Genomic DNA, 57671 nt, shown 5'->3' on the forward strand with positions numbered 1-57671 from the left:
GTCGGATGGCCAAATGGTAGCAGGAAAAGCAGATCATGACTGACGATCAGATCAATCTCGCCGTTCAGCACCTTTGCGAGCAGTTGCACTTGGCGCTCCGATTGAAGGGCAGCGAGGCACATCCACCAAACGCCAAGGACATTGGATTCGATCCTGCCTCTGTGAAAACTGTATTGCTGACCGGCTTGCGTTCGGCGGGTGTCACGATCCACCACGAGTCAGCCGGGGCGAGCGAAGAGCCGCCATGGTCCTAAGCGCGGGACAAAAGCCCCGCGCCAACGTCTCAGTTGGGTCAAAACCGGTAATACTCTGACCGAGCGGAATATTTCCGCTTAGCTCTCAAGATCGGACATCTGCGAGTCGATGAGTACACGCCCTAGCAGATTTCCCATTTCGATCAGCATTTGGATATTGCGATCAAGGGCCAGGCAGGTCGCGATCGGAAGCAATGCTTGATGGGGAAGGGGTGAGTCAATTTGACTCACAGAAGCGCCTTGTGGAATTGCGAGATCAAGGAGTCTGATACTCTGGCTATTCCAGCAAGGAGATCTCGCGTGACCGATCTCACTTACAATCTGAACGGCGGCTTCAAGCCGACAGCGAAGAGGTTCGCTGACCTCGGTGGACCGGACTTTTTCCCGACGCCAGCTTGGGCAACCTTCGCATTGATCGATAATGAAAAGTTCAACGGCGAAATTTGGGAGTGCGCATGCGGTGATGGCAGCATGTCCCGCGTGCTGGGGCAGACTTGCCAACCTGTTCGCAGTTCGGACTTGTATGATCGTGGATATGGAGAAGCCGGTGTTGACTTTCTCCGTGCAGAGCGGACGACCGACAACGTCATCACCAATCCGCCCTATAACTGCGCCGAGGGTTTTGTCGCGAGCGGCGTCAAGCTGGCGAAGCGAAAGCTCGCTCTTCTCCTACGGTTGGCCTTCTTAGAAGGTGCGAACCGAGCGAATACGATCTTTTCCAAGATGCCACCCGCTCGCGTCTGGGTTTTCAGTGAGCGCATTACCTTTTACCCAAGCGGTGTCGAGCCGAAAGGCAGCGGTGCGACTGCCTATGCCTGGTTTGTTTGGGACAAAGAGGCTGAGGGGCCAACTGAACTGAGGTGGTTCAAACCCGGCTACAAAGCAAGGTATGCTCAACTGCGCCACGTTCTGGTCGAACAAGATCGGGCACGAGGCAAAACCACAAGGTGAGCCCAACTTCTGGAGAGCGCGCTGGGCGACATCAGCCGCAGGATGGATGGCCTGCCGCCATGCGCATCCGTCGAACGGCTCTGGCGGTGGCTAGCTATCGCTGAGGGGTAGGGGGCCCCCGGGCGCTCACCCGGGATTGAGTGCGGTCAGGTACCGGTACTGGTTACTCACACTTGTTTTCGCTCGTAGCGAATGTCTGATCTACCAGTCCGGCTGGACGCCGAAGCGCAGGCGCTGACACAAAATGCCGTGAACGTCCGCTTCGGGCGGCATAGCGGACGACACCCGGACTTGCTGCTGGCTGAACCAGTTGCGAATGACCCTTAGGCGACCTCCACCGGTCAGAAATCTTCCGCTCTTGCGTCAATAGCGTCCATGCTCGCCGCTCAGGATGGACCGCCTTGTTCACGGGCTCGGCTTCCTCTTGTGGTTTCAGTGAGGAGCGCATCAATGAGAGCCGATCGAACGATCGAAAGAAATTATCTTCGCCAATGGCGCATGCTCATTGCGCAATATGAGGCCGTCAAGACGGGAAGGTCCAGAGCGTTCAGCAGTGTGCGCGACTTCTACGCGTACCACGGAACCTGCTCACAGACCTTCCGGAAATACTATAACCGCTATCGGGCGAGCGGGCTGACAACTGATCTGTTCCCGCGACGACGTGGCCCGAAACACCGGGTGAAGTCAGAAGCGGAAGCGACCCAAGCAAGAGAGGCTGTGTTCAAAGTACTGCATTCTCCACCGTCCGGCTTTGGCTTCAATAGAGCAACATGGAAGAGCGATAATCTTCAGGAAGCCCTGAACGCGACGGGTGTCAGGCTGAGCAAGCGGGACATTCAATCCATCATTAAAGCGGCAGGGTATCGATGGATGAAAGCCAAGCAGGTCCTAACAAGCAAAGACCCCGAGTATCGAACCAAGCTGGATAGCGTGAAATCCATACTTCAAGGCTTAAGGGAGGATGAGGGTTTTTCTCGATTGATGAATTTGGGCCGGTCGCGGTCTTAAAGCGCGGTGGACGTAAGCTCGTAGCTCCTGGCGAGGAGGCAACCGTGCCTCAGTGGCAAAAATCGAAGGGAGTTGTGATCATCACCGCCGCCCTCGAGCTCTCCACTAATCAAGTTACCCATTTTTACTCAGACAAGAAGAACACGGCAGAAATAATCAAGCTACTGGACTTGCTGCTCGCTCAAAATCGCCATTTGTCGCGACTGTATCTATCCTGGGATGCTGCTTCCTGGCACATGTCCAAGCAACTCACGTGTCGGATCGTATCTAACAATGTGATGGCGGAGGTGACGGGCTCTACCCGCGTCGCGACCGCGCCACTGCCGGCGGGTGCGCAATTCCTGAACGTCGTTGAAGCCGTCTTCAGCGGAATGGCCCGGGCCATTCTTCACAATAGCGACTACTCATCTGTGGGAGAAGCGAAGGCAGCGATCGACAGGTACTTCACAGAGCGGAATAAGTACTTTCGCGAGCATCCGAAGCGGGCTGGAAACAAGATTTGGGGTAACGAGCGGGGAACAGCAGCCTTTTCAGAGAGCAGCAATCACAAAGACCCGAGATACAGATAACGATTCCCAAAGCGCGAAGCCATGGCCCCCTTACGCCGAAAGCTGACGTTGATAGCAGGTCTCCTTCTGGCCCCAAGCCGAACAGCGCTTAAGCCGTTGTGATGTCGGCTGTCGGCGGTAAACCGGACGCCGGAGTGTGCTTGCCTCGACCGCCGCTTGTGACCCATCTCGGAAATTGGAGCCTGATCAGTTTCCGGCGTCGTTTCGCGCCATTTGCCGCTCGAACCTGCTATAGTTTCGGGATTGCGCAAGGCCCGCTCTCGGAGGGGGCATATGCGACGACGCGAGTTCATCACATTTCTCGGCGGCGCGACCGTGGCAAGCTATGTCGGCGCCCGGGCGCAGCAGGTGAGAATGCCGGTGATCGGATATCTCGTCTTTGGCTCTGCCGGGGTGGGCCCAGATCGCCTCCGTTCGTTCCGCCAAGGCCTTGCAGAAACCGGAATTGTCGAGGGCCGCGAGCAACAATCGAAATTCGCAGGGCCGAATTCCACACCGAGCGATTGCCCAAGCTGGCCGACGAGCTGGTCAGCCTTGGGATCAACGTCTTGGCAGCCCCCGGCAACACCCCAGCCGCCCTTGCCGCGAAGGCCTCAACCACGACGATCCCAATCGTGTTCTTCGTCGGCGGCGACCCGGTGCAACTTGGCCTTGTCGCCAGCCTTAGCCGGCCCGGCGGCAATATCACGGGGGTCACCAACCTGACGGTTGAGGTTGGGCCGAAGCGGCTCCAGCTCCTCCACGAACTGATGCCCAGCGCAACCGTCTTCGCACTGATTGTCAATCCCTCCACTCCGCTTGCGCAGATCGAATCGAGAGATCTGTTGGAGGCGGCGCGCGTCCTCGGGCTTGAGCTGCACGTTCTAAAGGCAACCAGCGAAGATGAACTTGATAAGGTCTTTTCATCGCTAATCCAATTGCACGCCACCGCACTGCTGATCGCCACCGATGGATTGTTCACTGCCCGGAGCGAACGATTGGCTATGCTTGCGCTGCGCCATGCGATCCCTGCCATCTCCAGCAATCTTGAATTTGCCGCGGCCGGCGGCCTGATTAGCTATGGAAGCAGCATCGACGAGCCGTTCCGGCTGGCTGGTGTGTACACCGGCAGAATTCTCAAGGGCGAGAAGCCGTCCGATATGCCGGTCCAGCAGTCAACGAAGATCGAACTCAAGATCAATCTCAAGACCGCAAAGGCGCTGGGCCTGACAGTACCGCCCGCGTTGCTCGCCCGTGCCGACGAGGTGATCGAATAAATGGCCATGTCCGAGTCTGGCCCGTCGCGACATATTGCATCGCGATACCAAGTAGGTCGCTAACGGGGCATAGCGGAAGTTGGTAGGCAGCCGTCTTTTGCAGAACACGACGCTCGTGACCCAACTCGGACATCGGAACAAAGCAAACGGTCATCCCGAGCAAAGGCACTTAGAAGACCACCAATCTGCCGAAGTTGCATAGCGCACGAATACGGTTCGGCTATCCGTGATTGCAGCACCCTTGGGCGGCTGGCGTTCGTACCTGCAGCGGCAACGCCGATCGGTGAAATGGCGCGAATAGACGGATGGAGCGGCCAGATGGACGGGCACCTTGTCTTCAGCGACGTGAGTTCGGCTCATCGAAAAGGCGGATTGAATAGGAGGGGCCTGCTCTCGGGCCTCGCTATGCTTCCAATGGTGTCCTCGCTCGTGGCGGTCAAGGACGCGGCAGCGCAACAGACAAATCCCGGCTTCTCTTTTGTCGTCTGCGGCGACTCGCGACCCATGATGTACCTGCCCGTCAAGGAAGGGCGTACCGACCTCGTCGAGCTCTTCGTGGAGATGTTCGGCTTGGTCATGCCGGAAAAGGTCGCGGAAGCAGTCGTGAAGCGCGACGTGAAAATGATCTTCGACCCCGTCACCAAGGAGCTTAGGCAAGTGGTCATGCCCTTCATGTCGCGGAGCGAGGTCATGACGTTGTCGGTGGATCAGGGTTGGGTGACCCGTGCAACTGTCGAAGACGTCAAACTGCTTCCCGGAGTGCACCGGGACATTTTCCAACTCGAAGGCGGCGATTGGGTCTCTCGCGAAATCGTGCAGCACATGCAGGCCGGGCGCGCCAAATTTGTGGTCAACAGCGGCGACGTCGTCTGGTGGGGCAACCAGGGCCGCTCAGTCAGCGACAGTCCGTACTGGAAGCGCGTAAACGATACCATGCTCAAGCTACTGCCGGGGCCAGATTCCGAGATGCGTGCCGCAGGGCTCGAAGGACGGTGGTTCATGTCGGTCGGCAATCACGAAGTGTGGGGCGATCCAAAAATTGAAGGGACGCTTGATGCGGTGCCTTATCTGAAAAAGCTCGGTGTGACGCCGGAGCGGTTGATCTACAAATTCGATTTCCGAGACATAAGATTCATCTTCTTGTGGAGCGGAAAATATGACTACCGCTCACCGTCGCTCTGGGATGCGGACCGACCAAAATACGCCGAGCAAATGGTGCAATTGCAACAGTGGCTGGACGACGCAAAAGCCAAGGGAATCAAAAAGGCATTCATTACCTTCCACTATCCGGTCTTCTGCCGCGCAGGTCTCGGTCCCATTCCGGAGCCTGATAATCCCCACAAGACCATCGCGGCCTATGCCAAGGATTTGGAGTTGGTCGTCTTCAACGGACACGTGCATACTACTGAGCTGTATGACGTCGATGGCGTGAAATACCTGGTTCTTGGTGGGGGCGGCGCGGAGCAAGACCCTATCCTTCCCGGCCGCACGAGCATCAAGGTGCCGAGCAACTATCCACCGGACCTCTATTGGAAGGGCAAACCCCCGCAACTGGAATACAACTACGCCTTGGTCGATGTCGCACCAGACGAGAAGACAAAATTCAACCTGACACGTTACCGGCCCGGCTCGGCTGAGCCGTTCGCATCCGAGGCACTGTTCTCGTAGAGCAACGGTCGTAACCTGTGGGGACAATAATTCGCATCCTGCACGGCTTGGTCACGGTGGCCTTGCTTGGTGCGATCACGCATCAGACATTGGCAACATGCGCGCCGGCCAGGGCGAAGCCGTATTCGTTCTTCGGCCGGTTTCGCGCGGTGCGAGGTGCAGGCTTCACCAATGCAATCGTCGTTCTGTATGTGATCTCGTGGCTGCTCGGCGCTGTCGTCTACCTGTATTTCAAGGTCGATGTTCAGCCAAGTTTGGAACGCGATCACCATTGGCATGCGCTGGGTTTCTTTGATCTCAAGGAGGATTTCACCGCCATCGGCTTGGGGGTGCTGCCCGCATACTGGTCGTGCTGGCATCAGCCGGTTGATGGTCGCAGCTATCAGCTACGCACTGCCCTGACCTTACTCCTTGCATTCATCGTCTGGTGGGCCTTTCTCGTTGGTCACGTTATGAACAACATCGGAGGCTTCGGATCGTAATGTCCAACTCGATGTTTCCGCGGTTCGCTTTTGCTTATGGGGCAGCTTTCGCGCTCTTTTACGCTATTGCACATGCCCGCGGGCTTGCGCTGTTTACCGTTTATCCCGCGCAAGGCATCGTCCTTCTCGGTCTGCATCGTTCCCGGGATGTTGCCGATCCCGTCTTGGATTTCCTCGCGCCCGAGATGTACTGGTACGGGTGGACTGCTTCCGCCGCTGTCGGCGCGCTCGTTGTTGGCATAGTTGCCGCGCTTCTGCCGGCTCGCCTGTCCCCGTTCTGGGCATGGTGTGCGTGGGTCGTTCCCCCAATGGCGATGATCGCTTGCGCTTATCTCACAATCCCCTGGTTTCGGCTTTAGAAGCCAGATTTCCGCTGTTGGCCCTTCGCGTCATTTCGCGGCGATGCCGAATTTGGTCGCTATTGGGGGCATAGCGGACGCTGAGTAAGACGCACCGCCTTCCCTGTAACTGCAACCACGGATCGAACCAAATATCCTGAATAAACGTGGTCGCGCGTACCCCGCTTTTCGGCAGAAATCAGAGGACCCGGACGACCATTGCGTAGGGTCCGCCATTCCCGGCGTCACCCACCGCAACGCCAGAACGCACCCGCGACCTTCCTAGCGCGATTGTGCCCTCAACCTTCCGGTGTTGAAAAGCGGTGCGATGGTCTGATGGTCTAGACGTTCGCGAGTAAAGGCCCATCAGCAGCTAACCGCGCTAGTGAAGGCAACGGACCACTCGTACCCTGACGATTTCAAGGGAGGCGCGCGTTATCAGGTGCGCGCCTCCCGGCGCTTCGCACTCAATGCATGACGCTGCGGTTAGACAGCCGGTCGGCATGTCGTTCAGAGTGGTCGGTATCGTCCCGCCACGTCCGCTCTCCGCACGAGCATCTGAACATGTGGATGATGTTGCCCGTGCCAGCGTCCACAATGGTTCGGACCAACTCCAGCTTCTCGCTGCACGTTGAACACGGCTCTGTCGACGCGCTTTTAGCTTCTATGACCTTCTCGGCCCAGAACAACTGCATGGTTGGCTCCGTTCCTTGAGCTACCCTAACTAGAACTACCTTGAGGAGAAGGGCGGGGGTTGCAAATGGCTGAATGAGAACGGCGTGTTCGCCTAGAGGAACACTCACACCGCCTCCGTGGATGTTGGAATCGGAAGGGGCCGCTCTGAAAGCGGCCCCTTGGCGGCCGGTACAATCTTCATCGGGATGAAATACTCAGCCCCGGCAGTGGTCACCTTAGAGGCAGCACTGCACCGAGGGGATTCCGGTAAATTACTGATCGCAGCACTGTCCTAATTCCTCCCCGCTAGTATCTCGAATTACAGACCGAGCATCCACACGGCGAACGCAGCGCACAAGCAAATTCCGCCCAGGACGGCCATTCCAGCAAAGAACCGTTCTGTTCGCTCCACCGCGATCCCCTCCGGATCCGCCCATGGCCTCATAACGTTTAGGCAGCGCAAATGGGTCCTAATCTATCAGAGCGAGTGTTTCGGCTGCGCCCGACCGTGATCGCCGGCGAGCGGCTCGATGACGATTTTGTCGGTGGCATGGGACGGCATTAACAGGCGGGCGGCCCGGCACACTGCCCCCGCCGAAGAATGTGCCGAGCCTAGCCAGTCAGTCCCGCTGGTCAAATCATGACCGGCTAAGGTCGATAGTGGGGCAGCAATGTGGCTTCGCAAATTGCACGGCGGCAACACCTGTTAGGTTTTTCATAGTCTGAACGATTGGCGCCATGTGTCGGCCGCCAGCTCGCCAGAATCACGAGCGCAAATCGATTGCGTCTTGGACATCGATCGATTCCGCGCTGGTCCGACCGAAGCCCCGGACTCCCCGCTCCACTGCTTTCAGCCCCCAGCCCCAGCGATGGAGCGGGGCTACCGCGCGCAACTGCTTGCCCATCTCCGCGAGCGCGGTGATGGCGGCTGGCTTCGCTGCGACGACTGGCCGCTCCGGGTCCTAACGCCGCGGTGATCAACTTCCTACGGCAGCGACCCTCGGAGGTCTGCGACACCAAAATCCAAGTTGGCTCGGCCACCGTTCTCAATATTGGTCAGGGTCCGGGCCTTGCTGCGTTCTGACACAACAATATTTCGAGTGAGGACCGCGCCAAGTAGGAACGTCGTAGCCGTCAGCCCACTCAGGACCGCCAGAAATAGATTGGACCAGCGCATCATACTGCACCCGTGCGCATCGCCCCGCCCGCTGCAACTTGCGTCGTTGAGTCGTTAGGCGATTTGGTGGCGCGGCGGTGGCATGCTCCGAAATTGCCGCGGCTTACCGCGCCCCCCTGTTTTGGGGCCAATGGCCGCGCCGCCTAAAAGGGGATTTGTCCCTTGTCCCGCTGTCCGCAGCAAACAGCGATCTACGTCATGCTTCCCGGCATAAAGCAGCGGATCGAGACGCTAGCCGAGGGCCCAGAGCGGCCACACGATCGTTCGCCCCGCCCGGTTCGGCGCGGTGATGACCGCCTCGTCGGGCACATCGACCCACACCAGCTCGCTGTCATCGGCATCGCTGCGCGGCACGCGGACGCGATAGTGACCGGCGCTGCTGATCCAGTCGGCGTCGGCGATCGTTCGGCCATCGGCGACCGAGCAGCACGGCCCCATGCCGCTGCTCAGGCCGTTGAACCACGCGCGCAATTCCGGAGATGAGCCAGCACATTGGCGCCACGATCACGGGCGAGGCTCGGCGTTGCGAACAGCGCGACGAGCACAATTAACATAGGTTTCATCCGGATCAGCGCCGCGCCGCCCTCAAACTTCCTGCCTCTGCGTGAACGACAAGTCGCGCGAACCGTTCCTAAGGAGGCCGAACCTCGTTTGGGCCACCGCGCACGGCGAGCGCGAGATCGCGGGAGTGCGCGAGGACTTGGCGGGCTTGGCGAACACGTCGCTGGGAAAGCCCGGCATTCTCTGTCGCCCTTTTGGAGGCCGATCCCCTCTTGCCGCGACCACGCTCTGGCTCATGGCGCCGTCGGAGGGGCCTATCTGCACCATGCCGCCTCCCTCGATCGCTGGCTACAGCGCCAGCCACCAAACCGCCAGCGCGACCATGACGACGACCGCCGCGACGAAGATCAGCGCTTGCGTGTTCGACATGCGCCACATCGCGCACCGCCTTTTGTGTGCGAGATGGTACAATAGTTAAGCGCGGTATGATAAGGCGACCCGCAGCAGAGCGATGCCGGAGCGTCGGTCCTGCGCAGCGAGTGATGGCTCGTTCCACTCGCCCGCCTTGGTAAGACAGGCTGCCGCGATCTCGCGCCAGACCAGATCCACGACCGCGTCGATGTTGCGCCTGACCGTCGTGTCGCGCGAGCAGCGCGCCGCCATGCCGGACAGATGCGTCAGGACGGTGCCCGCGATCTGATCGATCAGTTCGTCGGCCGCGTCACGCCGCACCAAGGTGCGCTTCTTCTCCTCAATCTTGATCTGCAGCAGTTCGGTCTTGGCGTTGACGTGATCAGCGTCGGCTTCCGTGCGGGGTGAGTGCTTGTGTTCGCGCCGCAGGTGCCGCAGGTACGCAACACGGCTCTGGTCCAGCGGGAAGCCCTGACCATGCCGCTGGATCACGCCTTCCGCTTCGAGCTTGCCGGCTGCAATCGAGGTGCAGTGCGAGTGCCGACGCGCTGACGGTCTCGCGCATGATGGACCGCCGTCGAGAGATAGCCCCGTCGGTGACGACCTCGGTCATCAGCGTCATTCCTGTTCGTCCCGGCAGGATACTCCAATTGCGGCGTCAGCGTGAAGGCGGTCGATGGAGCAGTCGTTCACGAAGATGAACGTGAGGATTGATCCAGGTCAAAGGTGCGAAGCTCCAGCGCGCGAGACTTCGGGCGGACCCGCGGTCAACGCGATGCAGGTGTCCGCGGCTTCCTCTCTCGAAGAAGGAGTACGCTAATGTTGCGTCGAATTCTCATCGCTTCGGCAGCCGCAGCCACGCTGCTGGTCACCTTCACTCCCGATGACGCATTCGCCCGCGGCGGTCGCGGCGGCGGCATGCGCGCCGGAGGCTTCCACGGCGGTGCCGTGCGAGCAGGAGGCTACCGCGGGGGCGCAGTCGCGGCTCGCGGATACCGGGGCGGCGCTGTCGCTGTGCGCGGCGGGCGCTACGGCTATCGGGGTGCGTATGCAGGGGCGTATCGCGGCTACCGCTACGGGGTCGGTGCGGCGGCAGTGGGTGCGGCTGCGGTCGGCGCGGCTGCGGCGGGGTCCTACTACCGCGGCGGCTGCGGCTACGACGCGTACGGCAACTATGCCTGCCCCGGCGGGTACTATCCGTACTGAGCGGCGCGACGCCGTTTAACTGCTATGGGGGCATGGCGGACACGCCCCCATCTCGATTTATGAGAACGCGTCCTTGGCAGACTGTTGCCTCCGCAACTGCATCCACGGATTCGCGGCAGATATTCTCAATAGAGGCGGTCGCACGTAACCCGCATTTTCACGCGCGCCGGAGGACCAGGACGACCCTGCGGACGGTCCGCCATCACCGGCGTTTCGCGCATCAAAGAGAACGTTCGCCACACAGTTCGGCGACATCAGCCGTGACGTTCTCGATCTCATACGGCTTCTCCCATCGTCGCACATGCTGGAAGCGCTCGGGGATGATCTCGACACCGTAGCCAGTCGTGAAAATGAAGGGCTTTCCGACACGCATGAATTCGTCCGCGACCGGAAGGGATGAGCAACCGCGCAGGTTGATATCGACCACGGCGACATCGAAACAATCGTGCTCGACAGACATCGCGTCGGCGAGTTCAGTGACCGGCCCGACCACATGAGCACCGAGCGCCCGGAGAGCGTTCGCGAGGTCGTCTCCGATAAGATACTCATCCTCGACAACTAGAACTCGGCAGTCCTTCAAGGAAGGTTCGTTGTGGTGGGCCATCTGTTCCACCTCGCGTCGTTCTGCCTCGTTGAGACAAACGCAAATCGACGAAAGCGTTCCCTTGTGCGGTTCCAAGTTCCGCTACGCAGCTTGCCGTGTGGTGTGGACAAGGGAATTCCTCGTAACGTTTCGGCAAAAGCGTTATTGTTCGGCATCACCGGCCAGGCTTCGTCCGTAGGCGCCGGTGGCTGAGAGACCGCTAGCGCTCCCGCCTATAGCGAGATGGATCGGTCCCGGCATCTTCAACATCTTGAACAAGCTGGGCGCCACTTGCTGCGTGGCGAGCAGAAGGTTTCCGACCAAGAACAGCGTATCGAAGATCTTGAACATCACGGGCATGACACAACTTTGGCTCGCGCACTCTTGGAAACATTCCGCGGACGCAAACGCAATTCGTTGCGCACCGCGATCAAATCCTTAGAGAACTAGACCATGCTCGAACTAGGACCTGTTAGGGATTGCGGTCGGCGCGTCTTTCGCCGGGAAGGCCGTACAGCGCGCCGGGAGCGCGGGATTACAGGACAACGGCCGGCCTTGTTCGCCCGGTGCCTACGTTACCCCTCTGTAGGTTCCCCAACTTGCCAGTCGCTCGGCTGCATCGGCGATCTCGTCCGGCGCGCTGATCTTCAGCTTTTCAAGTAGGCGGACACGCTGTTCTGCGACTTGCGCTGCGGTGCCACCGAGCCGCTCGGCGATCTGAGCATCCGTTTTCCCGGCGACAAAGCGCCTCAGGAGTTGCTTCTCGCGTGGACTGAGCGGTAGGTTGGTCATTGGTGCAGTCTCTTGGACCTCGACAGCGCAGACTCTTCTATCGCCGTTTTCGTGCGCAATCGTTTCTCAGCGACGGCGACGCGGTGCGCCACGACGGGATGTCGGACTTTTGCGCGCAGGGAAGGCTTCTCGAAGCAAGACTGGGCCGCCTCTCACTGCACGCGCATGAACCTATTCCGTGAGCGTTGACTTGGATCAATACCGCCAACGGTGTAGGGGTGTTGTGCCGATTTGGAGGAAGTTCCAATGCGCACATTGGCTTTGACGCTTTTGACGATGGGTATCATTTTAACAGCAGGGCACGCCCGGGCTCAAAGATATGATCCGGCTTTTCCCGTTTGCTTGTATGTCGTCTCTTTCGGAGCCAGCCCTTACTATAGATGCAGCTACACGACGATGGACCAATGCAGGGCGTCGGCCAACGGTCAGATGTGCATCCTCAACCCGTATTACGCTGGTGCGACGGCGCCTGCGAGAGGGAACAATCGGCGTTATTCTCGCCAAGTCGGATCACGATCAACCGCGTACGCTGTGACCAGATCGTACGCGCCACCTGAGCCACCGATCCACTACCGGACTGCACCGTACAATCAATACAATGAACCGTATTATGGAGCTTCCCAAGGTTACGCGCCTGGCGAGAAACAACGATTTCTCGAAAGTGTGAGACGACAGATGTGAAGTCCGACTTCCACCAGCCGCCGAGGCGCCCACTCAGGCGGCCCCGCGCCGCTGTCTTGTCTAGAACAGTCGCGATTGGAAAGTCACACAGTAGATTTTCAGAAGTTTTCGCGTGGCCCCCCAGCGTGAAAAACCCAGCCACCGAAGGGTACGATATGTTGCCAGCATATTGGACCTCTTGGGACATGGAAACTGACCCGCGGCCAATAGGGAGAGACGCGTGGTGGCGGCAGGTGGATGGCTGATGATTAGTAGCTTGGAGCTCTTACCTAGCGGCGCTCGAACCCGCACCCCACTCTAGCGTTTCGCGGTAGGTTAGAATGTGAAAAAAATGTCAGGCCGCTCGCTGCTTGTGAGATGTGATCCAGCATCAGCCAGAAATATCTCCTTCATGTCCGGATCGCGCGCTCGAGCCGACCCTGCGTAGATCGACAGATATTCGCCTGTCGATCTGGAAGCCGCGGCGGAAAGTTCTGCGAGGCCCGGCATCCGGTTTACGGCCTACGTAACCGCAGCTGGAGCTTTGGTCGGGGAGCAATAGCGGAAGTGCGGTCTTACTCCGCAAGCGAGCCCCGGGGTGCGTTCCGCGCGATCAGCGACTTGAGTTTGTTGAAGGTTCGGATCGCGATGCCCAACGGGATCGGATAGGTCAGGTGGACGAAGAGCAACCTTCTTCACATAGCCCTCGGCGTGCCATTTGGCGCGCGCGCCGCTGCGAAAAAATATCACGTCACCAACGCCATAGCGCTTCGGCGGCATGCCGTCGATTTCGAGCACGATTGATCCTTCGAGGATCATGATGGTCTCATCGAGATCGTAGTACCAGTTGAACTTGCCTTCGGTGCACGACCAGATCATGGCGTGGGCAGTGTGGCACGCGCTCGACGACAGCAGGCGGGAACGGGCTTCCGGATTGCCTTCAATGATCCAGGATGGCTCGATCGGCGACGGATCGAGATCCGTCTTGTAGTGCCACGTCTCAATGGCAGCGAGCGGCATCGGTTTTCCCCACTGCAGATTACACGGCCCCAGGTTCCGGGTTTCGTGCGCTCAGAAAGGCTCCCAGCTGACTTCAGAACGAGGTATTTCTTTCGGGTTGGTATTCAGGATCTGCATCAAGTGTTCGGCTTCCTCCATCGTCAGATTGGCTGCCAAACGGGGCCCAATATGCGCCGGCCCCTTACGCTCTCGATCGTAAACCATCCAACCTTCGCGTCCTTGCCGAATGACAAACCTACCTTGTGAAGTTGCATCGCCGCTCAAGGATTGTTCCTCCCCAATCGCTGACTCGATCAGCGACGATAGGGGCTCTCATTCCCTCGGCCTGTATTTGCCTATGTGAATCGTTTGTAGATTTCGGGCTGCGGCTTCCGGGTTGGCGCAGGACGTTCGGCGGTGAGCTTCATGCAGCGGATGCTCCGCGTTGGCGGGCGCACTGGGCCTGAGCCTGGGCAAGGTCCTGCCACGCCAGAGCAACACGCAACCATTTCAAACGGTCGACCGGGCAGGTAGCGGCTACGGCGTTGCGCATCGCCTCTTCGGCTTCGATGCGCGGATCAGCATCTTGGCTCATCCTGCCCCTATAGCTGGTACAGCTTAATGACCGACGAATGAACACAGCCGGGAAACTACGGCCGGTAGGAGTTCGAGATCGCGTCGCGCGTGCCGGCTTATCAGGCCCGGTTTGGCACGACGTTCAATGCGCCTGCGCCGCATTGCAAACGGGCCATGGCCTCCGAATTAGACCGGACTTGCGCCGAAACCGCACGCGTATAGGTTGTAGCCGGGCTGAGGGGGATTCGATGGCTAAGACACCGATTTCTGCCGGTGATTTGGGCTGGATCATTCTCGAAGAGTTGAGGGATAGCGGCGATTGCCCGATAGGCGTGGCGCTTGCAGTCATTCCTGAGCCCGATGGCGATTGGCGTGTAGTCATCCAGGCACACAGCCGCAATGCGATGACAACAAGGTGCCTGCGGCGCATTGCAAGTATCGAGAAGAGGCTAAAAGCCGTTTATGCGGTGGATGAGGCGTGAAATCATGGGCCAACCCGCTGATGGATCCAGGCCGAGCTTATCAATGTAGTGGTGGCCGGCGTCACGCAAGGTGACGAGCTTGCGCCCGCCAACCTTGAAAGGATCTCGAAGGGCCGCCCCAGCCCCGATCTGTCATTCCTTGCGTGTAGCGCTAGGGGCGCTTTGTTGTCCACAGTGTCGATCGCGACACACTGCATTGGCGCGACTCGTCGTAGGCTTTTGCCGCGTCTTCATGGGCGCGTTTCCTCCCTAGCCTTGAGCCCGTCGCGAATGGCGGGCTTCCTTCGATAGGACGCATCAATTGGCGGTTTCGGCCTGTAGGAGCCGGGCATAGGTCCCGCTCTCGTGCAACTCGAGCCAACCGCGCTCGACCGCCATCTTGATGCCGGCGCCGAACTCCTCGCAACGGCGCGTTGATCTTCTCGATATGGATGCGACCGTCTTGCACGGGCTCGATGCTAGTGGCGATCTCGACCAGCTTCCGTGCTGCCTCCGAGTTGGCGAAGGGACGTTCGGTGGGTGATTTCTGTCACAGATAAAAAATCGGTCCTCAGGCATCTACACGAGCAGTGAGGCGCTGGCTCGCTTCGAGCCAGATGTTGTTCACAGATACAAACTCTTTGGATAAATCATCATGATGCGTGAACTCATCGATACGGACCTCGAGGCGGTGGCTGGCGGTACTGTCAACGTTGCTTCGATCTCGATCCCGACGTTGACCCAGACTCTTCTTCAGAACAACTCGCTCAACCAGACCGGTGTTGCTATCGGCGGCTCCGTTGTCCAGGTGGCCGGCCCTCAGTCGAACACCGGGGTCCAGGCTGGATCCATCAGCTAAGTCGGCAATGCCCGCACACTCCACGGGCTGCTCCCGAGGGGTGTGCGGGCTTTTCTCCTAAGGAGGCAAGTCATGATCCGTGAACTGACGGAGATGGAAGTCGAGGCGGTGTCTGGCGGCGATTTTATCGGACCTATCACCATAGCCCCCCAGGTCATCACACAGATCAACGCTCCCGTGCAGGCCGCTGTGGCTGTCGGCGGTGACGCCGTGAACCTGATCAATGGTGGTCTAACAAACTTGGGTTTCCAATCGCACTAACAGACCTCGGTTTGCAATAAAGCCCCCCGCCATCGGGAATGCCCGCCCGGGCTGCTCCCGGGGGGTTGAGTGCGGTCAGGTACCTGGACCGGTTACCGACAGCGGCGCGAGAGCGGACAATCGGGCGACCGCCGAGACGCAACCCTGAAACAGTGCACTCAACGACAAGATCAGCGGAGAGCGCGCCGGGCGAGCGCGGCGACGAGGTTTCTTCACGCTCAGACGGCCGCGCTAGTCAGCGGGCGCGCCAGGTTTCGACGCCATCATTTGGATGACGCTCCTGTTTGCGCAACTCATCGATTAGACGTTCGAGGTAGGGCGGCAGGGGCGAAGTTTCGCGAGATAAGTCCTGTTGCAACCTGTCACCCACCTCGTCACAAATCGACCGGGCAGTCTTAGGGTCGATGCGGTCCGATATTCGGCTGATCGGTTCCATAATGCGACTTCTTTGATCGGCCCCATGATTAACTTAAGTTACAGAGCGAGAAAATGTTTCGCGTCAGCCCATCGTCCTACTACCGGAACGAAGGCTGATCTTGCGCATGGGCGAAAGTAGCCGGGGTGATCTTACGGCGAAAACTTAACGTGGGCCTACAGGGCGCGGGGCTGCGGTCTCGCGCCCCTCTCTCTTGATCCGCGCTGACGCGGAAAAGGGGCCCGGACCTGGCTTTCCGCGGTCACGCACCCAAGCGCAGCCGCGCGCGGAGCTACTGGAATCCAGCGTGGCTGTTTGCGGCCCCGGCATCGGCATTACCTTGGCGGGTGCAAATCGCCTAGAAGCCAGCGGCCAAGGGCCTTTGAGTGCATGGTATCTTCGTGCGCCGCAAGGATCGAAAGCACGTGATTGCAGACAGCGCATTGAAACGTATCCAAGTCGACGCCTGGGCGTTCTGACTCGATGCTGACGAGCATCATCCGAGCTTTGCACCTCGGACAAGCGGGGCGATCAAATGCGACTGGTGGGACGGCTGACGACGGACGTTGAGGCGTAGCGCTCATAACGCGCCCCCGGGTTCTTGGCAAACCGCGGCATGACGCCTCAACTCACAACGTGCCCTAAAGGTCCTAGATAAGGGCAAGCGCACCGGCGGTTGCAAGCGGTGGGCTTCGGCGCTCCTGGGCCATCGGTTCACGCCGGCGGGCCTCGTCAGGCGGACGTTAGCCTACCATGAGAACTTTTGTCGTCGTCGATTCCTCCCAGGGTATCGGCGGCGGCGAGGTCCGGTTGGATTTGCCTCCAATGCCGGGCCTCGCTTCCGGAACAGTCATCTGAAAACCCTATGCGCCTTGGCTTTCTTGCGTCGCGCTTCAGCATCTGGTGGTGGCTTGCCGCGGTTCAAGGCGCGCATGATGCCGATGCAAGCGAGCATCGCCGGGCCGCCTTGCTCGGCCACCAGAATCAGCGCCTCCATTGCGGAGCCGGCGGGCCTCTCTCAAATAGAAGCAGTGGCCGTGCTATTGCCATTTTTTCCCGGTCTTTAAGTCATTCCGCTCGGACCCAGCGCGCAAGAACGGCTCCGGCGTTGCCAGCCCCATGCCGGGGCCGTTCTTTGGAGCGGCTCCTGTCATTTCGCCGTAGCCCGGTTCAAGGCCCGCATGATGCCGATCCGGGCGAACATCGTCGGTCCACCTTTCTCTGCCACCAGGATCAGCGCTTCCATCACGGTTTGCCACTCCGGGCATCGTGCACAGCCTTGGGTTGCTTGGCGATGTACTCGCCGGCATCGCGCAAGGTGACGAGATCGCGCCCGCCAACCTTTATCGGTTCGTCGAAAGGCCGCCCCAGCCTCGATCGGTCATTCTATCTGCTTCACAATCCTGGTGCGTCCAAGGGTCACGCTAGACCCAATTACCACGTTTCCCAAGGCGCCCTGCTAGTTTGATCTGGTCGGATGGCAGGCTTACGGACTGTCATTCGATGTTTTGGCAATACTTAAGTCCTCGTGCCCCGCCTTCGGACGCATTTCGTTGGTGCAGTTCTTCCCATGAACTCGGAGGCGGGTCTTTTTTCATTCCGATTGATGTCCCGCGGCATCATCCTTCAGGAGCCGCACATAGGTCCCGCTCTCGTGCAGCTCGATCCAACCGCGCTCGACCGACATCTTGATGCCGGCGCCGAATTCCTCGCCGCCGGCCTTCAACGCGTAGAGGAACAGCGCGTTGATCTTCTCGTTTTGCGTGCTCGGCAGATCAAAGGTACGATTGACATGCTCGATGCCGTCAGAAGAAGTGCGGGCGCTATGAATGAGATACGCAAATGTGTTCCCCACATTCGACGTCGGCGGCGCAGATGCGACAGCAATACGTAGGCTCGGTATCCTTCCAATGAGCGATCAACGGCGCGCGCCAATGGGTTGATCGGAAGGCGTGTTCCAACTCGGCTTGCGCCTTGGTGACGATGGCCCGCTTGCGCAAAAGGCGCGCGATCGGGCCGCGTTGCGGCGGCCTCTGCATAGTCGAACCTCTATGTGTGCGGTGTGATGCTTTGGCGCTTAGCGCCTTCCACCAATCAAGTGGGATTGTCCTCTTAGCTCGTGTGACGCTTCGAGCCAAATCCCTTAGTGTCGAGATCGGTCAAAAGGGGGACGAGCTGCTCATACGTTTTTGCAACGGCAGAAGTCCACCGCCTCACGTCACCCTCCGGCGGGCGAATAGCACGCTCTGGCTCCATGAAGAAGTATCGATCCTGTTCGCAAACGAGCGCGCCGACCTCGACGAGCTTGTCGAGCTTCGGTCCGATCGTTGTGCGCGGCAGGTCGAGGAACGCCGCCACGCTGCTTTTGTTCATCGGGCGTTGTTCGGCGTGGCCGATGATCACGGCGGCCATTATGAGCAACATGGTGCCGATGTCCGAGTCGGCGATGACTTCGCTGCCGTCGATTTGGATGATCTTGCGCGCCAACTGCGCCAGCGTGACGAACATGCGACACGCAGCGAGCCGTTCTTTGGCAATTGCCATGGGGCGCTGCGGTATCGGCTTTCTTCTTGTCATTGGGACGAGCACGCCGCGCAATTTTGGAGAAAATTAGTCGAGATCGAACGACGTAAGTGAATGGTTGGAGTTGCCGAGGAACTGAGCGCCCGCACCCAAAGGGTTTGAACCGCAAAGCTGCTCTCGCGACAGAGCTTATGCTAGGGGGCGGATGGTCGAGTGAGCAGTGCCATGCGTATCAAGACACTCGCGTCATATTTCCTTACCTGTATCGTGACCCTCGCTGCATTGATAGGAGCGCAGCAGGCATTTTCCCTTCAGGCAGATGTTAGCGCGAAAGTTTCCATATTTGTTGATCAGGTCGCCAATCGGGCGGTCAAGGGTGACAGGCTACCCACTGTGCGAGCATTGCCTAACGACGCACGTTGCAAGCCGCCGATTGACGTCGTGGGACGTTGTTTCGCCGACGCGAAATTGAACGAGAGGGTAGCCTGACCCGAGCAGCATTCCGACCTATTCCCAGCGAGCTCCGGGCTAACGGCGATCGGTGCCATGGCTCAATGCGACAGCTCGTATTTCCGGATCTCTTGCACCCGCGTCAGGCAATAGTCTCGATACAGATTTTCAATAAATGCCCACACGACCGAAATCCCCATTGGACAATAAACAGTAGGCTAGGCTCGGCTTGTTTCCGGAATGCTTCGCCGGTTCTGGAAAATGGTTGCTGCTTGGTGTTGGCGTCTGGGATACCAGTGAGCCGGAGAGGCTTAGCATGGGGCAATGCAGCACAGGCAAGAGGCTCGACGCCTGATCTGCGGGAGATCATTAGGAAGCTGCGCCGGAAGCTGAATTGAGGTCGGGACGGACGCGGGCTGCGGTCTCGCTTCAGAGCTCACGCCCCATCGCGCGATGGCTGGGCTGTGCCGGTACTTTCTGCTCAAGCTGGGTCGCCGCGGCCCGGTGCTTAAAGTGGTCGAGGACGAACAAACGTAACGCGGACGACAAATTGCCGTGCGGGCGGTTGCGGTCGATCTCATCGGCCAGCGCCGAGAGCGTCATATTGCGCAGAACGGAGATCTCCTTCATGCCGTTCCAGAAGTCCTCTTCCAGGCTGACGCTGGTCTTGTGACCTCCGACGACGATGGACCGTTTCACGACCGGGGATCTCATGGCTATTCCTTGCGCTCGATGGCCAGCCGGACAAGGTCCGATCCTGCAAACGAGAACGGCCCCGGCGCGCGAGGCTGGCTGGAGGCACACCGGAGCCGTCCCGCGTACCGCCGCGCGCAAAGCCACTGTACCGGGAAAAAGTGGCACAGTGAGATGCTCTCTGGGAGTACCCCCTGACGGGAGCTTCAAGGTTGCCCGTATGGCAAAGAGCTATCACCGAATTTCGAGGTGATTTCAGTCCGCCTTTGGCTGGCGGCTTTGACACGCTGGAAAAAGGAAACCTTGCACGTTGCGATGATGAAAGGCGACGTGCTGACCTCGCGACGCGCCGCTTACAGGATCTAATTGCATCAGGAGGCGCAAAGTTGGAGCGCGTGGCATGCGCCTGCAAGCCCGGCCTAGAGGAAACAAAGCTTTGTAACTACGGACGCCAGTGTGGAGTGCTGACCGTTGGCGGGCGCAACGTCAGCTAGATATTAATCAGCGAAGGACTGGCGCACCCTTACGTCTGCGGCACAACGAGCTGTCCACCGCGCAGATCGTGGTGTGGTTAGATATTGCAAATGTGATCGGGAAATAGTGGCAATTGGTTGAACCTTCGCCTAGTACAATCAGACTAATTGGTACCGGGATTTTTGCATCATCCCCACCCGGGGCTGGAACGCCGCCGTCCGCGATACATTTAAGCGGGCGGCGTTTTTGCTTCTATCCGTAAATGAGGAGCGGCCCCGGCGCTTGGGGCTGGCAGAAACGCCAGGGCCGTCCACATGCACGGCCGCCGCCGTTCGCACCGAAATCACTATGTCGGGAAAGATAGGCAGGAACGAGATGTCTTAATCTGCTTCTGCGGATTTAAGCAACACCGCATGCAGGCGAGCGAGAGCTGACACGTTTTGTTCTTTTACAACCGACAAAGCACATTCAGGTTGTGTCCGCTGAGAACCAAAGAAGATCGAACGGGGGCTTGTTATCGGTTGGCTGGTTCTGTCTTCAAAAGCCGCACATAGGTTCGACTCTCGTACAGCTCGAGCCAGCCACGCTCGACTGCTACCTTGATGCCCGCACCGAACTCCGGGCCGGTGGCTTTAAGCGAGCAGAAGAATGGGGCGTTGATCCTCTCGATGTGGATGCGACCGTCCTGCACTGGTTCGATCCTTGCAGCGAGCTCGACCAGCTTGCGCGCTGCGGCTTCTGGGTTGGCGAAGGGACGTTCGGCGGTGAGCTTTCATGCAGCGGATGCACGGCGTTGTTTCGGACATTGAGCTTCCGCCCGGGCAAGGTCCTGCCACGCCAGAGCAACACGCAACCATTTCAAACGGTCGACCGGGCAGGTAGCGGCTACGGCGCAGCGCATCGCCTCTTCGGCCTCGGTTCGCGGATCAGCGTCTTGGCTCATCCTGCCCCTATAGCCGGTATAGTTTAACGGCTGAAGAACGCTGACGGCCGGGAAACTACGGCCGGTCTCCTATCTGAGCGCTCATCGGGCGCTGGGTAGTCAGCTAAGCAGCCGGGAAGGGATCTTCCTTCTCGCCGGTGGCGACGATCTTGAGCGCGCCGTCGGGGAGGGACCGCTGCAGCGCTTTGGCTTCGTCCCACGAGGCGCGCATCCACACGTCGCGTTCCTCCGCGGTCGTCAGGATGACCGGCATTGCCTTCGGGTGGACGCGTTTCACCTCGGCGTTGGGATCGCTTGTAAGGAAGCCGAACACGTCGGCGGTTACTTCACCTTCCTTGACCTTGCGCACGCTGGTCCAGTTCGTCCAGATGCCAGCGAAGGCGAGCAGGGGGCGGGTCTCGTCCTGTGCGAACCACACCGGGACCTTCTTGCCGTCGATCGTGTCGTACTCGGAAAACGACGTAAGCGGCACCAGGCAGCGGTTGTCAGGTGCAAGCCATCGCTTCCAATGTGCGCTGTTGACGTTGCGGATATTGGTCGTGCCGCTGTCCGGCTCCATGCGCAGCAACTCCTTGAAATCGACAGTCTGGCCCTTCGGTTCTAGCTTCTGCGCGCGCTTCTTCGTGGCGTCCATGTGGCAGCGCGGCCAGATCGACGTCGCGCAGCGTCCTTCAGACGCGAGCACGAAATCGCGAACCATGGGTAGACTGGGTTTTTGATGGAAACCCCACCCGCGTAGAGGAATGGCGCGTTGATCTTCTCGATGTGAATGCGGCCGTCCTGGACGGGCTCGATGCCGGCGGCGATCTCGACCATCTTGCGCGCTGCGGCTTCAGGGTTGGCGAAGAGACGATCGGCGGTGAGCTTCATGCAGCCGCCAGGGGGTGGAAAGAGCGAATATGAGAATCTAGTGTGGGATTGGTGATTACCTCGCCGCAGAATCAGCGTGCAATCCCTTCTGGCCGCTGTGTGGAAGTGGCAGAACCAGGTCGTGCATTCGATCGTTCCAGGCCGTCCTGTCGCGCTGCCGGCGCCAAGCCTCGTAATCGGCCTCTGTGCGCGCGCTGCGCGAAGTGATGGACCGGAATCCCGTTGCAGGTGACCGTGAGCCAGCTGGGCGGATCTATGACCAGCGCGGCAACGACTGGCAAATATTCGATTGCGGTAACTGAAAAACAGGAAGAGACTTTCACGGTCGGACCCAACAAGCTCCCACGGCTATCACCGAAGGAGGAGGGAATGACCGCTCACAAAAATTACGGATGGAAGCTGCCCACTGCCGCCCAACGTGAGGCGCAAAGGGTCTTCAAGGAAACTGATGCCAAAGTAGCGATGTCCGAGTATGAACGCATCCAAGCGGCGTTTCATGCAAACCGCGAGCGGTTAAAGGCTGAACGACTTGCTCGCGAGGCCGAAGCGGCGGCCCGGAAGCACAAAAACCTGATCACGGCCCACTCTCCGAATGTGCACGGCGGTCCGCGGCACCGCTGATACGAGCATTCAAAATTATCAACCGGAAAGGGCAGGCGCTTGCGACGTGCAAGCCGGCGGAGTGGTTCACTTTTCGCCCTCAACTCGATCTCGACCGGCCGGCGGATGGCCGCAGCGTCACCAGCTTGCGCCCATCTACCTTGATCGGATCTTCGAAAGGTCGCCCCCACCCCTCGGTCGTGTCGTGTTTCGATACCCCATCGCCGACTGTGCTGGCGCGTTCCAATTGAAGTCCAGTCGGATCTTGGCACCGCGTCGCCCGCAGGCCTTGCACACAAATCGCGGCTCGAGGTCCGATAGCCTCAGATCATCCGGCCACTGACCAGCGGTCAGAGCAACGTTATGGCGGCAGCGGCAGTCCGCGCAATAGACCAGAATGCCTTGGACGCCCATAGCGCGCATGTCGCCGTTTGAGCGGCAAGAGCGGCAGGATTGTTTGGCGGCCTCAGCCAGGATGACGAGCCCGAAGCACCGGGGGGAGACCATCTGATGGGCCGTGCGCCCTCTAGCTTCCGCGAGAACGACGTGAAACGGGCGCTGCGTGCCATCGAAGCTGCCGGCCAGAAAGCCGAATCCCTCGAGATCGAAGGCGACTGTCTCAAGATCAAGTTCCAGATCCAGAATGTCAATGGTGCCGACGAGGGCACCAGCGAAAACGGAATGAACGAGACCGACGAGTGGGATGAGAAATATGGCCAGCATTGAGCTTTGGCGCGTCAACAGCTTCCGTGATCGCCACGGCAAAATGCGACATTACTTTCGGCCGCCGGGACGTAAACCGGTTCCGTTGCCGGGGTTGCCCGGTTCCGACGAATTTATGGAGGCTTGTCAGACTGCACTAGGGGAATGCAAAGCGGCGCCTCCCACGATTGGCGAAAGCCGCACTCAGGCCGGAACGCTCGACGCAGCCATCGTTGTGTACTACGCGAGTCCGGATTTCAAGATCGGTCTCGCTGCTGTGACCCAGAGCAACCGCCGCGCCATCCTGGAGCGGTGGCGCACAGAGGACGGTGAGAAGCGATTCTCAGGGATCCGGTCGCATCATCTCTCCAATATGCTCGCGCCAAAGAAGCCGAACGTGCAGAAAAACTGGCTTAAGGCGATCCGGGGGCTGATGAAGTTCGGCAAAAAAAATGAACTTGCGCTCCGACGATCCAGCGCAAGACATCGAGACCGTCAGGGCAGGAAAGAGCACGGGCCACATGACATGGCTCGAGCCTCATGTGACTCAGTATCGCGAGCACCACCCGATTGGCACGACGGCGCGACTGGCGCTTGAGCTTCTGCTCAACGTTGCGGGGCGGCGGCAGGACGCGCATGTGCTTGGCCATCAGCACATCAATCGCGATGGCAAGCTGTCATGGTGTCCGCAAAAAACCCGGCGCAGCACCGGCAAGAGGCTGACGATCTCCATCATGCCGGAGCTGCGGGCGGCGCTCGACGCGATGCCGAAGAGCGACGCGATGCCATTTCTGCTCACCGCGTACGGTCGGCCGTTCGTGTCCGCGGCGGCATTCGGCAACAAGTTCGCTGATTGGTGCAAGGAGGCCGGATTGCAGCCGGTCGTATGCGACGACGGCAGGGTTCGAAATTACCGCGCGCACGGTCTGCGCAAGGCGGCGCTGCGCGCGCTGGCGCATGCCGGATGTACCGGCTCCGAAATGATGAACGTGAGCGGTCACAGCTCGCTTCAACAGTTGCAGGAATACCTCGACGAGGTGGAGCAGGAACGACTGGCCGACGCGGCTCTCACCAAGTTAAGGGGCGCGAAGGCCAAAACCTGAACAGCGAGTTACAAACCGTGCTGACCCTGATTTACAAACCGGAGCCTAAGCGATTGAAATCGCAAGAGCTGCGTTCAAGGTTGGCGATCCCGGCAGGACTCGAACCTGCAACCCGCGGAGTAGAAATCCGCTACTCTATCCAGTTGAGCTACGGGACCGTCTGGACAGCCCCGGGGGATGGGGCCCGGCGACGTCTTAGCACGCCAAATATGAAAAATCCGCACGTCCGCCAAGTCCGGATCGAACCGTTTTCCCCGGTCGCGCGACCAAGCGAAGCGATGGACTCTTCTCGTCCCGTTCTGCCCAGCGACGCTCCAGACGTCGCACTCGCGTTCGGGACCCGGTCCACCGGCTGATTTTGTCCGGTGCTGCCACAGGCTGAGGCGGCGCCAGGGGCGGCACTTCGGAGGCCCACTCGGGCTTGCTTGCCAATGGCGCATGCGACGTTTTGCTATTCTGGTTCCATCGCCTTGAGTCTGTCACCTTTCCGCGCATTTCATCGCATACGCGGCGCTTGTCCGCGCTCCCGGGAGTCCATCATGATCGGTTTGGTTCGCGCCGTCACAATCTGCGCAACGCTGGCGCTCGGCCTGGTATCGGCGCAGGCCGCCGACAAGGCCTTCAAGCGCGATGATCTCGCTGATGCCGCGATCAAGCTGGAGGCCCAGATCAAGAGCGAGGCAGGGCCGGTCGCCAAGACCAACGCGACCCTGCGCACCGACGCGGATGCCGCCTTCCGGCGCAACGATGGCCGCAGCGGTCTTTCCATCCTCGGCCAGATCGCCGCCACCACGCCTGAGGATGCCGGCAACTGGCTGCGCCTTGCGAAGGTGATCTTCCAGATCGCGCCGAAGAGCTCGAGCGAGCAGACTTTTCTGCTCGAGCGCGCCTCGACCGCCGCTTACATAGCTTACATGCGCGCCGGCAATGCGGGCGAGGAGGCGGATGCGCTCGCGGTGCTCGGCAAGTCGCTCTCCGAGCGGCATTTGTTCCGGCCGGCGCTGGATGCGCTGCGGCTGTCGCTCGACATGCGGGAGGTTGCCGACGTCCGCGGGAGTTACGAGAAGCTGCGGGACGAGCATGGCTTCCGGCTGCTCGATTACACCGTCGATTCCGACTCGGCGAGCCCGCGCGCCTGCTTCCAGTTCTCCGAGGAATTGGCCAAGCGCACCGATTTCGCGCCGTTCCTGGCGCTCGCAGGCACCGACAAGCCGGCGCTGTCGGCCGAGGGCAAGCAGCTCTGCGTCGATGGCCTCAAGCATGGCGAACGCTACAACGTCAACTTACGCGCCGGCCTGCCGTCAACGGTGAAGGAAGGGCTGCCGAAATCGGCCGAGTTCAACATCTATGTGCGCGACCGCAAGCCCTTTGTGCGGTTCACCAGCCGCGCCTATGTGCTGCCGCGGACCGGCCAGCGCGGCATTCCCGTGGTCAGCGTCAATACGCCGGCAGTCAACATCAACGTGTTCCGGATCGGTGACCGCAACCTGATCAACACGGTCGTCGACAGCGATTTTCAGAAAACGCTGTCGCGCTACCAGCTCTCCGATCTCGGCGGCGAGCGCGGCGTAAAGGTGTGGTCCGGCGAGCTCGCGACCGCGATGACGCTGAACCAGGACGTCACCACCGCATTCCCGGTCGACCAGGCACTCGGCGATCTCCAGCCCGGCGTGTACGTGATGACCGCCGCGGCCAAGGGGCCGGGCAGCGACGACGATTCCCAGCTCGCGACGCAGTGGTTCATCGTCTCGGATCTCGGCGTCACAGCCTATTCCGGCAATGACGGCATCCACGTCTTCGTCAATTCGCTGGCCTCGACCGATCCGGTCGGCAAAGCCGAGGTGCGGCTGGTCGCCCGCAACAACGAGATTCTGGCGACCCGCAAGACCGACGATGCCGGCCATGTGCTGTTCGAGGCGGGGCTGGCGCGCGGCGAGGGCGGGCTGTCGCCGGCGCTTTTGACGGTCAACGGCGAGAAGACCGACTATGCCTTCCTCAGCCTCAAGACCAGCGCCTTCGATCTCACCGATCGCGGCGTGGCGGGACGCGCGGTGCCGGCCGGCGCCGATGCCTTCGTCTATGCCGAGCGTGGCGTCTACCGATCCAACGAGACCGTGTACCTGACTGCGCTGTTGCGCGACGGGCAGGGCAATGCCGTGACCGGCGGGCCGCTGACGCTGGTGATCGAGCGCCCCGACGGCGTCGAATTCCGCCGCGCCGTGCTGTCCGACCAGGGCGCCGGCGGCCGCACGCTCTCGGTTCCGCTCAACTCCGCGGTCCCGACCGGGACCTGGCGGGTGCGCGCCTTCACCGACCCGAAGGGCGCGTCGGTCGGCGAGACCACTTTCATGGTCGAGGATTACGTCCCGGATCGGATCGAATTCGATCTCACGTCCAAGGACAAGCTGATCAAGGCGAATGCTCCGGTCGAACTGAAGGTCGACGGCCATTTCCTCTATGGCGCGCCGGCCTCGGGCCTGCAGCTCGAAGGCGACATGCTGGTGGCGCCAGCCGACGAGCGGCCGGGCTTTGCCGGCTACCAGTTCGGCGTTGCCGACGAGGAGAGCACCAGCAACGAGCGCACGCCGCTCGAAAACCTCCCCGAGGCCGACGCCAACGGCGTCGCGACCTTCCTGGTCACGCTGGACAAGCAGCCGGCTTCGACCCGGCCGCAGGAGGCGCAGATCTTCGTCCGCATGGCGGAGACGGGCGGCCGCGCCGTCGAGCGCAAGCTCGTGCTGCCGGTCGCACCCGCGGCCGCGATGCTTGGCGTCAAGCCGCTGTTCGGCGACAGAAACGTTGCCGAGGGCGACAAGGCCGAGTTCGACGTGGTGTTCGTCTCGCCGGAGGGCAAGACGCTGCAGCGCGACGGCCTGCGCTATGAGCTCCTCAAGATGGAGTCGCGCTACCAGTGGTATCGCCAGAACAATTACTGGGAGTACGAGCCGGTCAAGTCGACCTCGCGCGACGCTGACGGCGATCTCACCATTACCGCCGACAAGCCGTCGCGCATTTCGCTGAACCCACGGCCGGGACGCTACCGGCTGGACGTGAAGTCGAACGACGCGGACGGTCCGGTGACGTCGGTGCAGTTCGATGTCGGCTGGTATTCGGACGGCAGCGCCGACACACCCGACCTTCTGGAGACCTCGATCGACAAGCCGCAATACGCCTCCGGCGACACCATGACGGTGTCGGTGAACGTGCGTAGCGCCGGCAAGCTCACCATCAACGTGCTGGGCGATCGCCTGCTGACGACGCAGACCGTCGACGTCAAGGAAGGTACAGCGCAGGTCAAGATCCCCGTCGGCAACGACTGGGGCACCGGCGCCTACGTGGTGGCGACTTTGCGCCGGCCGCTCGATGCGGCGGCCCAGCGCATGCCTGGCCGGGCAATCGGGCTGAAGTGGTTCGGCATCGACAAGCAGACGCGCACGCTCGCCGTGAAGCTGACGCCGCCGGCGCTGATCCGGCCGAATTCGATGCTGAAGATCCCGGTGAAGCTCGACGGGCTCAACCCGGGCGAGGATGCCAAGATCGTCATCGCGGCGGTCGATGTCGGCATTCTCAACCTCACCAACTACAGGCCGCCGGCTCCGGACGACTACTATCTTGGCCAGCGCCGCCTGACCGCCGAGATCCGCGATCTCTACGGCCAGCTCATCGACGGCATGTCGGGCACGCGCGGCCAGATCAAGTCCGGCGGCGACGCGGGCGGAGCCGAGCTGCAGGGCTCGCCGCCCATACAAAAGCCGCTTGCGCTCTATTCGGGCATTGTCACGGTTGCCGCTGATGGCACCGCGGAAGTGAGCTTCGACATCCCGGAGTTCGCCGGCACCGCGCGCGTCATGGCGGTGGCGTGGACCGCGACAAAGCTTGGCCGTGCCAATACCGACGTCGTGATCCGCGATCCCGTGGTGCTGACGGCGACCCTGCCGCGCTTCCTGCTCAATGGCGACCACGGCACGGTCAATCTCGAGATCGACAATGTCGAGGGCCAGGCCGGCGACTACACGATCAACGTGAAAACGGGCGGCCCGGTGAAGATGACCGGCAATCCCGCAACCACGATCAAGCTCGCCGCCAAGCAGCGCAACTCGTTCTCGCTCGCGCTCGATGCGACCGCGGCGGGGCAGGCGACGCTCGACGTCGACATCAAGGGGCCGAACGGACTGGCGCTCGCGCGGCACTACGCGCTCGACGTCAAGGCGGCGACGCAGGTACTGGCGCGCCGCTCGATCCGCACCCTGGCGAAGGGCGAGAGCCTGACGCTGACCTCGGACATGTTCTCGGACCTCGTGCCGGGCACGGGCAGCGTCTCGGTCTCGGCGAGCCTGTCGACCGCGCTCGACGCCGCGACGATCCTCAAGGCGCTCGATCGTTATCCCTATGGCTGTTCGGAGCAGATCACGAGCCGCGCCATGCCGCTGCTCTACGTCAACGAGCTCGCGGCCGGCGCCCATCTTGCGATGGACACCGAGGTCGATCAGCGCATCCGCGACGCGATCGAGCGGTTGCTGGCCCGCCAGGGCTCGAACGGCTCGTTCGGGCTGTGGTCGGCCGGTGGCGACGACGCCTGGTTGGATGCCTACGTGACGGACTTCCTCAGCCGCGCCCGTGAAAAAGGCTTTGTGGTGCCGGACGTGCTGTTCAAGAACGCGCTCGACCGCATCCGCAACTCCGTCGTCAACGCCAACGAGCCTGAGAAGGACGGCGGCCGCGATCTCGCCTACGGCCTCTATGTGCTCGCGCGCAACGGCGCAGCTCCCATCGGCGATCTCCGCTATCTCGCCGATACCAAGCTGAACAACCTGGCGACGCCGATCGCCAAATCACAGCTTGCGGCGGCGCTCGCGCTGGTCGGCGACCGCAACCGCGCGGAGCGGGTCTATGGTGCCGCGCTCGACTCGCTCGCGCCAAAGCCGGTGCTGGAGTTCGGCCGCAGCGATTACGGCTCGCAGCTTCGCGATGCCGCAGCATTCGTCTCGCTCGCCAGCGAGGGCAACGCGCCGAAGGCGACGCTGACGCAGGCCGTGTCCCGTGTCGAGACCGCGCGCGGACTGACGCCCTACACCTCGACGCAGGAGAATGCGTGGCTGGTGCTGGCGGCGCGGGCACTGGCGAAGGAAAACCTGTCGCTCGATGTCGACGGCCAGCCGGTCAAGACCGCGCTGTACCGCAGCTACAAGGCGGCGACGCTGGAAGGCAAGCCGCTGAAGATCACCAACACGGGTGATGCTCCGATACAGGCCGTGGTCTCGGTATCAGGCTCGCCTGTCACGCCGGAACCTGCGGCTTCAAGCGGCTTCAAGATCGAGCGCAGCTATTTCACGCTCGACGGCAAGCCTGCCGACATCAGCAAGGTCAAACAGAACGATCGCTTCGCTGTGGTGTTGAAGATCACCGAGGCCAAGCCCGAGTACGGGCACATCATGGTGTCCGACTATCTGCCGGCGGGTCTCGAGATCGACAATCCGAAGCTGGTGTCGTCGGGCGACAGCGGCACGCTGGACTGGATCGAGGATGGTGTGGAGCCGGAGGATACCGAGTTCCGCGACGACCGCTTCACCGCTGCGGTCGACCGGGCCTCGGACGCCAAGTCGGTCTTTACCGTCGCCTATATCGTGCGCGCGGTCTCGCCCGGCAAATACGTGCTGCCGCAGGCCTATGTCGAGGACATGTACAATCCCTCGCGATATGGCCGCACGGGGACTGGGTCGGTTGAGGTGCGCGCGGCGAAGTGAGTGTGGATGAGATGAGCGAGGTGGACGTTTCTTGTCATTCCGGGGCGGCTCCAAGAGCCGAAACCGGAATCTCGAGATTCCCCGAAGCGCAATTGCGCTCGGAGGTCTGGTCCTTCGGACCATCCCGGAATGACGGCAGGGAGGGCGGGCGCGGAATCACGCATGTCCTCTCTGCCCTCGCGCTGACGCTCATCCTCACCATCTGCGCCTTCGTCGCCTGGGCCATCTCCCTCGGCCCGCTGCCGCTCGACGAGGCGCGCCAGGTCTCCACCACCATCGTCGATCGCAACGGAAAACTCCTGCGCGCCTATGCGATGGCCGACGGGCGCTGGCGGTTGCCGGTCGAGACCAAGGCGAACGTCGATCCGACTTATGTGAAGCTGCTGCTCGCCTATGAGGACCAGCGCTTCTACGCGCATGACGGCGTCGATCCGCTCGCGCTCGCGCGCGCTGCGATCCAGCTTGGGACGCGCGGCCACATCGTTTCGGGCGGCTCGACCATCACGATGCAGCTGGCGCGGCTGATGGAGCCGCGGCGGCAGCGCTCGCTCCATGCGAAGCTGCGGCAGATCGTGCGCGCCATCGAACTCGAGCGTAGCCTGAGCAAGGACCAGATCCTCGATCTCTATCTCGCGCTGGCGCCCTATGGCGGCAATCTCGAGGGCATCCGTGCAGCGTCCATCGCCTATCTCGGCAAGGAGCCGAAGCGGCTGTCGCTCGCTGAAGCCGCGCTTCTGGTCGCATTGCCGCAATCACCGGAAACACGCCGGCTCGATCGCTATCCCGAGGCTGCGCGCAAGGCGCGCGACCGCGTGCTCGACCGCATGGTCGAGGAGCATCAGATCAGCGCTGATGACGCGAAACAGGCGAAGGCTGTGCCCGTGCCGAAGCTGCGCAAGCCGATGCCGATCCTGGCGCCGCATGCGTCCGATACCGCGCTTTCAACCGTCAAGGATACGCCGGTCATCAAGCTGACGCTGGATGCCAATCTCCAGAAGGTGCTGGAGCCGCTCGCGCGCGACCGCGCCATTGCGCTGGGTGCAAACATCTCGGTCGGCATCATCGTCGTCGACAATGAGAGCGGCGACGTGCTGGCGCGCGTCGGCTCCGCCGATTATTTCGACGAGAGCCGGGCAGGGCAGGTCGACATGACCCGCGCCCTGCGCTCGCCGGGCTCGACCCTGAAGCCGTTCATCTATGGCCTCGCTTTCGAGGACGGCTTCGTCCACCCCGACAGCCTGATCGACGATCGCCCGGTCCGCTTCGGCTCCTACGCGCCGGAAAATTTCGACATGACGTTCCAGGGCACGGTGCCGGTCAAGAAGGCGCTGCAGATGTCGCTGAACGTGCCGGCGATCGTGCTGCTCGACCGTGTCGGTTCCAGCCGCCTGGCCTCGCGGCTGCGGCAGGCCGGCGGCAATCTGGTGCTCCCTAAGGACGAGGCGCCGGGTCTTGCCATGGGCCTCGGCGGTGTCGGCGTCACGCTTCAGGATCTCGCGCAGCTCTATGCCGGCCTCGCCCGGCTCGGAACCACGCGCCCGCTGCGCGAGGTCATGACCGACAGGGACGCGCGCGAGCCGCTGCGGCTGCTCGACCAGGTCGCGGCCTGGCAGGTCGGCAACGTGCTCCTCGGTACGCCGCCGCCCGAAAACGCCGCCCACAACCGCATCGCCTTCAAGACCGGGACCTCCTACGGCTATCGCGATGCCTGGTCGGTCGGCTTCGACGGCCGCATGACCATCGCCGTCTGGGTCGGCCGTCCCGACGGCGCCCCGGTTCCCGGCCTGATCGGCCGCGTGGCAGCGGCGCCCATCCTGTTCGATGCCTTCGCCCGGAGCGGAAAGTTGCCGGTTCCGTTGCCCAAGCCACCGAAGGGAACCCTGGTCGCCAGTAACGCCAAGCTGCCGTTACCCCTGAGGCGGTTCCGCCCCGTCGGGGAACTCGTCCGCCCTGGCGGCGAGCAGGCGCCCCACATCCAGTTTCCCTTGAACGGTTCCCGGATCGACGTCGACCGCTCGGCGGGCAGCGAGGCTGCCACTATGCCTGTGAAGGTCGCCGGCGGCGTTCTGCCCATGACCATACTGGTCAACGGCACCGCGCTCGGCGAGATCGACGGACGGCGCCAGCGGCTGATCGATCCGCCCGGGCCGGGCTTTGCGCGGCTGACCGTGATCGACGCCACGGGCGCCGCCGACACAGTTGTCATTCGAATTCAATGATCCCGGCTTAAGCGGTTGTAGGGGTGGCGGTTTCAGCGTATGCGGAACCAATGGTCGAGACCTATGCCCGCCCCCGTTTCGGAGAGCCGCGCGAGCCGAAAACCCCCGTAAATCCGGGCAACCGGTTCGTGCGCGTGATCGATGCCGTCACCGGCAGCCACGCCCGCGCAATCGGCTTCCTGCTGCTCTGCGCGCTGCTTCTGCTCTTGCCCGGCTTCTTCACGATTCCGCCCGTCGATCGCGACGAGGCGCGCTTTGCGCAGGCGACCAAACAGATGGTCGAGACCGGCGACTATGTCGACATCCGCTTCCAGGACGACGTCCGCTACAAGAAGCCGGTCGGCATCTACTGGCTGCAAGCGGCCGCCGTTCACACCGCGTCCGCGCTCGGTCTGCCGCGCGCCCAGTTGCGAATCTGGGTCTACCGGGTGCCGTCACTCATCGGCGCGATCGGTGCGGTGCTTATGACCTATTGGACCGCGCTCGGCTTCGTCACGCGCCGCGCCGCCGTGCTCGCGGCGCTGGTGATGTGCGCGTCCGTGCTGCTCGGCGTCGAGGCGCGGCTTGCCAAGACCGACGCCGTGCTCCTCTTCACCGTGGTTGCGGCGATGGGCGCGATGGGGCGGGTTTATCTCGCCTGGCAGCGCGGCGAGGACGAGGCGCATCCGCCATGGAGCTATCCCGCGATCTTCTGGACCGCGATCGCCGTCGGCATCCTGATCAAGGGGCCGCTGATCCTGATGTTCGCCGCGCTCACCATCATCGTGCTGGCGATCCAGGACCGCGACGCATCCTGGCTGTGGCGGCTGCGCCCGCTCTGGGGCCTGATGTGGGTGCTGGTGCTGGTGCTGCCCTGGTTCATCGCGATCTTCTGGCGTGCGGGCGATGCGTTCTTCGCCGATTCCGTCGGCGGCGACATGTTGAGCAAGCTGGGCGCCCAGGAATCCCATGGCGCGCCGCCCGGACTCTATCTGGTCCTGTTCTGGATCACCTTCTGGCCGGGCGCGCCGCTTGCGGCGATGGCGGCGCCGGCGGTGTGGCGGGCCCGGCGCGAGCCCGGCGCGCAATATCTGCTGGCGTGGCTGATCCCATCCTGGATCGTGTTCGAGGCGGTGCTGACCAAGCTGCCGCACTACGTGCTGCCGCTCTATCCGGCGATCGCGATCCTCACGGCCGGCGCCCTGGAGCGGCGCGTGCTGTCGCGCTCCTGGCTGATGCGCGGCTCGGCCTGGTGGTTCGCAATCCCTGCGCTCGGCTCGATCGCGGCGGTCGTCGGCGCCGTCATGCTGACGCGCCAGCCGGCTTTCGCCGCCTGGCCGTTCATCGCGGCGTCGTTGATCTTCGGCCTGTTCGCCTGGTGGCTCTACGACAATAACCGCGCCGAACGCTCGCTGCTCAACGCGCTGGTTGCGGCGCTGATGCTGGCGGTCGTGGTCTGGGGCCTGGTCCTGCCGTCGCTGACGCCGCTGTTTCCGAGCGTCGAGATCGCGCGCGAATTGCGCAACGTGCGCTGCGTCGGCCCGAAGGCGGCCTCCGCCGGCTATCACGAGCCGAGCCTGGTCTTCCTGACGGGGACGTCGACGCTGCTGACCGACGGCTCGGGTGCCGCCGATTTCCTCAAGCAGGGAAGCTGCCGCTTTGCGTTCATCGAGCAGCGTTCCGAGCGCAGCTTCGTCCAGCGTGCCGAGGCGATCGGGCTGCGCTACCGCGTCGGCTCGCGCATCGACGGCTACAACTTCTCGCAAGGGCGCGCGATCTCGATCGCGATCTTCCGCTCGGAGGGCTCGGAATAGGATGCCCGGTGAAATCGCACATCGATCGAGCTACGGCGCGCAATTGCTGACGGTCTCAGGCCACGCGCTGACGCAGCTCGTCCGCGCTCCCTCGCATTCGCGGCGCGCGGAGGCGGCGCGCCGGCTGGCGCGGCATTCGCTCTGGCTGAGTGTTGCGGGCGCGGCCCTGATCATCGCGCTGATGGTCGCGTTCGATATGAGCGAGATCCAGATGATGCCCGCGCGCGGCACGCCGGGCCTGTGGCCGATCAAGATCCTCACCAATTTCGGCAAGGACGAGTATGTGCTGACGACGCTCGCCGCTGCGCTGGTGGTCGTGGCGCTGGTCGCAGCCGCCCGGCACGGCACCTCGCGCGCGCTGCTGCTCGGCTTCGGCACGCGGTTGCAATTCATCTTCTTTTCCGTGCTGTTCTCAGTGCTGGTCGGCGAGGTCCTGAAATACGTCATTGGCCGCGGCCGGCCCTTCGTCGGCGGCAAGGCCAACGCCTTCAACTTCATTCCCTTCAGTGGAACGGAAGCCCATGCGAGCCTTCCTTCCGGCCATGCAGTGACGGCGTTCGCGCTGGCCTTTGCGGTGAGCGCGCTGTGGCCCAGGCTGCGCGTGTTCATGTTCACCTATGCCGTCGTGATCCTGCTGACGCGGCTGGTGCTGCTCGCCCATCATCCGAGTGACGTCGTTGCCGGCGCCCTGGTCGGCATCGTCGGCACCATGGCGGTGCGCTACTGGTTTGCGGCGCGCCGGCTCGGCTTCGCCATCGGCAGCGACGGGGTGATCGTGGCGCTTCCGGGGCCGGTGTTCGGCCGCCTCAAAAGGGTTGCCCGCGGGGCATCCGCCCCATAAAAGCGGCTGCCTGCCGACCGGACCGGTTCCCGCCGCGGGCCAATTCCAACCACGAGCATCGATTTGTCGTTCCAGCCCTCGGTTTCCATCGTCGTCCCCGTGCGCAATGAGGCGGACAATATCGCGCCTCTGATCGAGGAGATCGGCGCTGCGCTCGATGGCCGCTGGGCCTATGAGATCGTCTACGTCAATGACGGCTCGACGGATGCGACCGGCGAGCGGCTGTCGGCCATCATGAAGCAGCGGGGCAATCTGCGTCAGCTCCGTCATGCGAAGTCAACCGGGCAGTCTGCGGCCGTGCGCAGCGGCGTGCGGGCGGCGCGCGGCGCGATCGTGGCGACACTCGACGGCGACGGCCAGAACAATCCGGCCTTCCTGCCAGACCTGATCGCCGCGGTCGAAAAAAGCGAGCGCATCGGCCTCGTCGCCGGCCAGCGGGTCGGGCGCAAGGACACCGGCTTCAAGAAGTTGCAGTCGCGCATCGCCAACGGCGTGCGCAGCACGATCCTGAAGGACGGCACGCGCGACACCGGGTGCGGTCTGAAGGCGTTCCGCCGCGAGGTGTTTCTGATGCTGCCCTATTTCGACGGGCTGCATCGCTTCCTGCCGGCGCTGGTGCGCCGGGAGGGCTTCGAGATCGCCTATGTCGACGTGACCGACCGGCCGCGCCGTGCCGGCGTGTCAAACTACGGTTTCTTCGACCGGCTATGGATCGGGATCATGGATCTCGCCGGCGTGTGGTGGCTGATCCGCCGTAAGAAGCCGACACCAGATGTCACTGAGGTGAAGGCATGATCATCCAATACGGCCAGGCGCTGAGCAACTATCTCTACGACGTCTTCGTCGCCAAGTTCGACTTCTGGCTCGCCTTCGGCCTGGTCGCACAGCTGTTCTTCACGGCGCGTTTTCTCGTGCAATGGATCGCGAGCGAGCGTGCCGGAAACAGCGTGGTGCCGATGGCCTTCTGGTTCTGCTCCATGGGCGGCGGGCTGATGACGCTGGTCTATGGCGTCGTGAAGCGCGAGCCGGTCATTATCCTCGGACAGGCGCTCGCGACGATCATCTACATCCGCAACATCATGCTGATCGTCAAAAACCGCGGCCGCGCCTCGAAGACGCTGGATCGCTGACCCTGTTCGGAGTGCGCCAGGAAAGCTGGCAAAGAATAGGAGGTGAAAGTCCCCCATGGGGTAAGGACTAGCCATCCACCCCGACCCCGAGTGATGCGCGGCGTCCCGCAAGGGCCGACGTGAAGCGTTCACAGGGGAGACCACGGGCCAAGCATTGAGCTGCGAAACGGGTCTAATTTCGAGGTGCCGATCTCGTTCCGTTGAAGAGAAGGCTGCATCGTCCCATGGCGAATGGCTTGCATGGGAAGAACCTCGCGCAGTCGGAGACCTTGTGCACGTGGAGAAGTTCTTTGCACGGAACCTGGGAAGTCTCATCCGTGTCCGGACAGGCAAGCCGGGCCGGTTCATGAAGGCAACAGCCGAACGATGAACATGCACGCGGATGAGAATTCGGACGGGGTTATAGTACCCGAGAAGCGACCGAACAAAGAGGGCTTGCCCTCCGCGGAGGCCGTGGAGGGAAGGACCCCGCCCAAGGGAAACGGCGGCGAGACGGCCGCGGCCCGGACACTGCGCCGGGACACCGCGTCGAACGGACTCATCGCCGTGCGCCAAGCGGCGCGACAGAGCAAGAGTGTACGGTTCACTGCGCTGCTGCATCACATCACCGTCGATCTCCTGGAGCAGAGTTACTGCTCACTTGAGCGAGACTCGGCGCCAGGTATCGACGGCGTGACGTGGCAGGCCTACGGAGAAGGCCTCGAAGAGAAACTGACGGACCTGCACGATTGCATACACAAAGGCAGCTACCGCGCCCGCCCGGCCCGACGGACCTACATCCCGAAGGCGGATGGATCTCAGCGGCCACTCGCCATCTTGTGTGTAGAGGACAAAATCGTCCAACAAGCGGTCGCGACAGTCCTAGAAGCCATCTACGAGGAAGACTTCGTCGGCTTTTCCTACGGATTCCGACCGGGACGCGGGCAGCACGATGCGCTGGACGCCCTGCACGTCGGTATCCTCAGGAAACGAGTGAACTGGGTGCTAGACGCGGATATCCGGGGCTTTTTCGATGCCATGTCCCACTCATGGACACTCCGCTTTCTCGAGCACCGTATCGCGGACAAGCGCATCCTGCGCCTGATTGCGAAGTGGCTCAAGGTCGGCATCATTGAAGATGGACGCGTGACGCGCAGTCAGTGCGGCGCTCCGCAAGGGGCGGTGATCTCACCAACGCTTGCGAACGTCTACCTGCACTACGTGTACGATCTGTGGGTCCACAGATGGCGCCAGACCAAAGCGACCGGCGACATGATCGTCGTGCGTTTTGCCGATGATACGATCGTCGGTTTTGAGCATGAGCACGAGGCAAAGGCCTTTCTGCAGGACTTGCACGAAAGAATGCGCTCGTTCGAATTGGCATTGCACCCGGATAAGACCCGACTGATCCGCTTCGGTCGCCGCGCGGCCAAGCAACGTGAAAGACGTGGGGAAGGGAAGCCCGAAACATTCGATTTTTTGGGCTTTACCCACTTCTGCACGCGATCATACAAGTGGGGCTCATTCGTCATCGGGCGCAAGACGATCAAGAAGCGCATGCGAGCCAAGCTCAAGGCGATCAAGATGGAGTTGCGCAAACGTATGCACGACCCCGTCGCGAAAACCGGAGCTTGGGTGAAGCAGATGCTGCAAGGGCATCTGAACTACTATGCGGTCTCGGGTAACCACCCGAGCATGTGGTGGTTCTGCAATCAGGTGCGAAGGCTCTGGCTTACGACGCTTCGGCGTCGGAGTCAGAAGGCTGATCTGTCCTGGGAGCGCTTCATCCGCCTCGTCGATCGCTTCTTTCCGCCAATCAAGACACTACACCCGCTGCCCTGTCACCGCTTCGACGCCAAAACCCGAGGGAGGAGCCCGGTGCGTTAGCAGCGCTCGCCGGGATCTGGGTGGGGGGCGAGGAGCAATCCTCGTCCCTACCACGACCCGAGGCTTTTGGGCCCGTTCGACGACAATGTCGAAAACAACCCCATGCAAAGTAGACCGGCGATCGCCGGTCTAAGCGCCAAGCATCTGGTAGATAAGGCGTATCGGACAAACTAGCGCGGCAGAGCGGACGCCGCGCCAGAGGCGGGCAGGGTGGCCGCCTCGGCCTCGTTTCTGCGGTAGGGCTCGCCGGCTGCATCGAGCACGGGATAGGCCACCGAGCAGATATGCGAGTGGATGCGGCGCAGGTCGCGCAGCACGTCCAGATGCAGCGAGGTGGTCTCGATGGTCTCGGGCCGCCCCTCGCGCAGGCGATCGAGATGCCGCTCGACGGCGGCAAGCTCGGTGTTGCGCAGCGCGGACTTTTCCACCAGCAGCTTGCGCGCCTCGTTGGCATCGCCCGACATGAACACACCGAAGGCGATACGCAGCGAGTCCATCGTCCGCTTGTGGAAGGCAGCCAGCTCCTCGGCGCCCTCGGCCGAGAACTGGAAGCGTCGCTTGATCTTCTTGGTGGCGAGCTCGCTCAAATTCTTGTCGATGATGTCGCCGATATGCTCGAGATTGATGGCGAAGGAGATGATCTCCATCGCACGCCGGCCCTCGCCCTCGTCCAGGCTGCCGCGCGTCAACTTTGTCACGTAGAGCTTGATGGACTCATCGAGGCTGTCGACGATGTTGTCCGTCTTCGAGACCTGCTCGACCAGCGCGCGGTCGCCCGTCATCATCGCCGCCATCACCTTGCGCAGCATGACCTCGACGAGATCGCCCATGCGCAGCGTTTCGCGGGCGGCATCCGCCAGCGCGAGAGAGGGGGTCTCGAGCGCCGTCTCGTCGAGATAACGCGGGCGGGCAGGGTCCTCCTCCCGTACGCGATCGGGAAACAGCCAGGTCAGCAGCCGCGACAGGGCATCGAGCAGCCCGATGAAGATCGCCGCCGTTGCAAGATTGAAGGCGATATGGAAGCCGGCCGTCATCTTTGCGAGATCCGGCTGCCAGAGGTGCAGTTGGTCGGCGATTCCTTGAAGGAACGGCAGCACCAGCGCGATCCCGGCCACGCGATTGATCAGATTGCCGACCGGCAGGCGATAGCTGGCCGGATCGTCACGCCGCGCGCCTTCGAACACGGGATTGATTGCGCTGCCGAGATTGGCGCCGAGGACGAGCGCCAGCGCAGCATGGGGCGAGATGAACTGGGAATAGGCCAGCGACATGATCAATAGCACGCTGGCGACGCTCGAATGCACCGCCCAGGTGATGACGGCGGCGATGACGATGCAGAGCACGGGATCTCCGGTGATGGCCGACATCACGACGCGGACGCCAGGGGCGTTCTCGGCCGGCGCCAGTGTATCCAGCAGGATATGCAGCGACAGCAGCATCAGGCCGAGACCGATCGAGACGCGGCCGATGTCCTTGATCCGCGAGCGGGGCCCTGAGCGGAAGGCGACGAGCCCGAGCACGAATAGGACGGGAGCAACGGCCGCGATGTTGAAGGACAGCACCTGCACGATCAGCGTGGTGCCGACATTTGCACCGAGCATGATGGCAAGCGCGGCGACCAGGCTGACAAGGCCTTCGGCCGCGAACGAACTGGTGATGAGGGCCGTCGCCGTGCTGCTCTGGAGCAGCGCAGTCAGCCCGAGCCCGGCCGCAAAGGCGCTGAAGCGGTTGCTCAGCGCTCGGCCGAGCAGCCGCCGCAGGTCGGGACCGAAAGCGCGCAAAATGCCGCTGTGGACCATATGCAGGCCCCACAGTAACAGCGCCACGCCGCCCATCAGGTCGAGCAGAACCATGCTTCCCATGCTCCGCGTCCCTCGGAATTGAGTCGAAGAGTCAGGCTATTCCCATACGACCGCGGATCAACGATTTTGTTGCAACGCGCCAATATCAACCTTTGTTGCGGCGCGTTTGCTAGGCGGGATGCCTAATCTCGAAGCTCAAATTGCCGCGTTGAAGGCAGCAAAGCCGCGATCGAGATCGGCCTTGAGGTCCTCGACGCTCTCGAGCCCGATGTGCAGACGCAGCGTCGGACCGCCCGGAGCCCACTTCGTTGCCGTGCGATAACTGTCGCAGTCGAAGGGGATAGCAAGGCTCTCGAAGCCGCCCCAGGAGTAGCCCATGCCAAACAGCTTGAGGCTATCGAGCATGGCATCGACGGCCTTCTGCGGCGCTGGCTTCAGCACGAGGCTGAACAGGCCCGAGGCGCCGGTGAAGTCGCGCTTCCAGATCGCGTGGCCCGGATCAGTCTCGATCGCGGGATGGAGCACGCGCGCGACCTCCGGCCGCTTGGCGAGCCAGCGCGCCACGTCGAGCCCCGAGCGATAGTGCTGCGCCAGCCGCACCGACAGCGTGCGCATGCCGCGCAATGCGAGGAAGACGTCGTCGGGACCGGCGCAGACACCGAGCAGGCGGATGGCTTCGGTCACCAGCGGCCAGGCTCTTGCATTGGCGGAGATGGTGCCGAACATGATGTCGGAATGGCCGCCGATATATTTGGTCGCAGCCTGCATGCTGATGTCGACACCCTGGTCGAGCGAGCGATGATAGAGCGGCGTCGCCCAGGTGTTGTCGTCGATGACGAGCGCGTCGCGGGCATGCGCGACCTCGGCAATCGCGCGAATGTCGGGCATCTCGAAGGACTGCGAGCCCGGCGCTTCCACCAGCACCGCGCGCGTGTTGGGCTTGAACAGAGCCTCGATGCCTGCGCCGATCAGCGGATCGAAATAGGTGATCTCGACGCCGTACCGCGCGAGCAGGCCGTTGCAGAAATTGCGGGAGGGCCGATAGACGTTGTCGCAGACGAGCAGGTGATCGCCTGCCTTCAGCACCGCGAGCAGGGTGGTCGTGATCGCAGCCAGGCCCGACGGCGCAATGCCGACGCCGACGCAGTTCGGTCCCTCCAGCGCCATCAGCGTCTCCTGGAGCGCCCTGGTGGTGGGCGTGCCGTGGCGGCCGTACTGGAACTCGCCGCGATGGGCGTGCAGGTCCTCGGCGGTCGGGTAGAGCACGGTCGAGCCGTGGACGACCGGCGGATTGACGAAGCCCTTCTGTGCCTTGGTGTCACGGCCGGAGGTCACCAACCGGGTGTCGGGGTGCTGCGAAAAGGGCTTTGCGCCCTCGGAAGAATTCATGCGAGTGCTTTCAAAGGCGATTGTGGGCGAGGGGAAAGCCCCTCGCGGGACGGCTGGTTGGCCGCGTCTCGTAATAACAGATCACAGAAGAGTCCCGTCAACCCCTTGACCCGGCTCGCCAGTCGTTCTGTGATGCGCAGGTGCTATTCTGTCGCCGCATGTTGAGGGGCTTGCCGCGACCTTTCGATCCACCGCCTGACGGACCATGCGTGACAGCCTGGGTCCTTTAAGGTTTTCGGCAGGGATCTCGGGGTTGGCCCACAGCTTGCACGACGTTCAGCGAATGATGTTCAACGAACGTTCCTCTACGCCCTTTAGAGATGACCGTACGTCGCGTCCCAAGCGACGTCCTTGAAAGGCCACAGCCCATGAAACGCGTAACTTTGGTTCTCACCCTTGCTCTCGCCGCCGGCCTGTCCGCCCCGGCCGCCCAAGCGCAAACGATCAAGACGATCAAGGACAGGGGCATGCTGTCCTGCGGCGTCAGCCAGGGCCTGCCGGGCTTCTCGTCGCCGGACGACAAGGGCAACTGGACCGGGCTCGACGTCGACCTCTGCCGCGCGGTCGCGGCGGCCATCTTCAACGATGCGACGAAAGTCAAATACGTGCCGACGTCCGCAAAGGACCGTTTCACCGCGCTGCAATCCGGCGAGATCGACATGCTCTCGCGCAACACCACCTGGACGATCTCGCGCGATACCTCGCTCGGCGCCAATTTCGCCGGCGTGAACTACTACGACGGCCAGGGCTTCATGGTGAAGAAGTCGCTCAAGGTGAATTCGGCGCTGGAACTCAACAGCGCCTCGGTCTGCGTCCAGACCGGCACCACCACCGAGCAGAATCTCGCCGACTACTTCAAGGCCAACAACATGAAGTACGAGGTGATCGCGTTCGCCACCAACGACGAGACGGTCAAGGCCTATGAATCCGGGCGCTGCGACGTCTTCACCACGGACCAGTCGGGTCTCTACGCCAACCGCCTGAAGCTTGCCAATCCCAACGACCACATGGTGCTCCCGGAAATCATCTCCAAGGAGCCGCTCGGCCCGATGGTGCGTCACGGCGATGATCAGTGGTTCGACATCGTGAAATGGACCCTGTTCGCGATGGTCACGGCCGAAGAGCTCGGCATCACCTCCAAGAACGTCGACGAGAAGGCGAAGGCGGACAATCCGGAGCTGAAGCGCGTCCTCGGCACCGACGGCAATTTCGGCGAACAGCTCGGCCTGACCAAGGACTGGGTGGTCCGGATCGTGAAGCTGGTCGGCAATTACGGCGAGGCGTTCGACCGTAACGTCGGCTCCGGCTCACCGCTCGGTATCGCCCGCGGTCTCAACAGCCTCTGGAACAAGGGCGGTCTCCAGTACGCGCCGCCGATCCGCTGATTTGATCAAGCCCACGGCTTGCGGCGATGAGCACCGAGGCCCGTAAACCACCACCGCAGATCGCGCTGAAGCTGAGGCGCGCTCTCGGTGGTAAGGCTGGCTGGAACGGCGTTGCCGTCCAGCTTGCCTTCGCCGCGATCCTGGGCTGGATGGCCTATGAGATCATCTCCAATGCCCGCGCCAACCTGGAAAACCAGCACATTGCTGCCGGTTTCGGCTTCCTGAGGAACAACGCGGGCTTCGACGTCAATCAGACCCTGATCCCCTACACCGGCTCGGACACGTTCTTGCGCGTGTTCGTGGTCGGACTTCTGAATACGCTGGTGGTCTCGGTGGTGGGCATCGTCTTCGCCACCGTCATCGGCTTCATCGTCGCGCTGTGCCGGCTCTCGCCCAACTGGCTGCTGTCGCGTGTCGGCGAGATCTATGTGGAGATCATCCGCAACCTGCCGCTCCTGTTCCAGCTACTGTTCTGGTACCTCGCTGTGCTCGCGGCCTTGCCCAACCCGCGGCAGAGCATCTCGCTGCTGGGCATCGCCTTCATCAGCAATCGCGGGCTGGTCGTTCCCAGCCCGATCGGCGAGAGCGGATTCGTGCCGTTCCTCGCGGTGCTTGCGTTCGGCATCGTTGCCTCGCTTGCGTTGCGGATCTACGCGCGGCGTGCGCTCTATCAATACGGCCACGTGATCCGCATCTGGCCCTACGTGCTGGCCCTTCTGTTCGGACTCCCGCTCGTCACGATGCTGATATTCGGTCTGCCCTTCACCTTCGAACTGCCGCAGCTCAAGGGCTTCAATTTTGCCGGCGGCTCACGGATCATTCCGGAATTCGTGGCGCTGGCGGTGGCGTTGTCGACCTATACGGCCGCTTTCATCGCCGAGATCGTGCGCGCCGGTATCCTGTCCGTGCACAAGGGACAGATGGAGGCGGGATCCTCGCTCGGCCTGAGCCGCGGCACCACGCTGCGGCTGATCGTGGTGCCGCAGGCCATGCGTGTCATCGTGCCGCCGCTGACCAACCAGTATCTCAACCTCACCAAGAACTCCTCGCTTGCCGTCGGCATCGGCTATCCCGATCTGGTCTCCGTGTTCGCCGGCACGTCGCTCAGCCAGACCGGGCAGGCGATCGAGATCATCGCCATGACGATGGCCGTCTACCTCCTGATCTCGCTCTTCACCAGCGCGGTCATGAGCGTTTATGGCTGGCGCATCAATCGGAGCCTGGGAGCATGACGGATATCACCGCGTCATCCTTCGTTCGCCAGGACCTCGTTGCGGAGCGGCCTGCGCCGGTGAAGACCACCGGCTTCGTCGGCCTCGTGCGCACGCGCCTGTTGAGCTCGCCGACCAACATTCTCTTGACGATCATTGGAGCATTGCTGCTCTGGTACATGGTCATTCCCGCCTTCAGGTTCCTGCTGGTCGACGCCGTCTGGACCGGCAAGGACCGTACGGCGTGCCTGCCCGAGAATGCCGGATATGTGGTCGGTGCCTGCTGGCCCTATATCCAGGCGAAGCTTCCGCAGCTCATCTACGGCTTCTATCCCGAGGCCGAACGCTGGCGGGTCAATCTGACCTTCATCCTGGCGGCAGTTCTCTTGCTGCCGCTGCTCATTCCGCGCCTGCCGGCGAAGGGGCTCAATGCCGGGCTGTTCTTCTTCGCCCTTCCGGTGGTCGCGTTCTTCCTGATGCACGGCGGCGGCATCACCGGTTTCGGCCTGAGCTGGACCGCCGGCCTGCTGCAACTGTTCGATGACAGCGTCATCGGCGCGGGGCAGGTGCTGGTCAGCCTCGGCAAGAGTTCGGCCATCGGGCCGCTGCTCTGGGTCGTCGGAAACTTCATCGTGCTGGTCGGCACCGCGATCCAGTGGCTGATCTTCCCATTGACCTGGCTGCGCGATCAGATCCAGGCGAGTAGCCAGTCGGTCTGGATCGATTTCGCGATCACGACCATCGTCGTCTCGCTGATCCTGTTCTTCCTCGGCGGGGGAATGCGCACCGGCTGGCGCGCGCTCGCAACAAGCATAGCGACCTTCATCGGCATGGCGATCGTGATCAAGCTGATGGGGCTCGATCACGGCGGCCTGCCGATCGTCGATACACGCCTGTGGGGCGGGCTGCTGGTGACGCTGGTGGTCGCTGTGACCGGCATCGTCACCTCCATGCCGATCGGCATCGCGCTGGCACTCGGGCGCCGCTCCACGATCCCGCTGATCCGGATCTTCTCGATCGCCTATATCGAATTCTGGCGCGGCGTGCCGCTGATCACCGTGCTGTTCTTCGCCACCTACATGCTGCCCCTGTTCCTGCCGGGCAATTTCACGGTCGACGGCCTGGTGCGCGCACTGATCGGCATTGCGTTGTTCACCGGCGCCTATCAGGCCGAAAACATTCGCGGCGGGCTCGCTGCGGTTCCGCGCGGGCAGGGGGAGGCGGCTTCCGCACTGGGGCTGTCCTGGTGGAAGACCACCTCGCTGATCGTGCTGCCGCAGGCGCTGCGCCACGTCATCCCGAGCCTCGTCAACAGCTTCATCTCGCTGTTCAAGGACACCTCGCTGGTCTCGATCGTGGCGCTGTTCGACCTGCTCGGCTCGCTCAGGGCATCCTTCTCCGACCCGGTCTGGTCAACGCCGTCGACGGCATTCACCGGCTTTGCCTTCGCCGGCGTCCTCTATTTCCTCTTCTGCTTTGGAATGTCGCGCTACTCGCTCTTCGTCGAGAACCGGCTCAACGCTCATCGCCGCAACTGAACAAGGTCACCATGTCCACCAGCCCGATCGTCAAGATTTCCGGCCTCAACAAATGGTACGGCGACTTTCACGTCCTGCGCGACATCGATCTCGAGGTCGAGAAGGGCGAGCGCATCGTGATCTGCGGCCCGTCGGGCTCAGGCAAGTCGACGCTGATCCGCTGCATCAATGCGCTGGAGGAGTTTCAGGAGGGGGAGATCGTCGTCGACGGCATCGAGCTCGGGCCGAACCTGAAACACATCGACGCAGTGCGCCGCGAGGTCGGCATGGTGTTCCAGAGCTTCAATCTGTTCCCGCACCTCACGGTGCTCGACAATTGCACGCTGGCACCAATCTGGGTGCGCAACATTCCCAAGAAGGAGGCCGAGGCGACTGCGATGAAATTCCTGGAGCGGGTCAAGATCCCGCACCAGGCCAACAAGTTTCCGGGCCAGATGTCCGGCGGCCAGCAGCAGCGCGTCGCGATTGCGCGCGCGCTCACCATGAACCCGAAGGTGATGCTGTTCGACGAACCTACCTCGGCACTCGACCCCGAAATGGTCAAGGAAGTCCTCGACACCATGGTCGACCTCGCCAAGGAGGGCATGACCATGCTGGTCGTCACTCACGAAATGGGCTTTGCGAAGGAGGTCGCCAACCGCGTGGTGTTCATGGACGCCGGTCAGATCATCGAGTCCAACACGCCGCAGGAATTCTTCGCCCACCCGCAGCACGCGCGCTCACAGTTGTTCCTGAGCCAAATCCTGCGGTGATCTGCTCGTGAAGGGTGGGCAAAGGCGTGTAGCGCCGTGCCCACCATCTCTCCACGATCGCGACAGAAGCGGTGGGCACGCTTCGCTTTGCCCACCCTACGAGCCTCACACGAACGGCGGCTTGATGTTGCTGCGCTTCTCCAGCCAGGTCGGCACCGGCAGATTCTTGGCGCGCATGAAGTCCGAATTGAAAAGCTTCGACTGGTAGCGGCTGCCGGAATCGGCCAGCACGGTGACGATGGTCTTGCCGGGGCCGAGCTTCTTCGCCAGGTGAATGGCACCGGCGATGTTGATGCCCGTCGAGCCGCCGAGGCACAGGCCCTCGTGCTGAAGCAGATCATAGATGATAGTGACGGCTTCCTCATCGGAGATCAGGAATGCGTCATCCACGTTCGCGGTCTCCACGACCGGTGTCTTGCGTCCGAGGCCGATGCCTTCGGTGATCGAATCGCCCGGCGTCGACTTGAGCTCACCATTCTTGAAAAGTTCGTACATCGCGAAGCCGTGCGGATCGGCACAGGCGGTGACGATGTCCTTGTTCTTTTCCTTCAGGTAGCGGCTGATGCCAGCGAGCGTACCGCCAGTGCCGACCGAGCAGATAAAACCGTCGACCTTGCCGCCGGTCTGCTCCCAGATCTCGGGCCCGGTGGATTCGTAGTGCGCCTTGGCATTGTCGAGGTTGTTCCACTGGTCGGCGAACAGCACGCCGTTGGGCTCGCTCTTGCGCAGCTCGTCAGCGAGCCTGCGCCCGACATGCTGGTAGTTGTTGGGATTGGCGTAAGGCAGCGCCGGCACCTCGACGAGCTCGGCGCCGCACAGCTTCAGGAAATCCTTCTTCTCCTGGCTCTGGGTCTCCGGAATCACGATCAGGGTGCGATAGCCGCGCGCGCTCGCCACGACCGCAAGGCCGATGCCGGTGTTGCCGGCGGTTGCCTCGACCACGAGGCCGCCCGGCTTCAGCTCGCCGCGCTTCTCGGCCTCCAAGATCATCCATTTGCCGGCGCGGTCCTTCACCGACTGGCCGGGATTCATGAATTCGGCCTTGCCGAGAATGGTGCAGCCGGTCTGTTCGGACGCACGCTTGAGCTTGATGAGGGGGGTGTTGCCGATGGCTTCGACAACGTCGTTTTTGATGGTCATGTCAGGCAATTACCGGCTGGTTCTGTGAGGTGATCGAGACCCTAAAGTAGGGTCTGCGGCCACACAAGGCGAGGGTACAAAGTCTTAATGCTGCTTTGCGAAGACGACCTGCCGGACGTCGATATTCCCGGAGAGGAAACCGGCCTCGCAATAGGAGAGATAGTACTCCCAGAGCCGCCGGAACCGATCGTCGAAGCCGAGCGGCACGAGGTTCGGCCAGGCGCTGCGGAAGTTATTTCGCCAGGTGGCAAGCGTCTTGGCATAATCTTGCCCAAAGATGCGCTCCCGGATGACAGGCACGCCAAACGTCTCGCCCAGCGATTTGAGCACGGCGGGCGAGGGCAGCATGCCGCCGGGAAATACGTAGCGCTGGATGAAGTCGACCTCGCGGCGATAGGTCTGAAACAGCCCGTCCTGGATGGTGATGGCCTGGATGCCGGCAAGGCCGCCCGGCAGCAGTCGATCACGCAGTTGCGCGAAATATTTCGGCCAAAACTGCTCGCCGACGGCCTCGATCATCTCGATCGAGGCAATGCGGTCATACCGGTCGCGCTCATCGCGGTAGTCCTGAAGGCGGATCTCGACCCTCTCGGCGAGGCCGGCGTCCTGGATGCGCCTCTGCGCGAAGTCGCGCTGCTCGGTTGAGATCGTCAACCCGACAACATGCGCGCCAAAAGTCTTGGCCGCGTATTCGGCAAAGCCACCCCAGCCGCAGCCGATCTCGAGCAGCTTCTGTCCCGGCTTGAGATCGATGGCTTCGGCGAGCCTGCGATACTTGTTGGTCTGGGCTGCCGTGAGATCCGTGGTGTGCTCCTCGAACAGCGCCGAGGAATAGGTCATGCTCGGATCGAGCCAGGCCGAATAGAAGGCGTTGCCGATGTCGTAATGCGCATGGATGTTGCGCCGCGCCTGGCGCCTGGTGTTGCGGTTGAACCAGTGCCGGAGCACCTGGACGAGGCGCATCAGCGGCTTGTCGCGGAGCATGGCCTGGATCAGGTCGTGGTTGACGCAGAAGAGATAGAGGAACTGCGTGAGATCGGGCGTGTCCCAATCGCCGGCGAGATAGGCTTCCGCAATCCCGATATCGCCGCCATTGATCAGGCGCGGGGCAAAATCGTAATTGTGCAGCCGCATCACCGCATTTGGGCCCGGCTCAAAGCCGCCGAGCCGGATGATGCGACCGTCGGGCAGGATCACGTCGAGCGTGCCGCGCCTCAGACGTGAGCCGAAGGCGAGCGCGAGGCGGACCAGACGCGGCAGGTCGGCGAGGACCGTCTCGACATTGTCGGGGGTGACCGGAATCGCGTTCGACATCGGCATCACCTGAACTGGCACTGTCCGACCACTCAGGCAGCCGCGCCCATCCCGGTTCTCGCTGGACCCGAGAGCGCCCCCGCAGGCAGTCAGCGATGAATAGTATAAACGCGCGGCTCGGCGGCCGCCAAGCCGGTTTGATCGGCAGCCTGACCGTCGAGCCTGCCTGCGACGTTCGGTCGTGGTGTCAGCCGCACCCCCTTGAGCCAGAGCCGCAAGGCTTCCCAATGGATTGCCGCTATCACCTTGAGGGTCACGAGCGGCAGGGCGACGAACGACCGCAACAACGTGCGCGATGTCAGCGCGCGGCGGCGGCCGCTGAAGGTTGCCGCGAGCAGTGGGCCGTCGCGGTCGGTTTCGAGGATGCGCAGGCGAACGGTATCAGACGGCGGATGGAGGCGGAAATGGTAGCGCATCTCCATCGCGATGAAGGGGGAAACGTAGAACTGCTTGTCCTGCTGCTGCCGCAGCCCGGCGGCGCTCATCTCGCCTGATACGACCGGCAGGACATAAGGATGGATGTCGCCAAAGGTGTTGCGCACCTCGTAGATGACCAGCGCGAGCTCGCCGCCTGCGCGATAACAGAAATATACCGACAGCGGATTGAAGCCGTAGCCGAGCAGACGGGGATAGCAGAGCAGCATCACCCGCCCGCCGGTCAGATCGACACCGCGCCCTGCGGCGCAGCGCTGGGCGTAGACGCGCAAGGAGGAGCCGTCGCGCTCGCCGTGATCGGCCTCGTGGAAACTGTAGAGGCCTGCGCGATTGACGCCGAAGAGGACCGATTGCCGGTCTGCTTTCTCGAGCCGGTCGAGATCGATCAGGAGGCTCATGACGCGATAGCTGAAGCGGTGGCCGATCGGCTTCAACCGCGCATGCATGACATCGCCGACATAGAGCGATGCGGCGTCCTTTGCGAGCAGGGTGGTCTCTGTCGCCATCGCGCTACTCCGCGGCTTGCGCCAGCTCGACCGGCACCTCGCGCCAGGCGGCGACGGCGCCGAGCGCCTCGGCGACGCGAAGGCCCGAGCGCAGGCCGTCCTCGTGAAAGCCATAGCCGGTCCAGGCGCCGCAGAACCAGGTGTGCCGGCGTCCCTGGATCTCGCCGAGCCGCTTCTGGGCGACGAAGGCGGCGGCACTATACTGCGGATGCTCGCAGACATGTTTGCCGAAGGTGAGCTCCGGCGCCGGCGCGAACGGCGGGTTGAGGCTGACGAACAGCGGCTTGTCGGGATCGATACCCTGAAGCCGGTTCATCCAGTAGGTCACGGCGACGTCATTGGCGATCCTGCCCTCGCGCTGCCAGCGCAGGAAATTCCAGGACGCCCAGGCGCGCTTCCGCTTGGGCATCAGCCTGATGTCGCGATGCAGATAGACCGTGTTCGGCGCAAAGCCGATCGCGCCGAGCAGGTAGCGCTCGTCCGCGTCGGCATCGGACAGCATGGCGAGCGCCTGGTCGCTGTGGGCGGCGATCACCAAATGATCGAAATTGTCGTGCCGGCCGTGGCTGTCATGGACGACGACGCCGCGCGCGGTGCGCTCGATCGCGGTGACGGCGCAGCCGAGCCGGATGTCCCTGAAGGTCGCAGTCAGCTTCTCGACATAACGCTGGCAACCGCCCTTGACCGTGCGCCAGACCGGGCGGTCGTGATGCAGCAGGCGGTGATTGTCGAAGAAGGCGACGAAATTCTCGGCCGGAAAGTCCAGCATCTCGTCGTCCGGCGTCGACCAGATGGCGGCCCCCATCGGGGCGAGATAGTCGGCGAGGAGCCGCTGCGAGAAACGGCGTTGCGCGAAATATTCGCCGAGCGTCAGGCCGGCGAGGCCCCCGGCATGATAGTCGGCAACGCTTTGCCGGTTGAACCTCACGATGTCAGCGAGCATGCGGAGATAGGACGGCGAGAGCAGATTGCCGGGCTGGGCGAAGAGCCCTGCACCCGTCGACCACCAGTCGTTGCCGCCCCCGCGCCACTCGAATCGCCCGCCGTCAGCGGAGACGGCAAAGCTCATGCAGCTCTCGACCGTCTCGACGCCGAGATGGGCGAACATTGCGGTCAGGTCGGGATAGTTGAGTTCGTTATAGACGATGAAGCCGGTATCGACGGCGATCGGCGTGCCGTCATAATCGACCGTGACGGTGTGGCTGTGCCCGCCGGGGCGCTGCTCGCGCTCATACACCGTCACCGGATAGCGTCGTGAGAGCGTCCAGGCCGCCGCGTTGCCGGCAATGCCCGTTCCGATCACCGCGATGCGCATGTTCAATGCCCCTGCCGCTTGATGTCGGAAGAGCTACGGTGCGCTGCGGCGCAGGTTTCAGTGGAGGGCACCCCTTCTGTGGCCGTCCCGATCCCGCTGTGGCGACAATATCACATGAAATGTTGGTAAGCTTTCCGCCTGCCGGGGAGCGGGTCCAAATGCGGAAAAGTCCTAAAAAGATAGGCAAAACCAGCGTGTTTCGCGACTTCGTGAAGCCCGTTTGTGGGGCGGGCTTCGCGGTTGCGGGACTGTCCGCCCCGGTCACGCCCAGCTAATATGCGGAACGGTTCCTGGAAAGCATCACGCTGTGAACGAAACGGAGACCACGCCCCAACTGATCTGCCGCGAATCGGTTAATCCGGCCGCGCGGTGGCAGTTGCGTCTGCCCGGCAGGGGGTGGATGTGACCCGAAGATTCCCGATGGTCGCCGTCCGGCGATCGTACGGTCCCGCACGTGAGCTGCTGGTTGGGCTGCCGGGCGCAGCCAGCCGGGTGCTGGCGCTTGGGCTGGCACTGAGCTCCGCCGGCTGTGTGCTGACGCAGGATTTGCCCGATCCGGCGCTCGACGTGCCCAGCCGATACAAATACGCCGGCAAGCCCGATGCGCCGCCGCCGCTCGACTGGTGGCGCGGCTTCCGCTCGACAGAACTGACGCAATTGATGGAGGAGGCACAGACCGTCAACCTGGACATCGCCGCCGCCGTCTCGCGCATCTTCGAGGCCGACGCCCAGGCGCGGCAGGCCGGCGCGGCCCTGCTTCCAAGCCTGTCCGGCTCGGGGTCGGAGACCTATTCGCGCACGTCCGGCTCCTCAGCCTCCGGTCTCACCAATGGTGGCCGCGAGGTCGTCAACTATTCGGCCTCGCTCAGCGCCAGCTACCAGCTCGACTTCTGGGGCCAGAATCGCGACGCGCTGCAGGCCGCGGAAGAGACCGCCACAGCCAATCGGTTCGATCGCGATGTCGTCGCGCTGACGACGCTGGCCAGCGTGGCCAACGCCTATTTCCAAGTGCTGGCGTCGCAGGACCGGCTGCGCACCGCGCAGCGCAACATCGCCAGTGCGCAGCGCATCCTCGATGCCATCAAGGAGCGGCGCAAGGCGGGCACGGGCACCGACCTCGACGTCGCGCAGCAGGAGAGCGTGGTGGCGAACCAGAAGGCGCTGGTGCCGCCGCTGCGGCAGACGCTCGACCAGAACATCAACGCGTTGGCCGTGTTGGTGTCGCGGCCGCGGGAGAGCGTGCGCATCGCGGGCGGGTCGATGAACCAGATCGCGATCCCGCGGGTGACGCCGGGCCTGCCGTCGGAATTGCTGACGCAAAGGCCGGATATCCGGCGGCAGGAGGCGCAGCTCGCCTCCGCGACGGCCAACATTGGCAATGCACGGGCGCAATTCTTTCCGAGCATCCAGTTGACGGGGAATGGCGGCTATCAGAGCGCCGCACTGGTATCCCTTTTCCAGCCGCACGCGGCCTTCTTCCAGCTCGTTGGCAGCGCAACCCAGCCGATCTTCGACGGCGGCAGGCTCCTCGGCAATTTCGAGTTCACCCAGGCACGCCAGGAGGAATTGCTCCAGATCTACCGCAAGACCATCGTCCAGGCCTTTGCCGACGTTGACAATGCGCTGTATTCGATCAAGCAGACGACGATCAGGCTGCAATTGCAGCGCGACGTGCTTGCGTCGTCGCGTCGCGCCTTCGAACTTGCCGAGCAACAGTTGCGCGCTGGAACGGCCGACATCGTGGCCGTGCTGAACGTCCAGCAGACACTATTTCAGGCGGAAGATGCGCTGTGGCAGGCGCAGCTTGCCCGTCTGCTCGCGATCGTCAGCCTGTACCAGGCATTGGGCGGCGGCTGGGAGCCGAGAATGGAGAAACCGGTCAATGCTCTTTAAGCCGGACACGAAGAAAGGGGCGAAGGACGAGGCGGCCAAGCGCGGCTCGTCCCGGCGCGGCCGCCGCTTTGTCTCCACGCTGATCACGCTCGCGATCCTCGGCGGGCTCGGCTATCTCGGCTGGATCGCGTGGCACCAGAAGCCGGCCAATGACCGCAATGCGCGGCCCGATCTGCCCGTGCCCGTGCTGGCGGCGTCCCCGCGCGTCCAGGACGTGCCGGTCTATCTCGACGGCGTCGGCGCGATCCGCGCGCTCAACACCGTCACCGTGCGCTCGCAGGTCGACGGCAAGCTGATCGCGGTAAATTTCATCGAAGGCCAGGACGTCAAGAAGGGCGACGTGCTCGCGGAAATCGATCCAGCGATCTACCAGGCGCAGTATGATCAGGCTGTGGCGAAGAAGGCCCAGGACCAGGCCCAGCTCGCCAACCAGCGCATCGACCTCACACGCTACGAGCAGCTTGCGGCCTCCAACGCCGGCTCCAAGCAGCAGGCCGACACCCAGCGCGCGCTGGTCGCGCAGACCGAGGCGCTGGTCAAGGCCGACCAGGCCGCGATCGACAACGCGGCGGCGACGCTGAGCTACACCAAGATCGTGGCGCCGCTCTCGGGCCGCGCGGGTCTTCGCCAGGTCGACCAGGGCAACATCATCCATGCCTCCGACATCACGGGCCTCGTCGTCATCACGCAGTTGCAGCCCATCGCGGTGTGGTTCAGCCTGCCGCAGCAGCAGATCATGCGCGTCAACGCCGCCGCGTCGAAAGGCGCGTTGCCGGTCGACGTGTTCGGCAATGACGGCATCACGGTGATCGACACCGGAAAGCTGACCGGCATCGACAACCAGGTCGATCCGACGACCGGCACGCTGAAGCTCAAGGCGGAATTCCCCAACGCCAGCTACCAGCTCTGGCCGGGCCAGTTCGTCAATGTCCGACTCAAGGTCGAGACGCTGCCGAAAGCGCTGGTGGTGCCGACATCGGCCGTGCAGCGCGGGCCGATCGGAACCTTCAGCTATGTCATCGGCGAGGGCGATATCGTCTCGGCAAAACCCGTGACGGTGACGCAGCAGAACGAGCACGACGCCGTGATCGCAAGCGGCCTGTCGCCGACGGATCGCGTCGTCACCACGGGCTTTGCCAATCTCTCCGACGGCTCCAAGGTGATCGTCGGCCGTGACGACCAGACGCCGTCAGCCGATCTTGCGCCGCGCAAGCGCACCCGCGCGCCGGATGCCCAGAAGGGCGGTCAAGCCAAGGATGGCGCCAAGGATGGGCAGGCCAAGGACGGTCAAGGCAAGGACGGCGAGCGCCGTGTCAAGCGGCAAAGCGGCGAGGGCGACCAGAAAGGCCAGACTGGACCGGCACAGGGGGCAGATTCATCGGGCAGTGGAGCGAAGCAGCCATGACCCCGACCTCGACCGACTGATCGTGTCATGGGCGTCTCCGAACCCTTCATTCGCCGGCCGATCGCGACCTCGCTGCTCGGCATCGCGCTGCTGATCGGCGGCGCGCTCGGCTATTTTTCGCTTCCGGTCTCGGCGCTGCCGCAGGTCGACTTCCCGACCGTGCAGGTGACGACGCAGCTGCCGGGCGCGAGCCCCGACGTCATCGCCTCGCTCATTACCGCGCCGCTGGAGCGGCAGCTTGGGCAGATCCCGTCGCTGTCCGCGATGAACTCGACGAGTTCGTTCGGCGTCAGCCAGATCTCGCTGCAATTCGATCTCAACCGCGACATTGACGGCGCGACGCAGGACGTGCAGGCCGCGATCAACGCCGCCGCCGGCGTGCTGCCGAGGACGCTGCCTTACCCGCCGACCTACGCCAAGGTGAACCCCGCGGATGCGCCGGTCATGACCCTTGCGCTGCGCTCCGACACGATCTCGCTGCGGGCGATGAGCGACATTGCCGACACGATACTCGCACAGCGGCTGAGCCAGATTTCGGGCGTCGGCCGTGTCTCGGTGCTGGGCGGGCTGAAACCGGCGGTGCGCATCCAGGCCGACTTGGCACGGCTGGCTGCCTATGGCATCGCCATGGAGGATCTGCGCAGCGCGATCTCCAATGCCAACGTCTCGGGCCCGAAGGGTTCACTCGACGGCGCGCAGCAGTCCTACCTGATCGCAGCCAACGACCAGATCGCCGCGGCCGATGCCTATCGGCCGATCATCGTGGCCTACCGCAACGGTTCGCCCGTCACCATCGGCGATATAGCGCAGATCGTCGACGGCCTGGAAAATGACCGGACCGGTGGTTGGTACCAGGGCACGCCAGCGGTGATCATCGACATCCAGCGCCAGCCCGGCGCCAACGTGATCGACGTGGTCAGCCAGATCCGGGCGGAGATCCCGAAAGTCCAGCGCGCGATCCCGGCGGGCGTGAAGCTGACCGTGGTCTCGGACCGGACCGTGACCATCCGGGCCTCCGTCCATGACGTGCAGTTCACGCTGATCCTCGCCGTCGTGCTGGTGACGCTGGTCGTACTCTTGTTCCTGCGCTCGTTGCGCGCAACCGTGATCGCGGGCGTCGCGCTGCCGCTGTCGCTGATCACGAGCTTCGGCATCATGTATTTCGCCGGCTTCAGCCTCGACAACCTGTCGCTGATGGCGCTGACCATCGGCACAGGCTTCGTGGTCGACGATGCCATCGTGATGATCGAGAACATCGTCCGCCATATGGAGAATGGCGAGAGCGCGATGCAGGCTTCGCTCAGGGGCGCCAGCGAAATCGGCTTCACCGTGATCTCGCTGACGGTGTCGCTGATCGCCGTCTTCATCCCGCTTCTGTTCATGTCGGGTCTCGTGGGCCGGATGTTCCGCGAATTCGCGCTGACGCTGACGATCGCCGTGGTGACCTCGGCGGTGGTCTCGCTCACCCTGACGCCGATGATGTGCTCGCGCCTCCTCAAGCACGCCCATGAGGAATTGGCGGTCCCAGGGCTCGCCGCGGTCAGCCGCTTCATCGACTGGACCGTCGGCTTCTATCACCGCAGCCTGTTATGGGTGCTGGATCATCAGCGCGCGACGCTGGTCGTGACCTTCGCCACGCTGATCGCGACCCTGGCTCTCTACGTTGTCGCGCCCAAAGGCTTTCTGCCGCTCCAGGATACGGCCTCGATCACGGCAGTGACGGAGGCTGGCCCCGACGTCTCGTTCGCCGAGATGCAGAAGCGACAGACCGAGGCCGCCGATGCCATCAAGGCCGATCCCGACGTGGTCGGCGTCGTCTCGGTAATCGGGGCGGGCTCCGTCAACCCGACCACCAATGTCGGGCGCCTCGTCATGACGCTCAAGCCGCGTGGCGAGCGGCGCGACGACGTCAGCGTGGTCGTCGACAGGCTGAAGAACCGGGTCGCCGCGATCCCCGGTATGACCGTGTACTTCCAACCGGTCCAGGACGTGCAGATCTCGACCCAGTCGAGCCGCTCGCAATATCAGTACACGCTCACCGGCACCGACGCGGCATCCGTCTCGGAATGGTCGCGCAAGCTGGTCGCCGAGATGCGGCGAGATCCGCTGTTCCGCGACGTATCATCGGAGGCACAGGAAGGCGGCTTGCGTGCCCAGCTCGACGTCGACCGGACCCGTGCCGGACAGCTCGGCGTCAACTTGCAGGCCGTCACCGACACCCTGAACGATGCCTTCGCGCAACGGCAGATATCCACCATCTACGGCCAGGCCAACCAGTACCGCGTGGTGCTGGAGGCGCTGCCGATGTATCAGCGCGATCCGTCGATCCTGTCAAAGCTCTATCTGCCGGGCGCTGCCAGCAGCACCGTAGGCGCGCCTAACGCCCAAGTGCCGCTGTCGGCCGTGGCGACGCTCACACGGACCACGGCACCGCTGGCGATCTCGCACCAGGCGCAATTCCCGGCGGTCTCGCTCAGCTTCAACCTGGCGCCGGGGGCAGCTCTCGGCGAAGCGGTCGATGCGGTGAAAGCGATCGAGACCCGCATCGGCATGCCCGGCAGCATCGTCGGCGTCTACGCTGGCGATGCCGCGGAATTCGCCAAGGCCCTCGCCGGGCAGCCCTGGCTGCTGCTTGCGGCCGTCATCACGATCTACATCGTGCTGGGCGTGCTCTATGAGAGCTACATCCACCCGATCACGATCCTGTCGACGCTGCCGTCCGCAGGCGTCGGCGCGATCCTCGCGCTGGTCCTGTGCGGCCAGGACCTCTCCGTCATCGGCCTGATCGGCATCATCCTTCTGATGGGCATCGTTAAGAAGAACGCCATCATGATGATCGACTTCGCGCTGGAAGCCGAGCGCGGGCAGGGGATGGCGCCCACGGAAGCGATCGTGCAGGCCTGCCTGTTGCGCTTCCGCCCGATCATGATGACGACGCTCGCGGCGCTGTTCGGCGCGCTGCCGCTGGCAATCGAAAGCGGCACCGGCTCGGAGCTGCGCTTTCCGCTCGGCATCTCCATCATCGGCGGCCTTCTGCTCAGCCAGTTGCTGACGCTCTACACCACCCCGGTGATCTATCTCGCGCTCGACCGGATCAACCGCCGCCTCGAGCGCGCGCTGCCCCCGGCCGAGCCGGGAGGCCCGCCGGTTGCGGGCGCAACCGAGGGCATGTGATGGCATCGATCTCGGAGCCCTTCATCCGCAGGCCCGTCGCCACCACGCTGCTCTCGATCGGGCTGTTTCTCCTGGGCGTCGTGGCCTACGAGTTCCTGCCCGTCTCCTCGGTGCCGAACGTCGATTTTCCCGCCATCTTCGTCTCTGCCAGCCGTCCTGGCGCCGATCCTTCGGTAATGGCGGCAACCGTCGCCGCGCCGCTGGAGCGGCGCTTGGGTGAGATTGCCGGCATCAATCAGATCACCTCGACCAGTTCGCTCGGCATCAGCAATATTCAGCTGCAATTCAACATCGGCCGCGACATCGATCGCGCCGCACGCGACGTGCAGGCCGCCATCAACGCCTCGCTGGTGGACCTG

Annotated in this window: 50 protein-coding genes, 1 tRNA gene and 2 pseudogenes (1 of these 53 running past the window's edge); 31 read left to right on the forward strand and 22 right to left on the reverse strand. The window is 62.6% G+C overall.

Annotated elements, in window-relative coordinates; genetic code table 11:
• Positions 1-35: 35 nt before the first annotated feature.
• The 8 genes from NLN62_RS40305 to NLN62_RS40340 all read left to right on the forward strand — a co-directional run bounded on the left by NLN62_RS40305 (position 36) and on the right by NLN62_RS40340 (position 6547).
• On the forward strand, positions 36-254 hold the full coding sequence (locus NLN62_RS40305; protein ID WP_254112360.1) for a hypothetical protein: 219 nt from the start codon (positions 36-38) through the stop codon (positions 252-254).
• A gap of 300 nt (positions 255-554) precedes the next feature.
• Entirely contained in the window at positions 555-1205 is a 651-nt protein-coding gene (locus NLN62_RS40310) for a hypothetical protein (protein WP_254112361.1), read from the forward strand.
• Positions 1206-1655: 450 nt separating this feature from the next.
• A complete protein-coding gene (locus tag NLN62_RS40315) occupies positions 1656-2213 on the forward strand; it encodes a hypothetical protein (protein ID WP_254112362.1) in 558 nt (185 codons plus the stop codon).
• Positions 2183-2782, forward strand: coding sequence for a transposase (locus NLN62_RS40320; protein WP_254113832.1), 600 nt, complete (start codon positions 2183-2185; stop codon positions 2780-2782). Before NLN62_RS40315 ends, NLN62_RS40320 begins: the two co-directional genes overlap by 31 nt.
• 503 nt (positions 2783-3285) lie before the next feature.
• On the forward strand, positions 3286-4038 hold the full coding sequence (locus NLN62_RS40325; protein WP_254112363.1) for an ABC transporter substrate-binding protein: 753 nt from the start codon (positions 3286-3288) through the stop codon (positions 4036-4038).
• 318 nt (positions 4039-4356) lie between these two features.
• Complete coding sequence (locus tag NLN62_RS40330) at positions 4357-5706, forward strand: metallophosphoesterase (RefSeq protein ID WP_254112364.1); 1350 nt, start codon at positions 4357-4359, stop codon at positions 5704-5706.
• Positions 5707-5753: 47 nt separating this feature from the next.
• Complete coding sequence (locus tag NLN62_RS40335) at positions 5754-6188, forward strand: hypothetical protein (RefSeq protein ID WP_027527246.1); 435 nt, start codon at positions 5754-5756, stop codon at positions 6186-6188.
• Positions 6188-6547, forward strand: a complete 360-nt coding sequence (locus NLN62_RS40340; protein ID WP_027527245.1) for a hypothetical protein — start codon at positions 6188-6190, stop codon at positions 6545-6547. Before NLN62_RS40335 ends, NLN62_RS40340 begins: the two co-directional genes overlap by 1 nt.
• 2062 nt (positions 6548-8609) lie before the next feature.
• Here NLN62_RS40340 and NLN62_RS53740 read toward each other — a convergent pair.
• On the reverse strand, positions 8610-8849 hold the full coding sequence (locus NLN62_RS53740) for a hypothetical protein (protein WP_371933076.1): 240 nt from the start codon (positions 8847-8849) through the stop codon (positions 8610-8612).
• Between the two features lie 504 nt (positions 8850-9353).
• Entirely contained in the window at positions 9354-9782 is a 429-nt protein-coding gene (locus tag NLN62_RS40350) for a hypothetical protein (protein ID WP_027527243.1), read from the reverse strand.
• 234 nt (positions 9783-10016) lie between these two features.
• On the opposite strand from NLN62_RS40350, the gene NLN62_RS40355 reads away from it, so the two are divergent.
• Positions 10017-10496, forward strand: a complete 480-nt coding sequence (locus tag NLN62_RS40355; RefSeq protein ID WP_254112365.1) for a hypothetical protein — start codon at positions 10017-10019, stop codon at positions 10494-10496.
• Between the two features lie 220 nt (positions 10497-10716).
• Here NLN62_RS40355 and NLN62_RS40360 read toward each other — a convergent pair whose 3' ends face one another.
• From NLN62_RS40360 to NLN62_RS40370, 3 genes are all read right to left on the reverse strand, one after another.
• Positions 10717-11100 carry a response regulator gene (locus tag NLN62_RS40360; protein WP_254113833.1) on the reverse strand — a complete coding sequence of 128 codons (384 nt, stop codon included), beginning with the start codon at positions 11098-11100 and terminating at the stop codon, positions 10717-10719.
• Between the two features lie 141 nt (positions 11101-11241).
• Positions 11242-11439 carry a hypothetical protein gene (locus NLN62_RS40365; RefSeq protein ID WP_254112366.1) on the reverse strand — a complete coding sequence of 66 codons (198 nt, stop codon included), beginning with the start codon at positions 11437-11439 and terminating at the stop codon, positions 11242-11244.
• 210 nt (positions 11440-11649) lie between these two features.
• The gene (locus NLN62_RS40370; protein ID WP_254112367.1) at positions 11650-11871 is read right to left on the reverse strand and encodes a LuxR C-terminal-related transcriptional regulator; all 222 of its coding nucleotides are present in this window, start codon (positions 11869-11871) and stop codon (positions 11650-11652) included.
• A 246-nt stretch (positions 11872-12117) separates the two neighbouring features.
• Between NLN62_RS40370 and NLN62_RS40375 the strand changes: the two genes are divergently transcribed.
• On the forward strand, positions 12118-12552 hold the full coding sequence (locus NLN62_RS40375; RefSeq protein WP_084801771.1) for a DUF3551 domain-containing protein: 435 nt from the start codon (positions 12118-12120) through the stop codon (positions 12550-12552).
• Between the two features lie 554 nt (positions 12553-13106).
• Here NLN62_RS40375 and NLN62_RS40380 read toward each other — a convergent pair.
• Together NLN62_RS40380 and NLN62_RS40385 are read right to left on the reverse strand one after the other, a co-directional pair.
• A pseudogene (locus NLN62_RS40380) lies at positions 13107-13551 on the reverse strand (cupin domain-containing protein).
• A gap of 51 nt (positions 13552-13602) precedes the next feature.
• Complete coding sequence (locus NLN62_RS40385; protein WP_198031918.1) at positions 13603-13815, reverse strand: hypothetical protein; 213 nt, start codon at positions 13813-13815, stop codon at positions 13603-13605.
• Positions 13816-14354: 539 nt separating this feature from the next.
• Here NLN62_RS40385 and NLN62_RS40390 point away from each other — a divergent pair.
• The 3 genes from NLN62_RS40390 to NLN62_RS40405 all read left to right on the forward strand — a co-directional run bounded on the left by NLN62_RS40390 (position 14355) and on the right by NLN62_RS40405 (position 15687).
• Positions 14355-14588: a hypothetical protein gene (locus tag NLN62_RS40390; RefSeq protein ID WP_156944780.1), complete on the forward strand. Its 234-nt coding sequence runs from the start codon at positions 14355-14357 to the stop codon at positions 14586-14588.
• A 634-nt stretch (positions 14589-15222) separates the two neighbouring features.
• Positions 15223-15426: a hypothetical protein gene (locus NLN62_RS40400; RefSeq protein ID WP_254107409.1), complete on the forward strand. Its 204-nt coding sequence runs from the start codon at positions 15223-15225 to the stop codon at positions 15424-15426.
• Between the two features lie 72 nt (positions 15427-15498).
• A complete protein-coding gene (locus tag NLN62_RS40405) occupies positions 15499-15687 on the forward strand; it encodes a hypothetical protein (protein WP_254112368.1) in 189 nt (62 codons plus the stop codon).
• Between the two features lie 235 nt (positions 15688-15922).
• On the opposite strand, the gene NLN62_RS40410 is transcribed toward NLN62_RS40405, so the two are convergent.
• The 8 genes and pseudogenes from NLN62_RS40410 to NLN62_RS40450 form a co-directional block, all read right to left on the reverse strand.
• Positions 15923-16123, reverse strand: coding sequence for a hypothetical protein (locus NLN62_RS40410; protein ID WP_084802003.1), 201 nt, complete (start codon positions 16121-16123; stop codon positions 15923-15925).
• Positions 16124-16952: 829 nt separating this feature from the next.
• Positions 16953-17099 (reverse strand): hypothetical protein, encoded by a 147-nt coding sequence (locus NLN62_RS40415; RefSeq protein WP_198031979.1) that lies wholly within the window; start codon positions 17097-17099, stop codon positions 16953-16955.
• A 597-nt stretch (positions 17100-17696) separates the two neighbouring features.
• On the reverse strand, positions 17697-17957 hold the full coding sequence (locus NLN62_RS40425; RefSeq protein ID WP_371933077.1) for a hypothetical protein: 261 nt from the start codon (positions 17955-17957) through the stop codon (positions 17697-17699).
• A 257-nt stretch (positions 17958-18214) separates the two neighbouring features.
• Positions 18215-18610 (reverse strand): hypothetical protein, encoded by a 396-nt coding sequence (locus tag NLN62_RS40430; RefSeq protein ID WP_027528075.1) that lies wholly within the window; start codon positions 18608-18610, stop codon positions 18215-18217.
• Positions 18611-19504: 894 nt separating this feature from the next.
• Positions 19505-19789, reverse strand: coding sequence for a ribbon-helix-helix domain-containing protein (locus tag NLN62_RS40435; protein WP_027528076.1), 285 nt, complete (start codon positions 19787-19789; stop codon positions 19505-19507).
• Between the two features lie 967 nt (positions 19790-20756).
• Positions 20757-20933, reverse strand: a complete 177-nt coding sequence (locus tag NLN62_RS40440) for a hypothetical protein (RefSeq protein WP_371933078.1) — start codon at positions 20931-20933, stop codon at positions 20757-20759.
• Positions 20934-21288: 355 nt separating this feature from the next.
• Positions 21289-21819 (reverse strand): annotated as a pseudogene (locus NLN62_RS40445) (SOS response-associated peptidase family protein); the annotation flags it as partial.
• Positions 21786-22055: a hypothetical protein gene (locus NLN62_RS40450; RefSeq protein WP_254112369.1), complete on the reverse strand. Its 270-nt coding sequence runs from the start codon at positions 22053-22055 to the stop codon at positions 21786-21788. The pseudogene NLN62_RS40445 and the gene NLN62_RS40450, both read right to left, overlap by 34 nt.
• Before the next feature lie 234 nt (positions 22056-22289).
• Between NLN62_RS40450 and NLN62_RS40455 the strand changes: the two genes are divergently transcribed.
• The 3 genes from NLN62_RS40455 (at position 22290) to NLN62_RS40465 (ending at position 24460) form a co-directional block, all read left to right on the forward strand.
• Positions 22290-22676, forward strand: a complete 387-nt coding sequence (locus NLN62_RS40455) for a hypothetical protein (RefSeq protein ID WP_371933079.1) — start codon at positions 22290-22292, stop codon at positions 22674-22676.
• A 432-nt stretch (positions 22677-23108) separates the two neighbouring features.
• Complete coding sequence (locus tag NLN62_RS40460; RefSeq protein ID WP_254112370.1) at positions 23109-23381, forward strand: hypothetical protein; 273 nt, start codon at positions 23109-23111, stop codon at positions 23379-23381.
• A 428-nt stretch (positions 23382-23809) separates the two neighbouring features.
• A complete protein-coding gene (locus NLN62_RS40465; RefSeq protein WP_254112371.1) occupies positions 23810-24460 on the forward strand; it encodes a tyrosine-type recombinase/integrase in 651 nt (216 codons plus the stop codon).
• 81 nt (positions 24461-24541) lie between these two features.
• Here NLN62_RS40465 and NLN62_RS40470 read toward each other — a convergent pair.
• Positions 24542-24618: transfer RNA gene (locus NLN62_RS40470), tRNA-Arg, on the reverse strand.
• 381 nt (positions 24619-24999) lie between these two features.
• Here NLN62_RS40470 and NLN62_RS40475 point away from each other — a divergent pair.
• The 7 genes from NLN62_RS40475 (at position 25000) to ltrA (ending at position 38053) form a co-directional block, all read left to right on the forward strand.
• Positions 25000-30204: an alpha-2-macroglobulin gene (locus tag NLN62_RS40475; protein ID WP_254112372.1), complete on the forward strand. Its 5205-nt coding sequence runs from the start codon at positions 25000-25002 to the stop codon at positions 30202-30204.
• 11 nt (positions 30205-30215) lie between these two features.
• Complete coding sequence (gene pbpC, locus NLN62_RS40480) at positions 30216-32423, forward strand: penicillin-binding protein 1C (protein WP_254112373.1); 2208 nt, start codon at positions 30216-30218, stop codon at positions 32421-32423.
• A gap of 50 nt (positions 32424-32473) precedes the next feature.
• Entirely contained in the window at positions 32474-34216 is a 1743-nt protein-coding gene (locus NLN62_RS40485; protein WP_254112374.1) for a glycosyltransferase family 39 protein, read from the forward strand.
• Between the two features lies 1 nt (position 34217).
• Complete coding sequence (locus tag NLN62_RS40490; protein ID WP_254112375.1) at positions 34218-35057, forward strand: phosphatase PAP2 family protein; 840 nt, start codon at positions 34218-34220, stop codon at positions 35055-35057.
• Between the two features lie 63 nt (positions 35058-35120).
• Positions 35121-35852 (forward strand): glycosyltransferase family 2 protein, encoded by a 732-nt coding sequence (locus tag NLN62_RS40495; RefSeq protein ID WP_254112376.1) that lies wholly within the window; start codon positions 35121-35123, stop codon positions 35850-35852.
• Entirely contained in the window at positions 35849-36187 is a 339-nt protein-coding gene (locus tag NLN62_RS40500; RefSeq protein ID WP_027527070.1) for a lipid-A-disaccharide synthase N-terminal domain-containing protein, read from the forward strand. The genes NLN62_RS40495 and NLN62_RS40500 overlap by 4 nt, the downstream gene beginning before the upstream one ends.
• Positions 36188-36553: 366 nt before the next feature.
• The gene (gene ltrA / locus NLN62_RS40505; RefSeq protein WP_371933003.1) at positions 36554-38053 is read left to right on the forward strand and encodes a group II intron reverse transcriptase/maturase; all 1500 of its coding nucleotides are present in this window, start codon (positions 36554-36556) and stop codon (positions 38051-38053) included.
• 170 nt (positions 38054-38223) lie between these two features.
• Here ltrA and NLN62_RS40510 read toward each other — a convergent pair whose 3' ends face one another.
• Both NLN62_RS40510 and metC read right to left on the reverse strand, forming a co-directional pair.
• Positions 38224-39915 (reverse strand): Na/Pi cotransporter family protein, encoded by a 1692-nt coding sequence (locus tag NLN62_RS40510; RefSeq protein ID WP_254112377.1) that lies wholly within the window; start codon positions 39913-39915, stop codon positions 38224-38226.
• Positions 39916-40050: 135 nt separating this feature from the next.
• Positions 40051-41244 (reverse strand): cystathionine beta-lyase, encoded by a 1194-nt coding sequence (gene metC, locus NLN62_RS40515; RefSeq protein ID WP_254112378.1) that lies wholly within the window; start codon positions 41242-41244, stop codon positions 40051-40053.
• 368 nt (positions 41245-41612) lie between these two features.
• Here metC and NLN62_RS40520 point away from each other — a divergent pair, with 368 nt between their 5' ends.
• Genes NLN62_RS40520 through NLN62_RS40535 form a run of 4 tightly spaced genes read left to right on the forward strand, consistent with a single transcriptional unit; the run spans position 41613 to position 46130 of the window.
• Positions 41613-42629 carry an amino acid ABC transporter substrate-binding protein gene (locus NLN62_RS40520; RefSeq protein WP_254112379.1) on the forward strand — a complete coding sequence of 339 codons (1017 nt, stop codon included), beginning with the start codon at positions 41613-41615 and terminating at the stop codon, positions 42627-42629.
• 26 nt (positions 42630-42655) lie between these two features.
• On the forward strand, positions 42656-43861 hold the full coding sequence (locus tag NLN62_RS40525) for an amino acid ABC transporter permease (protein WP_254112380.1): 1206 nt from the start codon (positions 42656-42658) through the stop codon (positions 43859-43861).
• The gene (locus NLN62_RS40530) at positions 43858-45378 is read left to right on the forward strand and encodes an amino acid ABC transporter permease (RefSeq protein ID WP_254112381.1); all 1521 of its coding nucleotides are present in this window, start codon (positions 43858-43860) and stop codon (positions 45376-45378) included. The genes NLN62_RS40525 and NLN62_RS40530 overlap by 4 nt, the downstream gene beginning before the upstream one ends.
• 11 nt (positions 45379-45389) lie before the next feature.
• Entirely contained in the window at positions 45390-46130 is a 741-nt protein-coding gene (locus tag NLN62_RS40535) for an amino acid ABC transporter ATP-binding protein (RefSeq protein WP_027527064.1), read from the forward strand.
• A gap of 105 nt (positions 46131-46235) precedes the next feature.
• On the opposite strand, the gene NLN62_RS40540 is transcribed toward NLN62_RS40535, so the two are convergent.
• The 4 genes from NLN62_RS40540 to NLN62_RS40555 form a co-directional block, all read right to left on the reverse strand.
• A complete protein-coding gene (locus NLN62_RS40540; protein ID WP_027527063.1) occupies positions 46236-47270 on the reverse strand; it encodes a cysteine synthase A in 1035 nt (344 codons plus the stop codon).
• 84 nt (positions 47271-47354) lie between these two features.
• Positions 47355-48584 carry a cyclopropane-fatty-acyl-phospholipid synthase family protein gene (locus NLN62_RS40545; protein WP_027527062.1) on the reverse strand — a complete coding sequence of 410 codons (1230 nt, stop codon included), beginning with the start codon at positions 48582-48584 and terminating at the stop codon, positions 47355-47357.
• Positions 48585-48673: 89 nt separating this feature from the next.
• Positions 48674-49525, reverse strand: a complete 852-nt coding sequence (locus NLN62_RS40550) for a DUF1365 domain-containing protein (protein ID WP_254112382.1) — start codon at positions 49523-49525, stop codon at positions 48674-48676.
• Between the two features lie 4 nt (positions 49526-49529).
• Positions 49530-50840: an NAD(P)/FAD-dependent oxidoreductase gene (locus tag NLN62_RS40555; RefSeq protein WP_254112383.1), complete on the reverse strand. Its 1311-nt coding sequence runs from the start codon at positions 50838-50840 to the stop codon at positions 49530-49532.
• Positions 50841-51260: 420 nt separating this feature from the next.
• Between NLN62_RS40555 and NLN62_RS40560 the strand changes: the two genes are divergently transcribed.
• The 4 genes in view from NLN62_RS40560 to NLN62_RS40575 are tightly spaced (at most 27 nt apart) and all read left to right on the forward strand, a layout consistent with a single transcriptional unit that may run on beyond the window.
• On the forward strand, positions 51261-52733 hold the full coding sequence (locus tag NLN62_RS40560) for an efflux transporter outer membrane subunit (RefSeq protein WP_156944751.1): 1473 nt from the start codon (positions 51261-51263) through the stop codon (positions 52731-52733).
• On the forward strand, positions 52723-54138 hold the full coding sequence (locus NLN62_RS40565) for an efflux RND transporter periplasmic adaptor subunit (protein ID WP_254112384.1): 1416 nt from the start codon (positions 52723-52725) through the stop codon (positions 54136-54138). Before NLN62_RS40560 ends, NLN62_RS40565 begins: the two co-directional genes overlap by 11 nt.
• 27 nt (positions 54139-54165) lie before the next feature.
• On the forward strand, positions 54166-57312 hold the full coding sequence (locus NLN62_RS40570) for an efflux RND transporter permease subunit (RefSeq protein ID WP_027527058.1): 3147 nt from the start codon (positions 54166-54168) through the stop codon (positions 57310-57312).
• Positions 57312-57671 carry the 5' portion of an efflux RND transporter permease subunit gene (locus tag NLN62_RS40575; protein WP_254112385.1) on the forward strand. Its footprint extends 2742 nt past the window's final position, so only the first 360 of its 3102 coding nucleotides appear in the window; its start codon is at positions 57312-57314; its stop codon lies off the right edge, out of view. The genes NLN62_RS40570 and NLN62_RS40575 overlap by 1 nt, the downstream gene beginning before the upstream one ends.

This window comes from Bradyrhizobium sp. CCGUVB23 (genome assembly GCF_024199885.1).
Classification (GTDB): Bacteria; Pseudomonadota; Alphaproteobacteria; order Rhizobiales; family Xanthobacteraceae; genus Bradyrhizobium.

Coding starts and splice junctions, on each gene's coding strand:
- NLN62_RS40305 (WP_254112360.1), top strand. CDS start 36: ATGACTGACGATCAGATCAATCTCGCCGTTCAGCACCTTTGCGAGCAG.
- NLN62_RS40315 (WP_254112362.1), top strand. CDS start 1,656: ATGAGAGCCGATCGAACGATCGAAAGAAATTATCTTCGCCAATGGCGC.
- NLN62_RS40330 (WP_254112364.1), top strand. CDS start 4,357: ATGGACGGGCACCTTGTCTTCAGCGACGTGAGTTCGGCTCATCGAAAA.
- NLN62_RS40340 (WP_027527245.1), top strand. CDS start 6,188: ATGTCCAACTCGATGTTTCCGCGGTTCGCTTTTGCTTATGGGGCAGCT.
- NLN62_RS40360 (WP_254113833.1), bottom strand. CDS start 11,100: ATGGCCCACCACAACGAACCTTCCTTGAAGGACTGCCGAGTTCTAGTT.
- NLN62_RS40365 (WP_254112366.1), bottom strand. CDS start 11,439: ATGCCCGTGATGTTCAAGATCTTCGATACGCTGTTCTTGGTCGGAAAC.
- NLN62_RS40370 (WP_254112367.1), bottom strand. CDS start 11,871: ATGACCAACCTACCGCTCAGTCCACGCGAGAAGCAACTCCTGAGGCGC.
- NLN62_RS40375 (WP_084801771.1), top strand. CDS start 12,118: ATGCGCACATTGGCTTTGACGCTTTTGACGATGGGTATCATTTTAACA.
- NLN62_RS40390 (WP_156944780.1), top strand. CDS start 14,355: ATGGCTAAGACACCGATTTCTGCCGGTGATTTGGGCTGGATCATTCTC.
- NLN62_RS40400 (WP_254107409.1), top strand. CDS start 15,223: ATGATGCGTGAACTCATCGATACGGACCTCGAGGCGGTGGCTGGCGGT.
- NLN62_RS40405 (WP_254112368.1), top strand. CDS start 15,499: ATGATCCGTGAACTGACGGAGATGGAAGTCGAGGCGGTGTCTGGCGGC.
- NLN62_RS40410 (WP_084802003.1), bottom strand. CDS start 16,123: ATGGAACCGATCAGCCGAATATCGGACCGCATCGACCCTAAGACTGCC.
- NLN62_RS40415 (WP_198031979.1), bottom strand. CDS start 17,099: ATGGAGGCGCTGATTCTGGTGGCCGAGCAAGGCGGCCCGGCGATGCTC.
- NLN62_RS40430 (WP_027528075.1), bottom strand. CDS start 18,610: ATGTTCGTCACGCTGGCGCAGTTGGCGCGCAAGATCATCCAAATCGAC.
- NLN62_RS40435 (WP_027528076.1), bottom strand. CDS start 19,789: ATGAGATCCCCGGTCGTGAAACGGTCCATCGTCGTCGGAGGTCACAAG.
- NLN62_RS40450 (WP_254112369.1), bottom strand. CDS start 22,055: ATGAAGCTCACCGCCGATCGTCTCTTCGCCAACCCTGAAGCCGCAGCG.
- NLN62_RS40465 (WP_254112371.1), top strand. CDS start 23,810: ATGAACTTGCGCTCCGACGATCCAGCGCAAGACATCGAGACCGTCAGG.
- NLN62_RS40475 (WP_254112372.1), top strand. CDS start 25,000: ATGATCGGTTTGGTTCGCGCCGTCACAATCTGCGCAACGCTGGCGCTC.
- pbpC (WP_254112373.1), top strand. CDS start 30,216: ATGAGCGAGGTGGACGTTTCTTGTCATTCCGGGGCGGCTCCAAGAGCC.
- NLN62_RS40485 (WP_254112374.1), top strand. CDS start 32,474: ATGGTCGAGACCTATGCCCGCCCCCGTTTCGGAGAGCCGCGCGAGCCG.
- NLN62_RS40490 (WP_254112375.1), top strand. CDS start 34,218: ATGCCCGGTGAAATCGCACATCGATCGAGCTACGGCGCGCAATTGCTG.
- NLN62_RS40500 (WP_027527070.1), top strand. CDS start 35,849: ATGATCATCCAATACGGCCAGGCGCTGAGCAACTATCTCTACGACGTC.
- ltrA (WP_371933003.1), top strand. CDS start 36,554: ATGAACATGCACGCGGATGAGAATTCGGACGGGGTTATAGTACCCGAG.
- NLN62_RS40510 (WP_254112377.1), bottom strand. CDS start 39,915: ATGGGAAGCATGGTTCTGCTCGACCTGATGGGCGGCGTGGCGCTGTTA.
- metC (WP_254112378.1), bottom strand. CDS start 41,244: ATGAATTCTTCCGAGGGCGCAAAGCCCTTTTCGCAGCACCCCGACACC.
- NLN62_RS40520 (WP_254112379.1), top strand. CDS start 41,613: ATGAAACGCGTAACTTTGGTTCTCACCCTTGCTCTCGCCGCCGGCCTG.
- NLN62_RS40525 (WP_254112380.1), top strand. CDS start 42,656: ATGAGCACCGAGGCCCGTAAACCACCACCGCAGATCGCGCTGAAGCTG.
- NLN62_RS40530 (WP_254112381.1), top strand. CDS start 43,858: ATGACGGATATCACCGCGTCATCCTTCGTTCGCCAGGACCTCGTTGCG.
- NLN62_RS40535 (WP_027527064.1), top strand. CDS start 45,390: ATGTCCACCAGCCCGATCGTCAAGATTTCCGGCCTCAACAAATGGTAC.
- NLN62_RS40540 (WP_027527063.1), bottom strand. CDS start 47,270: ATGACCATCAAAAACGACGTTGTCGAAGCCATCGGCAACACCCCCCTC.
- NLN62_RS40545 (WP_027527062.1), bottom strand. CDS start 48,584: ATGTCGAACGCGATTCCGGTCACCCCCGACAATGTCGAGACGGTCCTC.
- NLN62_RS40550 (WP_254112382.1), bottom strand. CDS start 49,525: ATGGCGACAGAGACCACCCTGCTCGCAAAGGACGCCGCATCGCTCTAT.
- NLN62_RS40555 (WP_254112383.1), bottom strand. CDS start 50,840: ATGCGCATCGCGGTGATCGGAACGGGCATTGCCGGCAACGCGGCGGCC.
- NLN62_RS40560 (WP_156944751.1), top strand. CDS start 51,261: ATGGTCGCCGTCCGGCGATCGTACGGTCCCGCACGTGAGCTGCTGGTT.
- NLN62_RS40565 (WP_254112384.1), top strand. CDS start 52,723: ATGCTCTTTAAGCCGGACACGAAGAAAGGGGCGAAGGACGAGGCGGCC.
- NLN62_RS40570 (WP_027527058.1), top strand. CDS start 54,166: ATGGGCGTCTCCGAACCCTTCATTCGCCGGCCGATCGCGACCTCGCTG.